Origin of the sequence: Thermobacillus sp. (assembly GCF_003390775.1) — a bacterium.
GTDB lineage: Bacteria > Bacillota > Bacilli > Paenibacillales > Paenibacillaceae > Thermobacillus > Thermobacillus xylanilyticus.
In genome coordinates this window covers 1-57,671 of the sequence record NZ_QEWA01000025.1, presented here as the reverse complement: position 1 = coordinate 57,671, position 57,671 = coordinate 1, and the positions used below count along the sequence as shown (strand labels likewise).

At 62.3% G+C, this 57,671-nt stretch carries 51 protein-coding genes, 1 pseudogene and 1 other annotated feature (1 of these 53 running past the window's edge); of the genes and pseudogenes, 11 read left to right on the top strand and 41 right to left on the bottom strand.

The genetic code is table 11. The features are described 5' to 3' along the window. From C6W55_RS03035 to C6W55_RS03025, 3 genes are all read right to left on the bottom strand, one after another. Positions 1–1,680: the 5' portion of a bifunctional homocysteine S-methyltransferase/methylenetetrahydrofolate reductase gene (locus C6W55_RS03035; RefSeq protein WP_286891401.1), read on the bottom strand. It extends 261 nt beyond the left edge of the window; 1,680 of the gene's 1,941 nt are visible here — the first part of the coding sequence; its start codon is at positions 1,678–1,680; its stop codon lies beyond the left edge, outside the window. A 127-nt stretch (positions 1,681–1,807) separates the two neighbouring features. Then, positions 1,808–2,641, bottom strand: coding sequence for a diaminopimelate epimerase (dapF, locus tag C6W55_RS03030; RefSeq protein WP_286891400.1), 834 nt, complete (start codon positions 2,639–2,641; stop codon positions 1,808–1,810). A 155-nt stretch (positions 2,642–2,796) separates the two neighbouring features. Further along, a complete protein-coding gene (locus C6W55_RS03025) occupies positions 2,797–5,577 on the bottom strand; it encodes a calcium-translocating P-type ATPase, SERCA-type (RefSeq protein ID WP_286891399.1) in 2,781 nt (926 codons plus the stop codon). Between the two features lie 437 nt (positions 5,578–6,014). On the opposite strand from C6W55_RS03025, the gene C6W55_RS03020 reads away from it, so the two are divergent. Continuing rightward, entirely contained in the window at positions 6,015–7,757 is a 1,743-nt protein-coding gene (locus C6W55_RS03020) for an Rqc2 family fibronectin-binding protein (RefSeq protein ID WP_286891398.1), read from the top strand. Positions 7,758–7,782: 25 nt separating this feature from the next. Here C6W55_RS03020 and C6W55_RS03015 read toward each other — a convergent pair whose 3' ends face one another. The 10 genes from C6W55_RS03015 to C6W55_RS02970 all read right to left on the bottom strand — a co-directional run bounded on the left by C6W55_RS03015 (position 7,783) and on the right by C6W55_RS02970 (position 17,845). Next, positions 7,783–8,646 (bottom strand): PHP domain-containing protein, encoded by an 864-nt coding sequence (locus C6W55_RS03015; RefSeq protein WP_015255060.1) that lies wholly within the window; start codon positions 8,644–8,646, stop codon positions 7,783–7,785. After that, positions 8,637–9,548: a selenium metabolism-associated LysR family transcriptional regulator gene (locus C6W55_RS03010; protein WP_015255061.1), complete on the bottom strand. Its 912-nt coding sequence runs from the start codon at positions 9,546–9,548 to the stop codon at positions 8,637–8,639. The genes C6W55_RS03015 and C6W55_RS03010 overlap by 10 nt, the downstream gene beginning before the upstream one ends. A gap of 121 nt (positions 9,549–9,669) precedes the next feature. Then, positions 9,670–10,107: a hypothetical protein gene (locus tag C6W55_RS03005; RefSeq protein WP_015255062.1), complete on the bottom strand. Its 438-nt coding sequence runs from the start codon at positions 10,105–10,107 to the stop codon at positions 9,670–9,672. 96 nt (positions 10,108–10,203) lie between these two features. Further along, positions 10,204–10,521, bottom strand: a complete 318-nt coding sequence (locus tag C6W55_RS03000) for a YlbG family protein (protein ID WP_015255063.1) — start codon at positions 10,519–10,521, stop codon at positions 10,204–10,206. 87 nt (positions 10,522–10,608) lie between these two features. Continuing rightward, the gene (locus C6W55_RS02995) at positions 10,609–11,088 is read right to left on the bottom strand and encodes a YlbF/YmcA family competence regulator (RefSeq protein ID WP_286891421.1); all 480 of its coding nucleotides are present in this window, start codon (positions 11,086–11,088) and stop codon (positions 10,609–10,611) included. Positions 11,089–11,162: 74 nt separating this feature from the next. Further along, positions 11,163–13,256, bottom strand: coding sequence for a helicase-associated domain-containing protein (locus C6W55_RS02990; RefSeq protein WP_286891396.1), 2,094 nt, complete (start codon positions 13,254–13,256; stop codon positions 11,163–11,165). Then, positions 13,250–14,956 (bottom strand): DNA repair helicase XPB, encoded by a 1,707-nt coding sequence (locus C6W55_RS02985; protein WP_286891394.1) that lies wholly within the window; start codon positions 14,954–14,956, stop codon positions 13,250–13,252. Before C6W55_RS02985 ends, C6W55_RS02990 begins: the two co-directional genes overlap by 7 nt. Before the next feature lie 158 nt (positions 14,957–15,114). Beyond that, on the bottom strand, positions 15,115–15,966 hold the full coding sequence (locus tag C6W55_RS02980) for a thermonuclease family protein (protein WP_286891393.1): 852 nt from the start codon (positions 15,964–15,966) through the stop codon (positions 15,115–15,117). A 108-nt stretch (positions 15,967–16,074) separates the two neighbouring features. Further along, entirely contained in the window at positions 16,075–16,518 is a 444-nt protein-coding gene (locus tag C6W55_RS02975; RefSeq protein ID WP_015255068.1) for a CBS domain-containing protein, read from the bottom strand. Positions 16,519–16,645: 127 nt separating this feature from the next. Continuing rightward, positions 16,646–17,845, bottom strand: coding sequence for an amidohydrolase (locus C6W55_RS02970; protein ID WP_015255069.1), 1,200 nt, complete (start codon positions 17,843–17,845; stop codon positions 16,646–16,648). Positions 17,846–18,053: 208 nt separating this feature from the next. On the opposite strand from C6W55_RS02970, the gene C6W55_RS02965 reads away from it, so the two are divergent. Both C6W55_RS02965 and ftsW read left to right on the top strand, forming a co-directional pair. Further along, positions 18,054–18,398, top strand: a complete 345-nt coding sequence (locus tag C6W55_RS02965; protein WP_286891392.1) for a YugN family protein — start codon at positions 18,054–18,056, stop codon at positions 18,396–18,398. Positions 18,399–18,409: 11 nt separating this feature from the next. Next, entirely contained in the window at positions 18,410–19,636 is a 1,227-nt protein-coding gene (gene ftsW / locus C6W55_RS02960; RefSeq protein ID WP_015255071.1) for a putative lipid II flippase FtsW, read from the top strand. Between the two features lie 84 nt (positions 19,637–19,720). Here ftsW and C6W55_RS02955 read toward each other — a convergent pair whose 3' ends face one another. The 6 genes from C6W55_RS02955 to C6W55_RS02930 form a co-directional block, all read right to left on the bottom strand. Further along, the gene (locus C6W55_RS02955) at positions 19,721–20,101 is read right to left on the bottom strand and encodes an Asp23/Gls24 family envelope stress response protein (protein ID WP_015255072.1); all 381 of its coding nucleotides are present in this window, start codon (positions 20,099–20,101) and stop codon (positions 19,721–19,723) included. A 92-nt stretch (positions 20,102–20,193) separates the two neighbouring features. Next, positions 20,194–20,490, bottom strand: coding sequence for an Fpa/YlaN family protein (locus tag C6W55_RS02950; protein ID WP_015255073.1), 297 nt, complete (start codon positions 20,488–20,490; stop codon positions 20,194–20,196). Between the two features lie 139 nt (positions 20,491–20,629). Continuing rightward, the gene (locus C6W55_RS02945) at positions 20,630–20,872 is read right to left on the bottom strand and encodes an HPr family phosphocarrier protein (protein WP_015255074.1); all 243 of its coding nucleotides are present in this window, start codon (positions 20,870–20,872) and stop codon (positions 20,630–20,632) included. 91 nt (positions 20,873–20,963) lie between these two features. Then, positions 20,964–22,079, bottom strand: coding sequence for an aminopeptidase (locus C6W55_RS02940; RefSeq protein WP_286891389.1), 1,116 nt, complete (start codon positions 22,077–22,079; stop codon positions 20,964–20,966). Positions 22,080–22,135: 56 nt separating this feature from the next. Next, the gene (locus tag C6W55_RS02935; protein WP_015255076.1) at positions 22,136–22,894 is read right to left on the bottom strand and encodes a hypothetical protein; all 759 of its coding nucleotides are present in this window, start codon (positions 22,892–22,894) and stop codon (positions 22,136–22,138) included. A gap of 121 nt (positions 22,895–23,015) precedes the next feature. Next, entirely contained in the window at positions 23,016–24,899 is a 1,884-nt protein-coding gene (locus C6W55_RS02930; RefSeq protein WP_286891387.1) for a sensor domain-containing diguanylate cyclase, read from the bottom strand. Between the two features lie 461 nt (positions 24,900–25,360). Here C6W55_RS02930 and rpsD point away from each other — a divergent pair, with 461 nt between their 5' ends. Continuing rightward, positions 25,361–25,960 carry a 30S ribosomal protein S4 gene (rpsD, locus tag C6W55_RS02925; RefSeq protein WP_286891385.1) on the top strand — a complete coding sequence of 200 codons (600 nt, stop codon included), beginning with the start codon at positions 25,361–25,363 and terminating at the stop codon, positions 25,958–25,960. Positions 25,961–26,036: 76 nt separating this feature from the next. On the opposite strand, the gene tyrS is transcribed toward rpsD, so the two are convergent. Next, positions 26,037–27,293: a tyrosine--tRNA ligase gene (gene tyrS, locus C6W55_RS02920; protein WP_015255079.1), complete on the bottom strand. Its 1,257-nt coding sequence runs from the start codon at positions 27,291–27,293 to the stop codon at positions 26,037–26,039. 80 nt (positions 27,294–27,373) lie between these two features. After that, positions 27,374–27,620, bottom strand: a binding site (T-box leader). A gap of 144 nt (positions 27,621–27,764) precedes the next feature. Here tyrS and C6W55_RS02915 point away from each other — a divergent pair. Further along, positions 27,765–30,857 carry a transglycosylase domain-containing protein gene (locus C6W55_RS02915; RefSeq protein ID WP_286891383.1) on the top strand — a complete coding sequence of 1,031 codons (3,093 nt, stop codon included), beginning with the start codon at positions 27,765–27,767 and terminating at the stop codon, positions 30,855–30,857. 78 nt (positions 30,858–30,935) lie between these two features. On the opposite strand, the gene acsA is transcribed toward C6W55_RS02915, so the two are convergent. Then, the gene (gene acsA, locus C6W55_RS02910; RefSeq protein ID WP_015255081.1) at positions 30,936–32,657 is read right to left on the bottom strand and encodes an acetate--CoA ligase; all 1,722 of its coding nucleotides are present in this window, start codon (positions 32,655–32,657) and stop codon (positions 30,936–30,938) included. Between the two features lie 240 nt (positions 32,658–32,897). Between acsA and C6W55_RS02905 the strand changes: the two genes are divergently transcribed. After that, entirely contained in the window at positions 32,898–33,530 is a 633-nt protein-coding gene (locus C6W55_RS02905) for a GNAT family N-acetyltransferase (RefSeq protein ID WP_286891381.1), read from the top strand. A gap of 40 nt (positions 33,531–33,570) precedes the next feature. Beyond that, positions 33,571–34,749: an acetoin utilization protein AcuC gene (locus C6W55_RS02900; protein ID WP_286891380.1), complete on the top strand. Its 1,179-nt coding sequence runs from the start codon at positions 33,571–33,573 to the stop codon at positions 34,747–34,749. A gap of 70 nt (positions 34,750–34,819) precedes the next feature. Here the strand turns inward: C6W55_RS02900 and C6W55_RS02895 are convergent, their stop codons facing one another. The 12 genes from C6W55_RS02895 to C6W55_RS02840 form a co-directional block, all read right to left on the bottom strand. Beyond that, entirely contained in the window at positions 34,820–35,530 is a 711-nt protein-coding gene (locus C6W55_RS02895) for a 5'-methylthioadenosine/adenosylhomocysteine nucleosidase (RefSeq protein WP_286891378.1), read from the bottom strand. A 107-nt stretch (positions 35,531–35,637) separates the two neighbouring features. Continuing rightward, positions 35,638–36,645 (bottom strand): catabolite control protein A, encoded by a 1,008-nt coding sequence (ccpA, locus tag C6W55_RS02890; RefSeq protein ID WP_015255083.1) that lies wholly within the window; start codon positions 36,643–36,645, stop codon positions 35,638–35,640. A 134-nt stretch (positions 36,646–36,779) separates the two neighbouring features. Then, complete coding sequence (locus C6W55_RS02885; RefSeq protein ID WP_286891376.1) at positions 36,780–37,193, bottom strand: hypothetical protein; 414 nt, start codon at positions 37,191–37,193, stop codon at positions 36,780–36,782. A gap of 109 nt (positions 37,194–37,302) precedes the next feature. Then, on the bottom strand, positions 37,303–37,773 hold the full coding sequence (locus C6W55_RS02880; protein ID WP_015255085.1) for a VanZ family protein: 471 nt from the start codon (positions 37,771–37,773) through the stop codon (positions 37,303–37,305). Continuing rightward, positions 37,773–39,644, bottom strand: coding sequence for a phosphoenolpyruvate--protein phosphotransferase (gene ptsP, locus C6W55_RS02875; protein WP_286891372.1), 1,872 nt, complete (start codon positions 39,642–39,644; stop codon positions 37,773–37,775). The genes C6W55_RS02880 and ptsP overlap by 1 nt, the downstream gene beginning before the upstream one ends. Next, on the bottom strand, positions 39,641–41,485 hold the full coding sequence (locus C6W55_RS02870) for a PTS sugar transporter subunit IIABC (RefSeq protein ID WP_052835983.1): 1,845 nt from the start codon (positions 41,483–41,485) through the stop codon (positions 39,641–39,643). The genes ptsP and C6W55_RS02870 overlap by 4 nt, the downstream gene beginning before the upstream one ends. A 186-nt stretch (positions 41,486–41,671) precedes the next feature. Further along, positions 41,672–42,169: a hypothetical protein gene (locus C6W55_RS02865; protein WP_015255088.1), complete on the bottom strand. Its 498-nt coding sequence runs from the start codon at positions 42,167–42,169 to the stop codon at positions 41,672–41,674. 100 nt (positions 42,170–42,269) lie between these two features. After that, entirely contained in the window at positions 42,270–42,704 is a 435-nt protein-coding gene (locus C6W55_RS02860; RefSeq protein ID WP_015255089.1) for a CoA-binding protein, read from the bottom strand. A 37-nt stretch (positions 42,705–42,741) separates the two neighbouring features. Next, on the bottom strand, positions 42,742–44,037 hold the full coding sequence (gene aroA / locus C6W55_RS02855; protein WP_286891371.1) for a 3-phosphoshikimate 1-carboxyvinyltransferase: 1,296 nt from the start codon (positions 44,035–44,037) through the stop codon (positions 42,742–42,744). A 58-nt stretch (positions 44,038–44,095) separates the two neighbouring features. Further along, entirely contained in the window at positions 44,096–44,467 is a 372-nt protein-coding gene (locus C6W55_RS02850; RefSeq protein WP_286891368.1) for a FluC/FEX family fluoride channel, read from the bottom strand. Then, on the bottom strand, positions 44,464–44,862 hold the full coding sequence (locus tag C6W55_RS02845) for a fluoride efflux transporter FluC (protein WP_015255092.1): 399 nt from the start codon (positions 44,860–44,862) through the stop codon (positions 44,464–44,466). Before C6W55_RS02845 ends, C6W55_RS02850 begins: the two co-directional genes overlap by 4 nt. Further along, on the bottom strand, positions 44,859–45,383 hold the full coding sequence (locus tag C6W55_RS02840; protein WP_286891366.1) for a shikimate kinase: 525 nt from the start codon (positions 45,381–45,383) through the stop codon (positions 44,859–44,861). Before C6W55_RS02840 ends, C6W55_RS02845 begins: the two co-directional genes overlap by 4 nt. A 203-nt stretch (positions 45,384–45,586) precedes the next feature. Between C6W55_RS02840 and C6W55_RS02835 the strand changes: the two genes are divergently transcribed. After that, positions 45,587–45,874: a hypothetical protein gene (locus C6W55_RS02835; protein ID WP_015255094.1), complete on the top strand. Its 288-nt coding sequence runs from the start codon at positions 45,587–45,589 to the stop codon at positions 45,872–45,874. A gap of 4 nt (positions 45,875–45,878) precedes the next feature. On the opposite strand, the gene gndA is transcribed toward C6W55_RS02835, so the two are convergent. The 4 genes from gndA to C6W55_RS02815 form a co-directional block, all read right to left on the bottom strand. Next, on the bottom strand, positions 45,879–47,291 hold the full coding sequence (gene gndA / locus C6W55_RS02830; protein WP_015255095.1) for an NADP-dependent phosphogluconate dehydrogenase: 1,413 nt from the start codon (positions 47,289–47,291) through the stop codon (positions 45,879–45,881). A gap of 112 nt (positions 47,292–47,403) precedes the next feature. Then, on the bottom strand, positions 47,404–48,957 hold the full coding sequence (locus C6W55_RS02825) for a gluconokinase (RefSeq protein ID WP_286891364.1): 1,554 nt from the start codon (positions 48,955–48,957) through the stop codon (positions 47,404–47,406). 193 nt (positions 48,958–49,150) lie between these two features. Then, on the bottom strand, positions 49,151–49,747 hold the full coding sequence (locus C6W55_RS02820) for a hypothetical protein (protein WP_286891362.1): 597 nt from the start codon (positions 49,745–49,747) through the stop codon (positions 49,151–49,153). A 203-nt stretch (positions 49,748–49,950) separates the two neighbouring features. Then, complete coding sequence (locus C6W55_RS02815) at positions 49,951–51,132, bottom strand: tetracycline resistance MFS efflux pump (protein ID WP_015255098.1); 1,182 nt, start codon at positions 51,130–51,132, stop codon at positions 49,951–49,953. Positions 51,133–51,314: 182 nt separating this feature from the next. On the opposite strand from C6W55_RS02815, the gene C6W55_RS02810 reads away from it, so the two are divergent. Both C6W55_RS02810 and C6W55_RS02805 read left to right on the top strand, forming a co-directional pair. After that, positions 51,315–52,784: an aminotransferase class I/II-fold pyridoxal phosphate-dependent enzyme gene (locus C6W55_RS02810; RefSeq protein WP_286891360.1), complete on the top strand. Its 1,470-nt coding sequence runs from the start codon at positions 51,315–51,317 to the stop codon at positions 52,782–52,784. A gap of 85 nt (positions 52,785–52,869) precedes the next feature. Then, a complete protein-coding gene (locus C6W55_RS02805) occupies positions 52,870–53,283 on the top strand; it encodes a DUF1885 family protein (RefSeq protein ID WP_286891359.1) in 414 nt (137 codons plus the stop codon). A 93-nt stretch (positions 53,284–53,376) separates the two neighbouring features. On the opposite strand, the gene C6W55_RS02800 is transcribed toward C6W55_RS02805, so the two are convergent. Together C6W55_RS02800 and C6W55_RS02795 are read right to left on the bottom strand one after the other, a co-directional pair. Continuing rightward, positions 53,377–53,691: a DUF1292 domain-containing protein gene (locus tag C6W55_RS02800; RefSeq protein ID WP_286891358.1), complete on the bottom strand. Its 315-nt coding sequence runs from the start codon at positions 53,689–53,691 to the stop codon at positions 53,377–53,379. A 119-nt stretch (positions 53,692–53,810) separates the two neighbouring features. Next, complete coding sequence (locus C6W55_RS02795; protein ID WP_286891357.1) at positions 53,811–54,383, bottom strand: stalk domain-containing protein; 573 nt, start codon at positions 54,381–54,383, stop codon at positions 53,811–53,813. A 510-nt stretch (positions 54,384–54,893) separates the two neighbouring features. Here C6W55_RS02795 and C6W55_RS02790 point away from each other — a divergent pair. After that, on the top strand, positions 54,894–55,658 hold the full coding sequence (locus C6W55_RS02790; protein ID WP_286891356.1) for an MBL fold metallo-hydrolase: 765 nt from the start codon (positions 54,894–54,896) through the stop codon (positions 55,656–55,658). Between the two features lie 52 nt (positions 55,659–55,710). On the opposite strand, the gene C6W55_RS02785 is transcribed toward C6W55_RS02790, so the two are convergent. Together C6W55_RS02785 and C6W55_RS18235 are read right to left on the bottom strand one after the other, a co-directional pair. Then, a complete protein-coding gene (locus C6W55_RS02785; protein WP_286891419.1) occupies positions 55,711–55,941 on the bottom strand; it encodes a DUF3892 domain-containing protein in 231 nt (76 codons plus the stop codon). 243 nt (positions 55,942–56,184) lie between these two features. Next, positions 56,185–57,459, bottom strand: a pseudogene (locus tag C6W55_RS18235) (ISNCY family transposase). Positions 57,460–57,671: the final 212 nt, after the last annotated feature.

Genomic DNA, 57,671 nt, shown 5'->3' with positions numbered 1-57,671 from the left:
GTGGAGAAACTCGGCGTTCCGTCCGCTCGCCAGCGGCATGACGCCGAGAAATATCGGCACGCCGATATGGCGGGTGGCGTCGGCGATCCGCTCGATGAGCGCGGCATCGTACACCGGCTGCGTCATGATGAAGTCGGCGCCGGACTCGACCTTCTTCTCCAGCCGCCGGACCGCCTTGTCCAGATGTTTGACGTTCGGATTGAAGGCGGCGCCGACGACGAAGCGCGCCCGCTGCCTGAGCGGCTTGCCGGAGAACGCGATGCCCTCGTTCAGCTGCTTGATCATCCGGATCATGTCGAAGCTGGTCATGTCGTAGACCGAGCTCGATCCGGGCAGGTCGCCGAATTTCGCGGGATCGCCGGTCACCGCGAGCACGTGGTCGATGCCGAGCGCGTGCAGCCCCATCATATGCGACTGCGTGCCGATCAGGTTCCGGTCCCGGCAGGCGATGTGCACGAGCGGCCGGATGCCGACCCGCTCCTTCACGAGAGCGCCGAGCGCCAGATTGCTCATACGCGTCACCGCGAGCGAATTGTCGGCCATCGTGAGGGCGTCCGCCCCCGCATCCCGCAGCGCTCTCGCGCCGGCCATAAATTTGGAGATATCGAGATCCCGCGGCGGATCCAGCTCGACGATGACGGTGGGCCGCTGCCGGACCAGCTCGACGATCGTCGGTCCGTCTCCGCCGCCCGGGGCTTCGTCGCCGCTCGCCGGCACGGGTTCCGCGTTCACCCGGATTTGCGGCGCGGATTCCCGGGTCTGCGGCGCGGAAGCCTGTCCGGTCGCCGCCGTCCGCTCCGAAGCCGCCCCCGGCGTCCAGCCGGCCAGGGAGGCGGCAATCGCCGCGACATGTTCGGGCGTCGTCCCGCAGCAGCCGCCGATCAGCCGCGCGCCGCGGTCCGCGAACCGCCGCGCGCAATCGCCGAAATACGCCGGCCCGGCGGCGTACGTGTACCGGCCGTCGACGTAATCTGCGCCGCCCGCGTTCGGAAATACGGAAATCGGCAGGTTCACCCCGCCGTCCAGCGCGTCGATCGCATGCAGAATTCCGTTCGGCCCGCTCTCGCAGTTGAAGCCGACGGCGTCCGCACCTGCATCTTCAAGCCGGCGGAACGCTTCGCCGATCGGCAGTCCGGAGTAGAGCAGACCCGTCCCGACGGCCGCCAGCTGGCAGATGACCGTCACGTCGGAGCGGTCCCGCACGAGGCGAAGCGCGAGCAGCAGTTCTTCGAGATCGTAGAACGTCTCGAGGAGAATGCCGTCCACGCCCGCTTCGAGCAGCGCATCGATCTGCTCGGCGAAGGCGCGTTCGATCGCCGGCGTCCCCACCGCGGTCAGCCGGCCGGTGCGGATTGCGCCGACAGCGCCGACAACGTAAGCGTCCGCGCCGACCGCTTCGCGCGCGATGCGCACCCCTGCCCGGTTGATCCGCGCCGCCTCATCCTCCAGCCCGTAACGGGCGAGCCGCTCCGCATTCGCGGAGAACGTGTTCGTCTCGATAACGCGCGCGCCCGCATCGTAATATTGCTTGTGGACGGATGCAATCGTCTCCGGCCGGGTCATGTTGAATTCCTCGTACGATACGCCGATCGGATACCCGAGCTGATGCAGATACGTCCCCATCGCGCCGTCTCCGGTCAGCACCGCAGTCCGCAGCGCATCCCGCAAAACCGGTTTCATCCTTAATCCTCCCCAACGGCGCCCGGGAGCCGCAGACAGCAGAAAAGCAGCCCGCTTGAGGTCCGGCCGCTTCTCTCCTTGCTTCCGGGGCAAGTCTTATGCCCTTATGTTAACGGTACGGGCGCCGTCAGGCAAGCGTTCCGGTGAACACTTCCGCCGCCGGGCCCGTCATGTACACGTGATTGTCCTCCTCGTTCCATTCGATGAGCAGATCACCGCCTGCCAGCGATACCGTCGCCGTCCGGTCGGTCAGGCCGCCGAGCACCGCCGCGACCAGCGTCGCGCACGCGCCCGTGCCGCACGCCAGCGTCGGACCCGCGCCCCGCTCCCAAACGCGCATGACGGCGTGCGACCGCGAGGTGACGGTGACGAACTCGACGTTCGTCTTGCGCGGGAACAGCGGGTGCGTCTCCAGCAGGGGCCCCCATTTGTGGAGATCGAACGACGCCGCGTCGTCCACGAAAATGACGCAATGCGGATTGCCCATTGAGACCGCTGTGAAACGGAACTCGCGGCCGTCCGCCTCGATCGGATGGCCGATCACCGGATTCAGGTTGATCGTCGTCGGCACGGCGAGACCGCTCAGAATCGGCTCGCCCATGTCGACCCGTACCTTGACTGCCTTGCCGCCTTCGGCCTCAATCCGCAGCTGCTGCACGCCCGCACCGAGCGTCTCGATCGTGACCGTATCCTTCGAGATCAGCCCGCGGTCATACACATACTTCGCGACGCATCGGATCGCATTGCCGCACTGCTCGGCTTCCGAGCCGTCCGGGTTCATGATGCGCATGCGGAAATCGGCGCGCTCGGACGCCAGGATGAACACCAGGCCGTCGGCGCCGATGCCGAAGTGGCGGTCGCACAGCTTGACGGCAAGGTCGGACGCGCCCTCCGGAAGCTCACGCTCCCCCGCGACAACGATGAAGTCGTTCCCGAGACCATGCATTTTCACAAATTCCACAGGTTTTGCACTCCCTTGGCTTCCGGCGCTATCGCCGTGTCCGCGTATTCTGCTGTCAGCATATCGCAGCAGCGCGGGCCAAGAGTATTGATCCATCCGTCTATTGTTTGCACTTATCCGAAATAAGCAGGCATGGTCCCGGGCACAGCATCAGGTCAGGACGAGATGGGCCGGGGGCCGCCGTACGTAATGCGCCGACGCTTGCGGTTGCCGGGCGAGCCGAGCACGCTGCCGATGCCCATGACGAACGTCGGGATGCCGGCGGCCACGAACACGAGCGACCAATCGCGGAAACCGAGCGGCACCGTCTTGAAGATCGCTTGCAGCGGCTCGACATACAGCACCGGAATCATGAGCGCCAGCGAAGAGAGCACGGCCAGCACGAGCCAGCGGTTCTCCAGCAGGTTCCGGTGGAAAATGGAGCGCGAGCTGCGGCAGTCGAACACGTGGATGAGCTGGGCCATGACGAGCGTGGCGAACGCGACCGTCTGCGCCCGCTGCAGATCACCGCCGCTTGACCGCAGCGTCAGGACGAACGCGCCGAGCGTGCACAGGCCGATCAGCAGGCCGCGGCTGATAATCTTCCAGCCGAGCCGGCGGGCGAAGATGCTCTCCCGCGATCCGCGCGGCGGCTGGCGCATCAGATCTTTCTCGGGCTGGTCGACGCCGAGCGCCATCGCCGGCAGACCGTCCGTCACCAGATTGACCCACAGAATCTGGATCGGCACGAGCGGCAGCGGCAGCGCGAACATCATTGCCAGGAACATCGTCAAAATCTCGCCGACATTGGACGCGAGCAGATAGCGGATGAACTTGCGGATATTTTCGTAGATGCCGCGTCCTTCCTCGATCGCCGCGACGATCGTCGCGAAGTTGTCGTCGGACAGGACAAGCGACGAGGCTTCCTTCGAAACGTCCGTGCCCGTGATGCCCATCGCGATGCCGATGTCAGCCGATTTGATCGCCGGCGCGTCGTTCACGCCGTCGCCCGTCATCGCGACGACGTGGCCCCGGCGCTGCAGCGCCTTGACGATGCGCAGCTTGTGCTCCGGCGCAACGCGGGCGTAAACATAGGTGTCCTCGACGACGCGGTCAAGCTGCGCGTCCGTCATCGCCGCAAGCTGCCGGCCGGTGAGCGACCGGCCGCCGCGCGGCAGAATGCCGAGCTGGCTTGCGATCGCCTCGGCGGTCAGCCGATGGTCGCCGGTGATCATCACCGTCTTGATGCCCGCCTGTCGGCAGGTCGCGATCGCGCCCATCACTTCCCGGCGCGGCGGGTCGATCATGCCGGCCAGGCCGACGAAGATGAGCTGCTTCTCGACGTCGGCTTCGCTGTCCGCCGGATCCTGCGGACGCAGATCGCGATAGGCGAGCCCGAGCACGCGCAGCGCTGACTCGGCCATCCGCTCCGCGGCTTCGGCCGCCTTCTGCCTTAAGCTGGGCGTGAACGGCACGACGTTGCCGTCCCAGAGCGCATAGGCGCATTGCTCCATCAGCAGGTCGGGCGCTCCCTTCGTGCAGACGATCCGGCCGCCCTGGTGGCTGACCAGCACGGACATCCGCTTGCGCCCCGAATCGAAAGGATATTCCCGCTCCCTGCGGTACAGCCCTTCCAGCGACGACACCGTGACGCCCAGCTTGGCCGCCAGCACGATGAGCGCGCCTTCCGTCGGATCGCCCTGCATGATCCATTCATCCTCGGCTTCCGCATGCTTGCCCGCGCGCCGCGGCTGCCCGTCTTCTCCGGCCCGCACCAGCCGCGCGTTGTTGCACAGCGCCGCGACCTGCAGCAGCCGGCGCAGCGCGGCATCCCGCTTCAGGTCGACCGGCGCGCCGTTCTCGAGCACCTCGCCCCGCGGCACGTAGCCTTCGCCGGTCACTTCGAGCGTGCGGCCGCCCGTCCAGAGCCGGGTGACGGTCATTTTGTTCTGCGTCAGCGTGCCCGTCTTGTCCGAGCAGATGACCGTGGCGCAGCCGAGCGTCTCGACGGACGGCAGCTTGCGCACGATCGCCCGCCTGCGGATCATCCGCTGCACGCCGAGCGCCAGGGCGATCGTGACGATCGCCGGCAGCCCTTCCGGAATGGCGGCGACGGCAAGACTTACGCCGGCCAGGAACATGTCGTAGGCCGGCTGGCCGTGCAGAATGCCTGCGATGACAACCATAACGGTCAGCGCGATCGCCACCGCGATAAGCACTTTGCCGAGCTGCGCGAGACGCCGCTGCAGCGGCGTCTCGGCTTCCTCCGCCTGTTCGATCATGTGGGCGATTTTCCCCATTTCGGTCTGCATGCCGGTGCGGATGACAATGCCGCGGCCCGTGCCGCGCGTCACCATCGTGCCCATGAAACCGATGTTCTTCAGGTCGCCCGTCCCCAGCCCGTCTTCGTCGATCGGCCGGGCAACCTTTTCGACAGGCACCGATTCGCCCGTCAGCGCGGACTCTTCCGTGTACAGGCTGCTCGCTTCGAGCAGCCGGATATCGGCCGGCACACGGTCGCCGCTCTCGAGGATGACGATATCGCCCGGCACAAGGTCCTCGGCCGGGATGTCCTGCACCGTCCCGTCCCGGACGACGCGCGCCGTCGGCGCGGACAGAGCTTTCAGCGAGCGCAGCGACTGCTCGGCCCGATATTCCTGGATGAAGCCGAGCACGCCGTTCAGCACGATGATGGCCAGAATCGCGGCGGCGTCCATATATTCGCCGAGCAGTCCAGAGATCAGCGTCGCTCCGATGAGCACCAGCACCATGAAGTCTTTGAACTGGTTCAGAAACAGCACGATCGGCGGAGTGCGCCTGCCTTCCGCCAATTCATTCCGGCCGTGCTCGGCAAGCCGTCGCGCCGCTTCCGCCGCGGACAGCCCGCTCGCCGCATCGCTCCCGAGCGCCTCGACCAGTTCGCGCGGGTCCAACCGGTGCCACATCTTTTGTTCCATCCGTCTCCCTCCCGTAATCCGCTCTCCGGCCCCCGTCAGGAACGAATGGGCGGACAGCCTCGTTACAGGAATAATGTATTCGGACAACCGGTGAAATATCCCATATGTGCGGAAGGGTTTGAACTTGCGAGATAGATTGTAATTTTTGCAGAGGAAAAATCCGGGCAGAATCGGGACTGTTCACGAATCGCTGCGCAGTGTTCGCATTTCAACGGTCAACAGGTCTGTAACGCAGTATGCGCGCTGCAGCGGTCAAACAAGGCTTGCTCGCAGACTTGTAACGCGGTATGCACGTTACCCGGTCAAGCAAGGACGGACTGGCCCGCATTGCCTTCTTCCGGACACCGGCTGCAGAATGCCCTTAAGTTTTTCTCCGAACTATGGCATGATAGAGAAATGTCAAGGCACGCATTACGTCAAAGGTGGTTTTTCTTCCGATGTCACTCGACGGCATTGTCGTGCGCGCGATCGCGCACGAGCTCCGGCAGCTCGCCGGAACCCGCATTCACCGCATTCATCAGCCTGATGATCATACGCTCGTGCTGCAGCTTCGCGGCGGCGGGCTGCGCGGACAGTCCCGGCTTCTGCTGTCGGCGAATCCGACCTATCCGCGGGTTCACTGGGTCACGCGGCCTCAGCCGAACCCGCTTGAAGCGCCCATGTTCTGCATGCTGATGCGCAAACACTGCGAAGGCGGCGTCATTGAAACCGTTGCGCAGCCGGGATGCGAACGGGTGCTGCATATCGACATCCGCCAGCGCGACGAGCTCGGTGACATTTCGCTCAAACGGATCGTCGTCGAACTGATGGGCCGGCACAGCAACATCATCCTGACCGACCCGGCGACCGGCCGCATCTACGACGGCATCCACCATGTCACGCCGGCGATCAGCAGCTACCGGGTCGTCATGCCCGGCAGCACTTACACGCCGCCGCCGGAACAGGCGAAAGCCGATCCGCTCGCCGTCCCGGACCATGTCCGGTTCACCGAATCGCTCCGGCTGTCGGAAGGCGACGCGCCGGACAGACGGCTGGTCGACGCTTATGCCGGCATAAGCCCCTTGCTCGCGCGCGAGATCGTCCACCGCGCGGCGGCCTCCGGCGCTCCGGACGATACGGAAGCGCTGTGGCGGGCGTTCCGGGACATGATGGAAAGCTTTCGCTCGCATGCGTATGAACCGAATATCGTGGACCGCGGCGGCCGGACCTTTTTCTCGGTGACCCGGCTGACCCATCTGGACGGCGGCATCCGCACGTTCGATTCCATTCTGGAATGTCTCGAAATCTACTACGGGGACAAGGCCGAGCGCGATCTCGTCCGCCAGAAGTCGGCCGATCTGCACCGCTTTCTGCTGAACGAGAAGGCGAAAAACGAGAAGAAGATCGAGAAGCTGGAAGCGACGATCGAAGAAGCGAAGGAGGCGGACCGGTACCGGATCACCGGCGAACTGCTCATCGCGAACATGCATGCCATTCAGAAAGGGCAGCCTTGCGTCGAAGTGATCGACTACTACGACGAGCGGCAGCCCGTCGTCACGATCGAACTGGATCCGCAGCTGACGCCCTCGGAGAACGCGCAGCGCTGGTTCAAGCGCTACAACAAGGCGAAGAACAGCATAACGGCCGCGGCGGCCCAGATGGAAGCGGCGCGCGAGGAAATTGCGTACTTCGATACCTTGCTTGCGCAACTGGAGACGGCATCGCTGCAGGACATCGAGGAAATCCGGGAAGAGCTTGCGGAGCAGGGCTATCTGAAGCAGCGGGGCGGCGCGGGAGCGAAGAAGCGGAAGCCGTCCCGGCCGGCGCTGCTCTGCTATACTTCTTCGGAGAACGTACCCATCTACGTCGGGAAGAACAATACGCAGAACGAGTATTTGACGAACCGGCTGGCGTCGCCGAACGACACCTGGCTGCACACGAAGGACATCCCCGGCTCCCACGTCGTCATCCGCGGCACCGGATTCGGCAACGCGACACTGGAGGAAGCGGCGATGCTGGCGGCGTATTACAGCAGGGGCAAGGAATCGAGCCTCGTGCCGGTCGACTACACGCTGATCCGCCACGTACGCAAGCCGAGCGGCGCCAAGCCCGGCTTCGTCATCTACGACCATCAGAAAACGCTGTTCGTGACGCCGGACGAAGAGCGGATCAAGGCGCTGCCGGTCCGGACGGTGACGTAAAAGCATGACGGCGGTCCGCCCGCCGTCATCGATATTTCCGGCTCGCCGCCTCCAGCAGATCCGCGACGGCCGCATCCACGGTTCTGCCGCCCAGCGGACCGTGGAATACCTCGCCGCCGCGCGCGCCGTGGTAATCCGATCCTCCGGTGGCGATGACACCGTGCCGCTCGGCCATCGCCGCGTACCGCGCTTCATCGTCAGGGCCGTGGTCGGAGTGATACGCTTCAACGCCGTCGGCCCCCTCGCGCAACAGCGCCTCCACCAGCTCGTCCCGCCCGTACAGCCCGGGATGGGCGATGACCGCCGCGCCGCCCGCTTCGTGAATCCAGTTTACGGCCTCCAGCGGCGTCGGACGGGGAACCCGCACATAAGCCGCGCCCGCGCTGCCGAGGAAACGGTCGAACGCCTCGGCCCTCGACGCGACGTACCCCTTCTCGACCATCACCGCCGCAATGTGCGGCCGTCCGATCGATGTGCCGGGCGACCGTCCGGCGGCGGCGCGCTCCACCTCTTCCATGGTCACCGGCATCCCGAGCGCGTTCAACCGTTCGATGATCATCGCATTGCGCCTCATCCTCGCGTCCCGCTGCGAGGCGAGCCGCTCCTGCCAGCGTCCGTCGCGCCAGTCGAGAAAATAGCCGAGCACATGAATTTCCAGTCCGTCCTGCATCGTGCTCAGTTCGACGCCCGGGACGACCCGGATGCCGAGCCGCTCGCCTTCCGCCAGCGCTTCCTCGAGGCCGGCCGTGGTGTCGTGGTCGGTGAGGGCGACGGCGGCCAGCCCCGACTCCAGCGCGAGCCGCACATTGTCCGCCGGCGATCCCGTCCCGTCCGACGCGGTCGAATGCGTATGCAGATCGGCGCGTCCCGCCGCAAGTTTTACAGCCATTGGCGCAGATCCCTCTCTCTCAGGAAAGTGAGAAATGTCACGGCCGAGATCGGCAGGAGCGCCGATTTCAGATAGATCGAGTAGAATTCCCGTTTGAACTCGGCGTCGGCGAGCGGCACGATCTTGATCAGGCCGAGGGCGACCTCATGCTTCACCGAGGAAGCCGAGACGAACGAGATGCCGACGCCCGCCTCCACAGCCGACTTCACCGCTCCGGTGCTGCCCAGCTCCATGACGATGTTGAGGCTGCGCGGGTCGATCTGCCTCGCCTTCAGCTGCTCTTCCATGACCAGCCGCGTGCCGGAGCCTTGTTCGCGCAGGACGAACGGATACCGGATCGCCTCCGTCAGCGTCACCTCGCTCCGCTGCGCCAGCGGATGCGAAGCCGGGGCGATCAACTTCAGCTCGTCATTCATGACGGGCTCCATGTGCATGTCGGGATGCTGGACCGGCGCCTCGACGAGCCCGAAGTTGAGCTGATGATTCAAAATCTCCTCCATGATCTGCGCGGTGTTCATCACTTTCATGCTGATGGCGATGTGCGGGTACTCTTTTCCGAACGGTCCGAGCAGCCGCGGCAGGATATATTCGCCGATCGTCAGGCTGGCCCCGAGTTGCAGCCGGCCTTTGAGCTGCCGTGTGAACCTGGACATCGCGGCGTCCGTCTCCCGGATCAGTTCAATCGATTGCCGCGCGTAGGGGAGCAGCGCCCGGCCCGCTTCCGTCAGCTCGATCCGTTTCGTCGACCGGTGCAGCAGTTTCGTCCCGAAATAGTCTTCCAGCGACTGCACCTGCATCGTCACGGCGGGCTGGGTCATGTGCAGCGCCTGGGCGGCCGCGGAGAAGCTTCCCTTGTCGACGACGGTGTAGAAAATATGCAGTTGGTGAAAGTTCAGCGCCACGGGCAACCACTCCTTGCGTACATATCCCCATTATACCTGAAACGCGGCGGCCGGCATCATGCCGCTCTTCAAAACGCAAAAAACACATGCGCCAAATCGCGCATGTGCGTGCGTAAGTCCGTTATTTTCGCTTGCGGCTGTTCTTGATGAGCGTCATCCGCCGCGAGTGGCGGAGCCACGAATAATACGATTTCAGATCGCGCAGCTCGATCGTCACGGACATCCTGCCGAGGAAGGTGACGACGATCATCTTGTGCAGCGGCTCGCCGATCAGGTCCCTCTCGTTCGGCATTTCGGTGAATTCGGCCACGAACACGAGATCATCGTCGATCAGGAAAACTTCATTCTCGTTGCGGTAGTACGGTTCGATCCTTCCCTGCTTCAGGCATTCCCACATGAACGCCGCAATTTCGGCAGGTTCCGATCGCGTCGGTTCGATCCGGTCGATCCACCTCATCCTGGCGTGGTTCGTGATGACGATGTCGGCAACTTTTTTGCCGTTGAGCTCGACATAGAACGATTCATAGGTTCCCCATCGCTCCGTCGTCTTGTCTTTCATCGCGAACACCTCCAGTATGCGAGAATCTCCGTACCATCCCGATTTCCATTTTATCACAACGCGGCGTTCAGGGCGATTTCCAGAGCGCCGGCCGGATCAAATGCTGTATGATCGCGTTTTGTCCGGCACATTTTTCGAGTATTCCGTCCGGATTTCACCCCTGAAAGAACGTTCTGCCTTTTTTACGTAGGGAAGCCGCTCAATGTTTCGGATCGTATCTTCCGCTTTGTCGGCATCCATGTAGATGACTGCATAGTTCATTCTTCGCGAAATGTAATGCACCGTGCCGTACTTGTCCAGATTGCGGGCCAGGCGATGATCGTTGACCCATACGATATATCCGACCCGTTCCGCAAACGGGGAACCGCTTTCGTTTGCGGCGGAACCGCTTTCTTGCTCATGCGCGTCGTTCATCCGCATTCTCCTCCGTTCGTTCGTTGCCCGTAAATCCGTCTGCGCGGGACTTGGCAGCCGGAGCGGCGGCGAGCCGCGGCCCGTCCGTCAGCCGCAGCTCGCGCAGCCGCCGCTGCACGATCCGCTGCCGCAGCCGCCTTGCACCGTGCCGCTGTCCGGCACCTTGATATCGTCCGACACCGCCCTCGCGAGAAGGACGGCGATCTCATGCAGCATGTCGTCCACGGCTTGCTCGGCCGCCTTGAAACGGCGGACCGACACGCATTCGTCAAGCTGGCGCTGCAGTTCGGCCGCCTCCCGCTTCGCCTCGTGATAATCCGGGTGGAAGCGGCCGAACCTGCTGCATTCCTCGAAACGTTCCTTCGCCTTGCGGAAACGCCGGATCAAAGCCTGCGCTTCCTCATCCTGCGCAAGCTGCGCCTTCCAATATAAATAATCGGCAGCATCGGCCGACTGATTGATCATGTCGCCCAAATCATAGGCGGCTGTCAAAAGCGCCGCCATATCCAGCGGTCCCGCCGCCGGATTGTCCTTGTGCCCGGACGTCCCGGCCGCCGGCAATTGCATGGCCACTGTCCAACACCCCCAGTTATCCGGTCTTGTTCACTATCATACCACTCTTGGGGGGCAAAATAGAATGGTTATTTCCTGCCGCCGATCCATTCGGGAAGCAGAAGCTGCATGTCGGACCAGGAATCCCCGTCCAGCGCGACACGGACCGATTGATCGGGCGGGCAGTCCAAGGCACGGCCGAGCATCCGCCAGCCGCCGTCCGTCTCCTCCAGCCGCTCCGGCAGGATGTCCATCTCCGCTCCTTCCCGGACGATGCGGACGGCCGCGCCGATTTCGATCGCCCGCTTGACCATTTCGCGCCGGGTGGACGGGTGGACGCGGCGCACCGCGTTGAACCAGTGGGCGGGCAGGCCGGTCGCGCGGACCGCCTGCATCCGTCCATTGTTGGCACAGGCATCGGCATGCATCCGTCCGGAATCGGATGACGCCTGCGTCCGTCCGGCTCCGGATGCGGCGCCCGCCGCGGACAGCCGGATGTCCAGATCCGGCGCATACCGTGTGAGCTGCACGCCGGTCAGCAGCCGGACGGCTTTCTCCATGCCGGAACCTCCGGGCTGCTCCGGTTTCAGGCTGTCCGGAGCGCGGTCCGCTTCGCTCGCATCCCGGACGGAAGGGTAAGTCCGGCGCACCTGCTCATCCGCTTCCGGGAGCCCGGAGCGTGCCGGAACGCCGACCTTCGCCAGCCGTCTGCGCAGCTCCGCGATGTGCCGCCGGTCGACCAGGAAATGCCGGTCGCCGATCCGCTCGCCGAGCTGTTCCGCGACCGACGGTTCGGCGGCAATGCGGTCCGCAATCCGCTTGTCGTCGCAAACGAGCAGCAGCGCTTCCTGAAAACCGATTCTGCCGGCCGACGCTTCCCAGTCCCGGATCGACCGCTCCAGTTCGTCCGGCGGGGGGCTGCCGGCGGCTTCTTCCAACAACTGCAGCGCCTCTTCGGCCGTCCGGCCGTTCTCGACCCATCGCACATACGAAGCGGCCGAAAGCCGCATGCCCGTCATCGGTCCGGGCTGCACCCTGTCCGCGAGCAGTTCCAGTTCCCACCTCAGCCGCCAGTCGAGATCGGGCGGCACGGCCAGCTCCGCTCCGGGCATGAACCGGATCGGCGCGCTTGCCGCGGTCATGCCGCCGGCAGTCTCCGGGCTTTCCTGCGGATCGATCACCCACCGGATGACCGTATCTCCGTCCGCCGCTATGCCGGTCTGCATCCAGCCGAAGGCGGCGAGCACCTCGACCCAGACGCGCCAATGCGCCGCGCCGGCCGGAACATGCCGCTTGAGCCACGCGTCGATTTCGCCGGCCGGATACCAGGCGCCGCCTTCGAGACTCCGCAGCAGCGCCGCGGCGTGCATGAACCGCTCATCGCAGGCCGCGAGGCGATCCGTCACGAATGCGAGCAATTCCCGCTCGCGGCGGCCGGCATCCATCGCCAGCCATGCGGTCAGCGCCTCACGGCGCCAGGCCAGCCGGCCATCGGATTCATCGAGCAGGCCGAGATGAAGCGCCGCGGCCAGGCCGAGCTGAAGCGGCGGCTCCTCTTTGCCGCCTGAGGCGAACCGAGCTTCGAACGGGCGCAGCGCTTCCGGCCCGAACGACAGCCGGGCGGCGGCTGCGGCGGCCGTCCGGCCCGGGATGCCGCCGGGCTTGGGCGGCACAAGGCCGCGCTTGCCCAGCTCGGCGAGCAGCTGCATGAGCTGCATGCCGAACGGTTCCGTATAGTCCTGCAGCGGGCGCGCGGACCTCCGGCCGCCCGGCAGCGGCCGGAACTCCGCCGGCAGCAGCGCGGCCATCCACACAGCCAGCGCATCGGACGCGATGAAATGAAGCCGGTCGCCCCATATCTTGCGGACGGTGAAGACGATGCCGGCAGCGCGCAGGCGCTCCAGCTCCCTTGCCGCAATGCCAGCGGGCAAGCCTGCGGCGGAAGCCGCCGCTTCGAACTGTTCCGGTTCGAACGGCAGGGAACCGTACCGGGTCATGATCAATCGGAGCGCGGCGGCCGTTTCCATGGACAGCGCGGCGGCCGCCCGCGACACCGTTCCCGGGTCGGCCGCTTGCGCCGCCCACCCGTCCCGATCCGCCCCGGCGGCGGGCCAGGGCGAAGCGGCGGCAAAGCGGCCGGCGGCATCGGGCGGCAGCCGCCGCAGCCATTCGCGAATCAGCATCCCGCCGCCTCCGTTCTTGCCGCGCCGTCCGTTTCCGGCATGCGCATAATCCGATAGGCGTAACCCTGCTCGGCCAGGAAAAGCTGCCGCCTGCGCGCGTATTCCGTCTCCTTCGTCCCTTCCGTGACGACGGTGTAGAACCAGCATTCGTTCGAACCCGGTTTCGGCCGCATGATCCGGCCGATCCGCTGCGCTTCTTCCTGGCGCGATCCGTAGCTGCCCGAAACTTGCACGGCAACGGCGGCATCCGGCAGATCGACGGCGAGATTGGCCACCTTTGAGACGATCAGAACCGGCTCTTCCCCGCTACGGAAGCGAGCGTACAGCCGATCACGTTCGTCAAGGCCGGTCTCGCCGGTGATCAGAGGCACGTCCCATGCGGCGGCCATCTGTTTGAGCTGGCGCAAATATTGGCCGATGATCAGCACCTGCCGGCCGCGGTGCAGGGCGAGCAGCTCGCGGACGACGCGCAGCTTGGCCGGGTTCTCGGCCGCGATCCGGATGCGCGCCCGCTGGCCTGCGGCCGCATATTCCGCGGCGGCGGACGGATCGAGCGGCACGCGGATCTCCGTGCAGGTCACCCGGGCGATCCAGCCTTTCGCTTCAAGTGTCTTCCAGAACAAATCGAACCGTTTCGGTCCGATCAGCGAGAACACGTCTTCTTCCCTCCCGTCTTCGCGGACAAGGGTGGCCGTCAGGCCGAGCCGCCGCTTCGCCTGCAGATCCGCCGTCATGCGGAATACCGGCGCCGGGAGCAGATGCACTTCGTCGTAGATGATGAGTCCCCAGTCCCGCTCGCTGAACAGTATCATATGGCGGTAATCTTCCGTCTTCGAATTCCGGCAGGTGAGAATCGAGTAGGTTGCGATCGTCACCGGCCGCACCTGGCGCTCGCTGCCCGCATATACGCCGATGTCGCGCTCCGTCAGCGTCGTTTTGTCAAGCAGCTCGGACCGCCATTGTTGAACCGACGTCACGCTGGGCGTCAGAATGAGCGCTTCGCAGCGGAGCCTCGCCAGCGCCGCGATGCCGACGATGGTCTTCCCCGCGCCGCAGGGCAGCACGATGACGCCGCTGCCGCCCGCTCCGGCTTCTTCCCGGCAGAACAGGTCGACCGCGCGCTCCTGATAGTCGCGCAGTTGGAAGGGCGCCCCGGACGATGTGGCGGCCTTCAGCTCGACATCAAGCTGCCCGCCCCGGCGGTAACCGGCGAGATCGAGCACCGGAAAGCCGCTTCTCGTCAGTTCGCGCTTCACTTCGCCGCGCCGCTCGGGCGGCACACGCCACCTGATCCTTCCGTCCGGAGCCGGAACCCCGTCCTCCGGTAACAGGCCAAGCCCTTCCAGCTCGGCGGCGAGATCGCGGTCAGCTGCAAGGGCAAGTTGTTCTCCGTCCGCCTCCAGTCGGATTTTGCCGTAACGTCCGGCCCAAGTCCCGATCCGGTCGATCAATCCCGCGGGAACATCGTACCGGCTGAAAGCGATCAGGTCGTCGGTCATCTCATCCGCCGTCAGACCGGATGCCGCCGCATTCCAGACGGACAGCGGCGTAATGCGGTAGGTGTGCAGATCTCCCGGCCGCTTCACCAGTTCGGCAAAGCGGGCGATCGATTCGCGCGCCTGCTCCGCATCCGGATGCCGGACATCCAGCAGCACGGAAGCGTCGCTTCTCACAATCAACGGACCGCCGGCCGCATGCATGGCATCCACCCCTCATGTTTTGGTAACAGTATGAGAGCGGGAGATGTTTTTTATGCCGTCCGGAACGCACAAAAATAGCTGGCTCACGGCCCGCGAAAGATACTGCCGCCCGCGGATCACCCGTACGGGCTGCAAAGTTCGGCTTTAAAACCGGCGGTTCAACCGCCGTTCTTGGGCGCGCGGAATCCCGCCGCTTCCGCTTCTTCCTCGGTGCAAAACCAGACTTCCGCGATCGTCCGGTCGTAATAGCGGCTGCCGGGCACATGGTAGATGCGTTCGCCCCGGGAGTTGATGTTGCCCTTGATGTCGGGGGACGGGCAAGATGCCGCGCTTTCGCTATCCCGTGCGCCGGATGCGGCTTCATCGCCGGACGATTCGCCGCCTTCCGCCGCTGCCGCCGCCTGATCGTCGTATCCCGCTTTCTCATCCGCTGCGGCTGCGTTCGCGCCGGCTGCTTTCCCGCCGCCGTCACCTCCCCACAGGCCCGCACCCTCCGAACGGGCTTCCCTTTCCGCTTCGCGGAACCGGTCCGCCAGGCTGACATCGGGCGGGTAGGTCGCCGCATTCGCGTACCCTTCGCGGACGAGACGTTCATTGAACATGAGCGCATCGCCCGGGATAAAAACAAACCGCAGCAGACGGCTGTACCGGTCGGTCTCCGATACATCCTTGAACATCCATACCGTCTTGCCCGTGAGCATGCGTTTGGTGTAAGCCGCTGCTTCTTCCCCGTAAAACTCCGCGCTGCCCGTGATCTCCGGCGTGTTCACGCCGATCAGCCGCACCCGGCTGCCTTCACGGATCACGAAGGTGTCGCCGTCGACGACCCGTTCCACGACCGCTTCTTCGGCTGTCTTGCCGCGCAGCTCCGGATAGTCGGACCAGACCGTCTCCCACGGCCTCGTCGCGGCGGTCTCGGCGGCGCATCCCGCAACCGCCAGGACAGACAGGAGCAGCGCGATCAGGCCGGCCAGCCGCGCGGCGGGCGGCGATATTCTGCTGATGCTCATCTATGTAGTGCCTCCGCTTGTCTGGATATCGCCTGTATAATTGCGTCTTATCATTTCTGCCCGCGGCCGGGAGGTCCCCTTCGGCGGACCGCCGAAGGGCCTCGTCCGTCAGTGGACCGCGGACGGCTCGCGGTGTTCGTGCTCGGAGATGGCGCTGAGCGCGTCGCCCGCTTCGTTCACGAAAATTTCGCGGATCGCCAGGTCGCCGATCGCTACGACGCCGACCAGTTCGCCGTCCTCCACGACCGGCAGACGCCGGATCTGATTGTCGGCCATCAGACGCGCGCATTCATCGACGGTCATGGAAGAAGGCACCGTTCGGATATCCTTCGTCATGACTTCGGTTACGGACGTCGAGCCCGAATGTTTCTCCGCGTAACCGCGGATGACCAGGTCGCGGTCCGTCACGACGCCGACCAGCTTGCGGCCTTCGACGATCGGAACGAACCCGATGTCGTGCTGTTTCATCAGCACGGCGCACTCGTAGATATTGTCCTGCGTCGTCGCCGTCACGGTGTTGGTCGACATGATCTCCTTGACCGTCTTCGCCATGGGGCATCCTCCTCGCATGGATTGCCGGCCGGTCGTCTCCGCCTCACAGCCTTGCACCGGCCTTCCGTTAGGCTTGCCTGAACGGCTCCGGGGCATTCGATGCGATGAATGCCAGACGTGCCACGGCTTATGCGACGGACGCTGCCTCCCCGGCATAATCGTCGGCCATTGCGGTCAGCAGCCGCGCCGCCGACAGCATGGCCCGTTCGTCGATATCGAAGCGCGGATGATGGTGCGGGTAAACGGCGCCGCAATCCTCGTTGCCCGCCCCGACGAACATGAAGCAGCCGGGAACGCGCTTCAGGTAATAGGCGAAGTCTTCGCCCGCCATGAGCGGACGGATCCGCTGAACCGCATCGCCGCCGAACAGGCGGCGGGCCACCGCGAAGAACCGCTCCGCTTCCCGCTCGTCATTGACGACCGCCGGGTAGCCGTCCCGCCAGTCAAGCGAATATTCCGCTCCGAACTGACGGCACACCGCGTCCGCAATCGCGCGGAGCCGCTCCTGCACCAGGCCGCGAACCGATGCGTCGAACGTGCGGACGGTGCCGGACAGCCGGCAGACTTCCGCGACGATGTTGGACGCGGTGCCGGCCTGGAAGGAGCCGATCGTGACGACGGCCGGCTCAAGCGGATCCACCGACCGGCTGACGATCGTCTGCGCGGCCTGGACGAACGCGGCGCCGACGGCAATCGCGTCGACCGTCTCATGCGGCATGCCGCCGTGGCCGCCTTTGCCCCTGACCTCCAGGAAAAACTCATCCTCGGCCGCCATCACCGGCCCCGGCGCGCTGGCAATCGTGCCGAACGGCAGAGGCGTCCACAGGTGGACACCGTAGATCGCGGAGACACCGTCCAGTGCCCCGTCCCGGATCATCCCGAGCGCTCCGCCGGGCGTCACCTCTTCGGCGGGCTGGAACAGCAGCCGGCGTTCCCCCGTCAGACCGTCCCGCGAAGCGGCGTAATGGGCGGCGACGCCGAGCAGCGCGGCCGTATGCGCATCGTGGCCGCAGGCGTGCATGACGCCGGGCACGGTCGAACGGTACGGCACGTCTTTCTCATCCTGGATCGGCAATGCGTCGATATCGGCGCGCAGCGCGACGACCGGTCCGGGTTTCGCGCCGCGGATGACGGCGACCACGCCGGTGCCGCCGACGCCCGTGCGCACTTCGTCACAGCCGATTTCGCACAGCTTATCCGCAATCCACGCGGCGGTTCGCTCCTCGCGGAACGACAGCTCCGGATGCCGGTGCAGATGCCGCCTCCAGGCCGTCATGTCCGGCATGTATCGCGCAAACGTTCCGGCGGATTCCAGAAAATCCCGCATCCTTCCGCCTCCTCGCTTTGTCTGTCAATGCCGATCTTCATAATTTTAGTGTATCAGAAGCGGCGACCGGTGTGAAATCACGGGCTCTGCGCATCGCAAACCGCAAGCGGCGCAGGCTTGCGCGCATTTGTGAAACATACTAATATGAGAAAGAGAAATGACGGGCCCGCAGGCTGCAGGGCATATTCCGAAGGAGGAACAGCACTTCATGATTATCGAACAATCCGGCCTGAACGGCATGACCAGCGATCTGGCTCATCTGGATGAATCCGCGGAAAAACTCGGTTTCGTCCGTTGGCAATGGGAATACAACCGCGCGACCTACGACCTGAAGCTGGAAGACCGCTCAAACGGCGACGAATACTTCCTGCGCATCAGCACGCGGGCTGTCGAAGGCAAGCTGGAGTCTCCCGACGCCATCCTGTCCATCGAATCCGTGTACATCGGCAAAGCAACGTTTCCGCACGGACTCGATTACGAATCGCCGATTCCCGAACCGATCCTGAATACGGCAAAGCAGCGGCTGAATGAGTTGAAGACGCTGCTGAGCTGACGCCCGTTTCCATGAACGCGCAGCAGTCCAACGGCCCCCGCGGCAGACCGGATTTCCTGCTGCTCATTCTGACGCTGCTCCTGGTCGGATTCGGACTCGTCATGGTGTTCAGCGCAAGTTCGAACTATACGCTCGCCTCCGATGCGTTCAACCGGGATCCGCTCTATTTCACGAAAAGGCAGCTCGTCTGGATTGCGGCAGGCTCGTTTCTGCTGCTGGTGCTGATGAACATCCCGTACCGCCGATTCAAGACAGGCTACGTGCTGTTCTTCATACCGGCGATGATTCTGCTTGCGCTCGTGCCGTTCATCGGCGAGGAACGCAATGGCGCCCGCAGCTGGTTCGGCATCGGCACGCTCGGCATACAGCCGACCGAATTCGCCAAGCTGGCGCTCGTCATGTACCTGGGCGCCGTCATCTCCAAGAAGGACGAGCGTTTTCGTGATTTCAAGCACGGTCTGCTTCCGGTGACGCTTGTCATCGGGTTCGTCTGCTTCCTGATCATGCTGCAGCCGGACCTCGGGTCCGCGATGGTCACCGCGCTCTTCGCCGCGGTCATCCTCTTCGCCGGCGGCGCCAACATGAAGCATCTCGCCGTCCTCGGTTTGTCGGCCGCCGTCGTCATTACGGCCTTTGTGAGCGTCTCGATGCTCATGAACCCCGGCGCATGGTCATACCGGACTGAGCGGCTCACCTCATACCTTAATCCATTGGAAGACGAGCTGGGCAGCGGGTATCATCTGGTCAAGTCGCTGGAAGCGCTCGGCCACGGCGGTCTCACGGGTGCCGGGTTCGGACACAGCGTGCAGAAGCTGAAATACTTGCCTTTTCCATACAACGATTTCATCTTCTCGGTGATTGCCGAAGAATTCGGATTCATCGGATCGGTTATTTTCCTGTTGACTTATCTGTTCTTCATCTGGCGCGGAATTATCATCGCGCTGCGATGCCCCGATCCATACGGCACGCTCGTCGGCATCGGCATCATGAGCATGATCGGCATCCAGGCCATCATCAATATCGGCGGCGTCATCGGGGCGATCCCGATCACCGGCGTGACACTGCCGCTCATCAGCTACGGCGGCTCATCCATTATCGTAACGCTCGCCGGGATCGGCTTGCTGCTCAGCATATCGCGGGAATACAACCGGGTGGCGCGGCTCGAACAGGAGCAGCTTTCACGCGGCGTCAGGCCCGACGCTCCGCGATTCGGATCCGCTCCGGTCCGCCGGAGATGACGAACGTGCGGACATTTCCGATCAAAACGAGCGGGACGGCATCCTGTACGGATCCGTCCCGCTTATGTTCTCAGCCGATTCCGGTCAGTTGACACGCTGCGGCGCTTCTTCCTTCTCCTCGTCCTTGAACGCGACGCCTTCCACTTTCACGTTCACTTCCACCACGTGAAGACCGGTCATGTTCTCCACTGCCTGGCGGACATTGTCCTGGAGCTGCCGGCACACCGACTGGATCGGAATGCCGAATTGCACAATGACGCGAAGATCAATGGCCGCTTCCAGCTGCCCGACCTCGACCGAAACGCCCTTTTGTACATTTTTGCCGCTGAGTCGTTTTGCCAGTCCTTCCGATATGCCGCCCGACATGCCGGCTATGCCCGGCGTCTCCAGCGCCGCCATCCCGGCTATCGTAGCGACGACGTCGTCGGATATGCGAATGTTGCCGCCAAGAACGTCTTCGGTCATCTTCGTCATCTCCCCTGGTACTATATGTACCCATTGTAAAGGAATTGCCCGGCCCGAAGCAAGAGCGCATGAAAAAGACGAAAGGCCGCCTCTCACGGAGACAGCCTTCCTTCGCCGAGCGCTTCGTACAACAGCGCCAGATTGCGTTCAAGCGTTTGGATCATCTGTTTGCCGGTCGATTCGCTGATCAACCCGGCGCGGATCGCGAAATCGACTTCGCGCGAAAACCCGTACATCTGGGTGTCCAGCACTTCTTCATAGAGCGGACATTTGCGCGTCGTCAGATTGTCCATCTGAACTTTGATCAATTTCTCGATTTTATCTGCATCTTCCTGAAGCAGAAGAAGCGCCTTCTGATTCAGGTGAACCATGACATCCGATGAAGACACGGTACTCTCCCCCCTGCGGCCGCCCACGCCGTCTTATACTTGTATATTAGACGAATTCGGGGCAAACCTCAAGCTCGTCTGCCTGCGGGAACAGCCGCGGACCGCGAACGGGAAAGAGGAGACGCGAACGCTGGGAAGATCAGTCCGAAACAATCGTGACGTTCAGATTGTGTTTCGCAAATACTTCGGCCATTGCCGCCTTCGCTTCTTCGGCATCCGGACCGTGTACGTGAAGTTCATACGAATGGCCGCTCACAAGCGTCGTGAACAGACCGAGAATGCTCTTGACATCGATATACTTGTTCTCGGCTTGCAGCACGATGGACGAACGGAAACGGTTGGCCGTCTGGGAAATATCCACGATCGCTGCATTGTTGGACATGTCGATTCCCTCCATAGGAATAGGATGAACTTTTCTCCATGATAGCGTGATTTTACGCCGCCTACAAGAGGAAGCTGCTTATTGGTGTAATTTACGACAAATTTTCCGGATTAAGCCCTTCCAGTTCCGGGACGACAAACCGTCCGTCCTTCCGGATCAGCCGGCCGTCGAACCAGACTTCGCCTCCCCCGTACTCCGGCCGCTGGATGAGCACCAGATCCCAGTGGACGGAAGAACGGTTGCCGTTGTCGGTCTCTTCATAAGCCTGACCCGGTGTAAAATGAAGACTGCCGGCGATTTTCTCGTCAAACAGCGTATCGTTCATCGGATGCAGAATGTGCGGATTGAATCCGAGGCTGAACTCGCCGATGTACCGCGCGCCTTCGTCGGTGTCCAATATTTGATTGAGACGCTCCGGATCGTTCGCGTCGGCTTCCACGATGCGCCCGTTCACGAACGTGAACCGGATTCGCTCGAAGGTGAAACCGCCGCGGTTGCTCGGCGTATTGTAGGTGATCGTGCCGTTCACCGAATCGCGGACCGGCGCCGTGAACACCTCGCCGTCGGGAATGTTCCGCTTTCCCGAACATTTCTTCGCGCCGATGCCCTTGATCGAGAAGGTCAGGTCGGTTCCGGGACCGGTGATCCGCACCCGGTCGGTGCGTTCCATCAGCGCTTTCAGCGGTTCCATCGCCCGGTCCATCATCGCATAATCGAGGTTGCACACCCGGAAGTAGAAATCTTCGAACGCTTCCGTGCTCATGCCCGCAAGCTGCGCCATCGATGCATTCGGCCAGCGCAGCACGACCCATTTCGTCGCTTTGACCCGGCGCTCGAGATGCACCGGTCTCACATACAGCTGCTCGTACAGCCGCATGTTCGCTTCCGGAACATCGGCCAGCTCGCTGATGTTGTCGCCGGCGCGCACGCCGATATAGCCGTGCATCCGGCGCATCCGTTCAAGGTCGAACGCCGCCCACTCCTCGATCTGTTCGCGCGTCGCGTGGCGGAGCAGGGTGCGCCGCACAGAGAGGTCGGCAAGCTCGACATACGGCCGGCCGCCCCGTTTCGCGACCGCTTCAACCAGCGCCTTGGCCAGTTCCTTGTCTCCGCCGATTACTTCAATCAGCACATTTTCGCCCGGCCGGACATCAATCGAATAGCCGGCCAGCCGGTCCGCCAGTTCCGTAAGCCGCGGATCCCTCATCTCTTTCATCCTCCTCTTCTATGGCTGGGAGCCGGCATACGCGGCGGACAAGCCGCTCATGATGCAGGCGGTTTGCCGTCGAAGCCGCCCAGCATCATGCGGGTCACCCGCTCCTCCGTGCGCACTCTGCCGCCCGCCTCGTACCGGAGCACGGTCGTCTCCTCGAGCTGAAGCGGCAGCATCGTCTTGCGGTTGATCGTGACCAGCACGCCGGTCTCCGCCTGAAGATCTTTCAACATCCGGGTCAGCGATTCCTTGAAGCGCGCCGTCTCATCCGCCACGGCCCGGCGGTAGGCATCCGCAGCCGCGGCATCCGCGGTCTGGAGGCTCCCGTCAGCAAGGCCGGATTCCGCCTTCTTCGCGGCAAGTTCGAACTGCCGCATCAGCCGCTCCCGCACATCCTCCGCCGCCGCTTCCCCCGACAGCTTGATGCGCAGCGCCACACAGCCGGCCGGCGCCTTCTCGGCAAATTCGACCTCCGCCTCCCGTTTTGCAAGCTCCGCAAGCCGGGAAGCCGGAGTCGCCGCAGGGTCTGCCGCCTTTGCGGAGCCGTCGGACAGGCTGCGAATCATACGCACCGCATGGCCGGTAATCTCGCCTTCGTACGATTCCTCCTCCAGTTCGATGCCGTCGAACCGGACGGAGGTCCGGGTGCGGAACGTGTAGCGGTCCACGCCTTCCAGTCCGGCGGAAGCGATGGACAGCACTTCGTCCGGGCGACGGCCGGTCTCCGGACCGGCGCACCCGATTTGCACGGCGGCAAGAAGGATTGCCGCCCCCAGTCCGAGGCGGCGAATCGTCAACCGGCAGCCCATGGGCATCTCTCCCGCTCATCCAGGTTCTCCGCTATAGGCTGTCCCCGGATGCTGCGGGCTTATACGGCTTTCATTTCATGTCCCGGAACAAAAAAAGCCGGCCGGCCTGCCGGGCGGAGCGCTACCCGGCAATCACCGTGTTCCGGCCGCGGTTCTTGGCGGCATACAGCGCCATGTCGGCGCGGTAAAACAACGTCTCGGGACTGATCTTCTCGTCATCCTGCGTCCATTCCGATACGCCGCACGACACCGTAACATCCGGCTCGGTCTCCGCCTCGACGCGCTGCCGGATGCGGTCGGCGACGCGCAGCGCCTGCTCGACGCGCGCCATCGGCAAATACACGGCCAGTTCTTCGCCGCCCCACCGCGCCGCGATATCGGTTTCACGAATGCAGGACTTGATGACATTGCTCACCTGGACCAGAATCTGGTCACCGATCTGGTGCCCGTATGTATCGTTCACCCGTTTGAAGAAATCGATATCGACCAGGATGAGCGAGCCGCCCGGATCTTGACGCTGTCGTTTCTGAATCTGCTCATTGAGGTAATGGCGCGCGTACAGCCCCGTCAGATTGTCCGTGATGGCCATCCGCCGGACGGCGGCATGAAGCGTGGCGTTTGCGATGGCCAGCCCGACGTGCGAAGCGATCACTTGCAGCAGTTTGTAATTGTCGTAGGAGAAGAAGTTCGCGCTCCGGTGGGCGACGAGAATGACGCCGCCGACCTCGCCGCCGACGAAAATCGGCGAAGCGATGAGAGATCTTGCTCCGGTCACTTCCATCAATTTCGACTCGACATTGCCCGAGTCGCGATAATCGGAAATGATGAGCGGCTCCTTCGTCTGCATGACAATGCCGCAGAATCCGTAATCCGCGGGGAAGCTCTCGTCGACCATCGCCGGAATGTTCGACGACATCACGATAAAGCGGTGTTCTTCGCGGTCGTATTGCAGCACGCAGCAAAATTCCGCCTTGAAAACATTCAGAAACTCGCGCGTGATAAACTCGAAGATCTCTTTCGGACGGAGCGACTGGTTGAGCCGTTTCGTCATGTCGTTGATGAGCTGCAATTCCGCGATGAGCAAGTTCGATTGTTCATACAGTTTCGCGTGTTCGAACGCGGATCCGGCTTCCTCGGCAAGCATGACGAACGCAGGCAGCTCCGCTTCGTTCCATTCGCCGGCCTTGAGCTTCAGGTCCAGAACGCCGTATACCGCCTGCTTGCCGGAGAACGGCACGGCGACTTCCACGGATCCGTCCTCTCCGTACGCCGTAATCGGCCGGCTTTCGAGGAACGAGCGCGCACAGATTTCATCGACGCCCTGCTTGAAGACGAGCGGTTTGACGCGCCGGTCGACTGCCGCGTAATCCTGGGACAGATGCAGTTCCAATTCCGCGCCCGTGAACAACGTTTCGATGATGGAAATGGTCTCTCTGAGAAGCGAGGGGACGTCGATCTGGTCGTGCAGCCGGCGCACCGCGTCATGGAGCAGGTCTTTCCGCTTCCACACCCTGTCGGCTTCCCGCTGGAACTTCATGATGCGATGCAGCAAACGGCGCTCCGCCGCGGCGGCCACCCGGCTGCGGAAATGCAAAGAGCCGGCCTCCGCCAGCAAACGGCAGGCGTTCGCTCCCGCAGCCGTCGGCATGACGAAACCGAGAACCGCGCAGATGCCGTATCTCTCAGGCTCCTCGACGGAATAGGCCGCCACGTAACGGCCGTCCGGCATCGAATCCGCTTCCGCGGAGCCCCCGGAACGCATGGCGCGGGAGACGCATTCCCTGAGCACCGTCTCGACTTCTTCGGTCAGATCGCCGGCTCGCGCCAGTTCGCTCCCGTCAATGCCGAAAAGCCTGAACGCGCATCCGGACCATGCCCGGCTCTCCCCGATTTCCTTCAGCCACACCTCGAAACTGTCCGTAAGCAGCGGACGGATCGGCCTATTCCGCTCTTCGTCCGGGCGACCGGCCGGGGAAGGCGAACCGTCGACTTCGTGAACGCGCATAGGCAACCCTTCCTGCCGCACACGGCAATGCAAGATGGAACATGAACCCGACAACAATCAAAGAACAACTCTATCATACCGTATTTTTGATCTTTTTGCACTAGTTTCCGTTTTCGCAAGCCGGATTCGGCGAGAAAGGCGGGGACTTTTCTCCTACCGGCACGTTGGAAACCCGCTCCGATCTTTTTCGGGCGTCATGTTTCAAATCGTCCGGCCGCCCCTTGCGGCCGGACGCGCCGAAGTGCAGAAAATGCAGACGCGCCTTGACATCGGGCCGCGTTTATCTATAATATCTATGTGTTGAATAGGGCTACGGTTTAGTGTCACCCTCCCGATGTCTGCCGCCGGCGGGCCGCGGCTGATTTTTGCCCGCCGGGACCGGATCCGCGGTTGCAAGGCGGCGTCGGCGAATCGTTAACCCTTTTTCAAACAACCATTTGAAGAAGGAGCACATTCCACACATGGCACGTTACACTGGACCCAAATTCAAATTGAGCCGCCGGCTCGGCATTTCGCTGAGCGGCACCGGCAAAGAACTGAAACGTCCTTTCCCGCCGGGTCAACACGGCCCCGGCCAGCGCCGCAAAGTGAGCGGCTACGGCGCACAGCTGATGGAGAAGCAGAAGCTCCGCCACATGTACGGCCTCAGCGAGAAGCAATTCCGCAACCTGTTCGACAAGGCCGTCAAGATGAAAGGCATCGCGGGCGAGAACTTCATGTTCCTGCTGGAAAGCCGGCTTGACAACCTCGTCTATCGGCTCGGTTTCGCGAACAGCCGCGCCGGAGCGCGCCAACTGGTCGCCCACGGGCACGTGACGGTCAACGGCAAGAAGGTCGACATCCCGTCCTACCAGGTATCGCCGGGCGACGTCATCGGTCTGCGCGAGCGCAGCCGCAGCCTGAAAGTGATCAAAGAAGCGCTTGAAGCCCGCCGCCATCTGCCGAACTATCTCGAGTTCAACGAACAGGCGATGGAAGGCCGCTATATCCGGCTGCCGGAACGTTCCGAGCTGACCCAGGACATCGACGAACGTCAAATCGTCGAGTTCTACAGCCGCTGATCTTCGGCGCAACGACAAAGGGCCCCTTCCCTCTTCGCGAGGGGAAGGCGGCCCTTGTGTTTTGCATCCGTTCCGGTCAGACCAGGCGAATCTTCACGAACTTCCGCTTGCCGACCTGCACGATGTCGCCGTCCTGCGGCTGGATCATCTCGTTCGGATCCTCGATTCGTCGCTCGTTCACCCGCACGGCGCCCTGCTGCACGCTGCGCCGCGCTTCGCTGCCGGACTGCTGCAGCCCCAGCGCCGTAAGCAGCTTCACGATGCGGATCGCCCCGTCCTCCAGGTCGCTGAGACGAAGATCGACCGATTCGATGTCATCGGGCAAGGCGCGCTGCTGGAAGACGGTCACGAAATGGCGTTCCGCCGCCTCTGCCGCCTCCTCGCCGTGATACATCCGGACAAAGGTGCGGGCGAGCCGCATTTTCGCATCGCGGGGATGAACGGAGCCGTCCTTGAGCCCCCTCCGCAGCTCCTCAAGCTCCTCCAGCGAAATGTCCGTCGCGAGTTCGTAATATTTCACCATCAGCTCGTCCGGCACGGACATCGCCTTGCCGTAAATCTCGTTCGGTTCTTCGTCGATGCCGATGTAGTTGCCGAGGCTTTTGCTCATCTTGTTCACGCCGTCGAGCCCTTCAAGAAGCGGCAGCATGATCGCCGCCTGCTGCGCCTTGCCGTATTCTTTCTGCAGCATCCGGCCCATGAGCAGATTAAACTTCTGGTCCGTTCCGCCGAGCTCGATGTCGCTTTCCAGCGCCACGGAATCGTACCCCTGCATGAGCGGATAGAAGAACTCGTGGATGCTGATCGGCTGTCCGGACTGGTACCGCTTCGTGAAATCGTCACGCTCCAGCATCCGGGCGACCGTCATCTTGGCGGCCAGTCCCACGACATCGGCGAACGACATCGGCGCAAGCCATGCGGAGTTGTAATGGATCGTCGTCCGGGCCGGATCAAGAATCTTGAAGATCTGTTTCTGGTATGTCTCGGCGTTTCGCTTCACGTCTTCTTCCGAAAGCTGCTTGCGCGTCTCGGATTTGCCGGTCGGGTCGCCGATCCTTCCGGTAAAATCGCCGATGATGAGCTGCACCTCGTGGCCGAGCTGCTGGAACTGGCGCAGTTTGTGCAGCACGACCGTATGGCCGATGTGGATGTCCGGGGCGGACGGATCAAGCCCCAGTTTCACTTTGAGCGGCCTTCCCGTCCGGACGGATTCGGCCACCTTCGCTTCCAATTCTTCTTCCGGCACAATCTCGACGACGCCGCGGCGGATCACCGCCAGCTGACGTTCCACTTCCGCCCGCTGCTCGGGCGAAAGCTCCACTCGATCTGACATGACTGTTCCTCCGTTCACCTGTAACGTTCTGACCCGCAACGCGCGGCATATGCCGCAAAACAGCAAAAAAGCCCCTTCGTCCAAGGGACGAGAAGGACTTGCTGCCCGCGGTACCACCCTCGTTAAAGCGCGCAACCCGGCCGGAGTTCACGCTTTCACTCGCTGCGCGATAACGGGCGCATCCGGGTCCGGCTACTTGTTCCGCAGCATGTTCGCCGAACCGGCTCGGGGATGTAATTCGCCCGCGGCCCGCAACCGGTTCGCAGCTCCCACCGGCTCTCTGGATGCGGCCATCCGCTGGCTACTCGTTCCCGTCATTGCCTGTTTCAAAAATCCGATACCAGCGTTATACCACACGCGGAAGCGGCTCGTCAACCGCGCGCGGCCCGCCGCCCGGACGCGATTCCAAACCTTGCGCGGCAAAAATGTGCTATAATGGTAGTCGTGATTCGGAGGGGGAGATACAACCATATGGAAAAGAGCAATAAGCCTCCCGGAAGAAACGGATGGCTGGTCTTCGGTTATGCCGCATGGCAGACCTTCAAATGGCTCTTCATCTTCTGCTTCATCTTCGCCCTGTTCGCCGGCGGCGCCGTCGCCGGCTATGTCGCTTCCCTGGTGAAAGACGAGCCGGTGCGGTCGCGTTCGTATATCGAAAGCAAGATCGGCGACTACGACGTGACGGGATACGTTTACTTCAACGACGACACGCCGGTCGGCCAGCTTCGCACCGAGGAAGACCGCCAGCTTGTCACGTATGACAAGATTCCTCAGGTGGTCATCGATGCGGTGCTCGCGATTGAAGACGACGATTTCTTCAAACATATGGGCATCGACATCTGGGCGCTCGGACGAGCCGTCAAGCAGAAATTGCTGAACGAGGACACCCGGACGGGCGGCAGCACGCTGACGCAGCAGCTCGCCCGGCAGGTGTTCCTGTCGCTCGAAGTCACGGACAGCCGCAAAGTGCGGGAAATTTTCCTCGCGCTCCGGCTGGAAAGATTCCTTTCGAAGGAAGAGATTCTGACCGCGTACCTCAACAAGGTGCACTTCGGCAACGGCTCGTCCGGTTACAACCTGTACGGCATCAAAGCGGCGGCCAAAGGGATTTTCGGCATTGAGGACCTGAACCAGCTCAATATCGCCCAGGCGGCCTATCTGGCCGGCCTGCCTCAGCGTCCGGCCGCCTATACGGCCTTCACGAGCAAGGGCGAGTACAACGAAGAAGGCATCGGCTATGCGATCAATCGGCAGAAGCTCGTGCTCCGGCGGATGCTCGAGACCGGACGCATCACGCGGGAACAATACGATGAAGCGCTGGCGTTCGACATCCGCGCGTCGCTCGCGAAGCCGGAGAAGAAAGCCTACAATACCTATCCGTACCTGATGCTCGAAGCGGAGCGCCAGGCAGTCGAGATTCTGCTCCTGTCGGAGAATCCGGACCTGACGAAAGCCGATCTCGCCAAGCCGGAATTCGCCTACAAGATCGAGGAAAAACGCGAGGAATTGCTGCGCGGCGGCTATCACATCTATACGACGATCGACAAGGAAGTCTACGATTTGATGCGTGCAATCGCGTCGAATCCGGACAACTTCTCCCCCGACCATAAAGAGAAAGGCATCGAGCAGGTTGCGGCGATGATGATCGACCACAAGACGGGCGCCATCCTCGGCATGATCGAAGGACGCGACTTCTATGTGGAACAGATGAACTATGCGACGCAGATGACGCGTCAGCCGGGTTCGACGATGAAGACGATCGCCGCCTATCTGCCCGCCATTGACGCGGGACTTGTGCAGCCGGCGTCCATTCTGGACGATGCGCCGATCGTGCTCAAGGACGGCCAGAAAGGCTTCCACTTCCCGAAGAACTCGGCCGGCAACTCGTCTCACGGCGGCTACAACGGGCTCGTAACGGCGAGAGAAGCCCTCAACCGCTCGCTCAACCTGCCCGCGCTGAAACTGTTCCTGGATAAGGTGACGATCCCGAAAGCCTGGGAATTCGTGCGCAAATTGGGCATCACCACGCTGCAGCCGGAAGACGACTACGCCCAGACGGGTGTCATCGGCGGGCTCAGCGTCGGCGTTACGGTCGAGGAGCTTACGAACGCCTACGGCGCCATTCCGAACGGCGGCGTGTTCAACGACGCGTACATGATCCGCAAGATTACGGACAGCTCCGGCAAGATCATCTACGAGCACAAACCGCGTCCTCAGCAAGTGTTCTCCGACCGGACGGCGTTCCTCGTCACGGACATGCTGCGCACGGTCATTACCAACGGCACCGGTTCCGTCGTGCGGCGGGAATACGAGAACAAGGAAATTCCGATTGCCGGGAAAACAGGATCGACGCAAAGCTACGGAGACGTCTGGTTCATGGGGTTCACGCCGGATATTACGCTCGGGGTATGGGCGGGACACAAGAAGCCGGTCCATACGCTCACCGGCGACGCGCGCTACCGGGCCCAGCACATCTGGGCGAAGATCATGAACGAGGTGACGAAGGCGCGGCCCGACCTGTTCCCTACGAAGGAGTTCAAGCAGCCGGAGGGCATCGTGAAGGCGACGGTGTCTGGCGTCAGCGGCAAGCGGCCGACTCAACTGACCAGACAGTACGGCAAACTGGTCACCGACTGGTTCAATAAAGACTATCTCCCGAAAGAAGAGGACGATGCGCTCGTCAAGATGAAGGTGATCAACTACAAGGGCATCCCTTACATAGCCCAGCTGACGACGCCGTCCGACTTTGTACGGGAAGAAATTCTCATCGTCCGGGAGAAGCCGCTCGACGTGCTGTTCGAGGAGATTGAAGCCGCGATGGCGCAGATGCCGGCGTCCAGCCGCAGGCCGCTGTCGTACTTCATCCCGAAGGATGCGGCGAACAACGCGCCGTCGAGGGTGGACCCGCGGGTCGACGACGGACGCGATCCTTCGCCGCCCACCCAGCTTGCGGTTGAGGAGCTCACCGATGCCTCCGCCGTTCGGATCACGTTCAAAGGCGCGCCCGAAGCGGATGTTGTCGGCTACCGGCTGTACCGCTCGATGAACGGCGGCCCGTTCGTGAAGACGGGAGAGTCGATCTATCATGTCGAAAACATGCGGTTCATCAACTATGTCTCGGCGGCCAATCATTACCGCTATTACATCACGACGGTCGACGTCGCGGGAAGGGAGTCGGCGCCGAGCGCCATCGTCACCTACGGCAGCGGGCCGTCCGTCCAGCAGCCGTCTCCGTACGGTTCCCAAGATCCTCAGGCGGCCTTGCCGGACGGCGAGACTGACCAGGAGCCGCAGGGCGCGGAACCTTCCGTGCCTGGCGGCCTCGCGATCGAGCGGACCGAGATCGGCTTTTCCGTGAAATGGAACGCCAATCCGGAAGCCGAACGCGTGGAGACCTACCGGATCTACTTCAGTGAAGATGGCAGCCTGTACCGACGAATCGGGGAAGTGAACACGAACCGGTTCGAATATGTCTCGCCCATCGCCACGGGCTACATCCGGGTGACGGCCGTGAATGCCGCCGGCGAATCACCGGCTTCGGCTCCGGTTGCCCTTCCCGAATAGCGGACATGACAACGGGCGCCATCCGGTCAGTGCGATGACCGGATGGCGCTCCCGTCTTCTGTCCGCAATTCCCGATTGTCAATCCTCAATCGTCGACAAGTCGCCGGTCGGGAGGTTCAACTCCCAGGCTTTCAGCACGCGGCGCATAATCTTGCCGCTGCGGGTTTTCGGCAGTTTGTCCTTGAACTCAATCTCCCGCGGCGCCGCATGGGCGGACAGCCCTTCCTTCACGAACCTCGCGATATCCTGCTTCAGCTCTTCGGACGGCGTATAGCCTTCGCGCAGCGAAATGAACGCCTTGATGATCTCGCCGCGTACCGGATCGGGTTTGCCGATGACGCCGGCTTCCGCAACGGCCGGGTGCTCGACGAGCTTGCTCTCGACTTCGAACGGTCCGACGCGTTCGCCCGACGTGTTGATCACGTCGTCAATCCGGCCCTGGAACCAGAAGTAGCCTTCCTCGTCCACGTAAGCCGAATCGCCGGAAATATACCAGCCCGGAATGCGGAAATATTCTTCGTACTTTGCGGGATTGTTCCAGATCTTGCGCATCATGGACGGCCAGGGTGTGCGGATTGCCAGGTTGCCCATCCGGTAAGACGGCAGCTCATTGCCCTGATCGTCGATGATGGCGGCCTTGATACCCGGAAGCGGGCGGCCCATCGATCCCGGTTTGATGTCCATGCATGGATAATTGCAGATCAACTGTGCGCCCGTCTCCGTCATCCACCAGGTGTCATGAATGCGCTGGCCGTAGACTTTGAGTCCCCAGCGGACAACTTCCGGATTGAGCGGCTCGCCTACGCTCATGACATGGCGCAAGCTCGACAGATTGAACTGCTTGACGATCTCATCGCCGGCGCCCATCAGCATGCGGAATGCCGTCGGTGCGCTGTACCAGACCGTTACACCGTATTTCTCGATCGTGCTGTACCAGTCCTGCGGGCTGAAACGGCCGCCGCGCACGACGTTCGTCACCCCGTGCAGCCAGGGCGCGAATATTCCGTAGCTGGTGCCTGTCACCCAGCCCGGATCCGCCGTACACCAGTAAGTGTCGTCCTCCTTCAGGTCGAGTACGAATTTGCCGGTGACATAGTGCTGAATCATGGCGTTCTGCACATGGTAAACGCCCTTCGGCTTGCCGGTCGATCCCGACGTGTAGTGGAGAATCAGGCCGTCCTCGCGGCCGAGCCATTCGATGTCGGCCTCGTCCGAAGCCTGCGCCATCTCGGCTTCGAAATCGACGAATCCTTCGCCTTCCGGCGCGCCGCCGACCACGATGATGTGCTTCAGGTCGGGCAACTCGTCCTTCGGCACGCGATGCAGCAGCGCAGGGGTCGTCACAATGGCAACGGCTCCCGCATCAAGCAGCCGGTCCTTGACCGCCGTCTCCATGAACGCCTCGAACAGTGGACCAACGACGGCGCCGACCTTCAGGCTGCCGAGCAGGCTGATGTACAGTTCCGGCGTCCGGGGCATGAAGATGAAGACACGGTCGCCTTTCGCCACGCCCAGCTTCCGCAGCACGTTCGCGAAACGGTTCGAACGTTTCGCCAGTTCTGCGAACGTATACGATTCGTCGCGGACGGCGTCGCTGTAAAGGAGCGCGATTTTGTCCCCTTTTCCGGACTCGACATGCCGGTCGATCGCTTCATACGCCATGTTCACCCGGCCGGTCGTATGCCAGGAGAAGGCTTTCTCCGCTTCCTCGAACGAGAAGGAGGCATACGTCTCCTCATAGTTCTTCATGTTCGGGTTTGCTGCGACCGGCGCGATTCGTTCCTGGTGACGGTCTTCCATGCTGGAAATCAACCTCCCATGTGACGATTACTTCGCCGTTACCCGCAAGAATGCGCTTACACGTCGGTTTACCGAAACTGCTCCTGAATCAGCGCGTTATGCAGGCAGACAACGCCATTATAGCACAACTGTCCGCGCATCGCCTATACTTCTCACGGGCTGCGGAATCTGCTACGATGGACGAAGAAACTTCTGAAGCCGGAAATGACTGCGTTTCAAGCGGACAGGAGGCCGCAGACCATGGAGCACCGCAAAATCTACCACTGCGTTCGCGTGACGACCCCGAAGGGCGAGCTGATCGTGGAGGGACCGGTTCCTCCGGAGAGGCTCGCCGGCTTTACGATGCATCCGAAGCTGGACGCTTTCCGCCGTCCTGCCGAGCAGCATGCCGCGCTCATCGAAATCGCGGGTCTGCCCGAAGGGCGAATCATAATTGCCCGCGACGGGCAGACGATCGTCGGCTACGTGACGTTCCATTACCCGGACGAACTGGAACGGTGGTCTGCAGGCGGACTCGAGGATCTGATCGAGCTCGGCGCGATCGAGGTCGCGGACGACTACCGCTCATGCGGGCTCGGCAAGCGGATGATCCGGCTCGCATTTGAAGACGGTCAGCTCGAAAACGCCATCGTCTTCACGACGGAATATTACTGGCATTGGGATCTGGAAGGCAGCGGTCTGAACGTGTGGCAGTACCGCGAAATGATGGAGAGGCTGATGAAGTCCGTCGACATGGTCTGGCATGCCACGGACGATCCGGAGATTTGCGCGCATCCCGCAAACTGCCTGATGGTGCGCATCGGCAAGGAGGTGCCGCTCGAATCGATCGAACGGTTCGACCGCATCCGCTTCCAGCGGCGGATCATGTACTGATCCGGCTTGTCAGAAGTTCAGCGGAAAGGAAGAACGCAGAATGCCGGAAAACGCCGTATTCGTTCACCATGCCGGCGAAATCCGATATAAATTCAACGAAAGCCATCCCTTCAATCCGAAACGGCTGACGCTCGCCATCGACCTTCTGCGGCGGATGGGCGCGCTGAACGACGCGCAGATTGCGGTGCCCGAGCCGGCTACAGATGAACAGCTGCTTCGCATTCACCGCGCCGATTATGTGCGGATCGTGCGCGCCCTCAGCGTGCCCGAGCCCGCGCAGGCCGATCTGGATGACGCGGGACGATACGGGCTGGACACCGAGGATACGCCGTGCTTTCCGGGCATGCATGACGCGGCCGCACTGATCGTCGGCGGGTCGCTGCTCGCCGCCGAGCTCGTCATGTCCGGCAAGGCCGGCCACGCCTACCATATGGCCGGCGGGCTGCATCACGCGCTGCCTGGCAGAGGCTCCGGCTTCTGCATCTACAACGACGCGGCTGCCGCGATCGCCCACATCCGCAAGCATTGGGGCGCCAGAGTCATGTATATCGACACGGACGTGCATCACGGCGACGGCGTGCAATGGATGTTCTACTCCGATCCCGACATCATGACGTACTCGATCCACGAGACAGGTAAATATTTGTTTCCCGGCACGGGTTTTGTCCACGAACGCGGTGAAGGAGAGGGATACGGCCGGTCGGTCAACATGCCGGTCGAGCCGTACACGGAGGACGAGTCGTGGCTGGAATGTTTCCGCGATACCGTCCGGCGCGCCGCGGAATCGTTCAGGCCCGACGTCATCGTCAGTCAGCACGGCTGCGACGCGCACGCCTACGACCCGCTGTCGCACATTCATTGCAGCATGTCCATCTACGCCGAAATGCCCGCCGTCATCCATGAACTGGCCCATCAGTACGCGGACGGGCGGTGGATCGCCGTCGGCGGCGGCGGCTACGACATCTGGCGCGTCGTGCCGCGCGCCTGGTCGCTCGTCTGGCTGGAGATGACCGATCATCCTGCGGCGGCCGCGACCCGGAAAGGCGGCGACGGCGGCCGGCTGCCGGAAGACTGGATCCGCGCCTGGCAGGCCGAAAGCCCCGTGGCGCTCCCCGGGACATGGCTCGACGATGCGGAGAGCTGGACGCCGATTCCCCGGCGGGATGCCATTGCGGAAGCGAACCGCCGCACGAAGGAGCTCGCCGTCCAATTTCTGTGACATTGCAAGCAAGAACGGCTGGCGCCAAAAAGACCGTTCCAACGTTATTGGAACGGTCTCTTCACATTCGTTATGCCATGTCCCCCATGCGCATGATCATCGCCTCGACGAGCCGGTACGAACGGTTGGACGCTTCGACGGTGAACGCCTCGAAGCTGTCTGGCGCGCCGCCGTCGGCGCGGTCCGACATCGAGCGGATGATGACGAACGGCACGCCGTTCATCGCGCACACCTGTGCGACCGCCGCGCCTTCCATCTCGACGCATGCGCCGCCCATCGTCTCGCGCAATTCCCGCACCGTCTCGCGGCTCGCGATGAACTGGTCGCCGGACAACACTTTCCCCGTCCGGCACCGGCCGGGAAACAGGGATTCGCCCGCGCTGACGGCCAGCCCGACAAGCCTGTCGTCCGCAGCGAATTCCGATTGCTCCTGGAACGGAATGACGCCGCGCGGGAATCCGAGCGCCGTCACGTCCATATCGTGCTGCTGGCAGACGGTCGAGATGACGATGTCGCCGACGTTCAAATCCGGATCGAGCGCGCCGGCGACGCCGGTGAACAATACGCAGTCCACGCCCTGATCAATCAGCACTTGCGTGCATATGGCCGCGTTCACCTTGCCGACGCCCGAGCGGCAGAAAATCACTTGCTTGCCGTGAAGTTCGCCCGTCGCATAATCAATGCCGGCTTTCGAACGGGTGCCGGTCACCCGCACATTCCGATGCAGAAGCTCCACTTCTTCTTTCATGGCTCCGATGATGCCGACAGTTCCGAATGTCATGTGCTGCTTCGCCCTCTTTCGCTGTGGTGCAAGACAGAAAACGGCTGTCCGTCCCCCCCAAGACTGGCGAGGACGGAAGCCGTTCAACCTGTACGAATCACGATCGGTTAATGCGCGGCGGCCACGGATTGCCGCGTGATCAGTTCGTGCGGCAGAATGACGCGCAGCTGATCGACCCGCTCCTTCTTCATCAGCTTGGTCAGGAGGCGCATGGACACGGCCCCGATGTCATACATCGGCTGGGCGACGGACGACAGCTGCGGCCGCACCATCGACGCCATGCGCGTGTTGTCCACGCTGATAACGGATACATCTTCCGGCACTCGCAGGCCGAAATCCTGGATATAGTGGATGGCTCCGATCGCCATCTCGTCCGTGGCGGCGAAGACAGCCGTCGGCCGTTCATCCAGTTCGAGGAAATACTTCATCGCCTCGACGCCGGATTCATAGCGGTAATTGCCGACGCGTACCAGCGATTCGTCGTAAGGAATGCCGGCCGCTTCCAATGCCCGCCGGTACCCCTGGAACCGGGCATACCCGTTAGACGGGTCCTGCAGCGTGCCGCTGATCATCGCGATGCGGCGATGACCCGCGCCCGTGAGCGCCGACACCGCGTCAAATGCCGCCGATTCGTGATCGATATCCACGGACGGCATCGAGCCATGCTCATCGGTCGTGGCGCACAGCACGATCGGGACATTCGCGGACTTGAACGCCTGCAGATGCTCCTCCGTCACGGTGCCGCCCATGAACAGCAGCCCGTCCACCTGCTTCTCCAGCAGCGTGTTGACCACGCGGATTTCCTTGTCCTTGCGTTTGTCCGCGTTGCACAGGATGATATTGTAATGATACATGTTGGCGATATCTTCGATACCCCGCGCCACTTCCGCGAAGATCGCGTTCGAAATGTCCGGGATGACAACGCCGACCGTCGTCGTCTTCTTGCTCGCAAGTCCCCGCGCGACCGCGTTGGGACGATAGCCGAGCCGTTCGATCGCTTCGAACACCTTCTTGCGCGTCTGCGGCTTTACGTTCGGGTTGTTGTTCACAACCCGGGACACCGTCGCCATCGAGACTCCGGCTTCACGCGCTACATCATAAATGGTTACCGTCACGTTCCTTCTCTCCATATCTCGATTTAGTCGTCATGCCGCCGTCCGCCGTGAATAGCATTCATTGGTTATCATTTTACGACAAATTCGGGACGAGCGCAACGCAAACCGATCACGGGGATTGGGCAGACGAACATTTATGTATTCGGTGTTCTGCGCGTAATCTGGGACAATCGGCTGCGCAATTCCTCCTGCCAGCCGACATCGCCCAGCGACTGCGCCAGCAAGTGCAGATCCAGCAGCGCATTGACGCGCTCCTCGACCAACCGTTCGACTTCCCGGGCGTCGGGTTCTTTGCCGCCCATCCCGGCCTGCAGCAGCAGATCGGCCCACTCGCTCCATTCGCTGAAGGAAAACGACTGCCTCGGCGGCTTCTCGCCCAGCTTTACGATCAACCCCGTCAAATCCGGCTTGACTTCCGGAAACACTTCGTTGCGGTTGCAGGCCGGACATGAATAAATCGGCACATTGTCAATCTCGACACGTCCCGAATAGATGACGGTGGACAGCCGGATCTTCATCTCGCTGCCGCAGGAACACCATTTGCGCAAGTCTGTCACTCCTTCGTCAACAAAGAAGCGAACGGCCGCGGCTGCCGAACGGCCGCAGTTCGCGTCGGAGTTACTTATTCGACCCGCGCGGACAAGACTCCTGCTGTCCTCATGTATCAAAATTTGTCTGGCCGGGCAGCTTGCACCAGATGCGCCGCACGCCCGGCAGCGCCGTGAAACATACCGCCGCCGCGGCGCCGATGCCGTCGTTCAGCAGATCAAGCGAATCCGGCATCCTCCCGGCAACGAACGACTGGTGATACTCGTCCGTCACCCCGTAGAGCACGCAGACAAGGACGACCGCCGCTTTGACAAGCAGCCGCCGCGACGCGGCGCCGATCGCGAATTCGAACGTCAGCGCCAGAATGAAATAGGCGGCATAATGCCCCCAGTTGAAATCGGTCATGCCGGGAATGAACCTCTGAAACAGCGGCAACATGCCGTCCAGCTCATCAGCGGGCCGGGAGGACAGCGCATAGATGACCGCCATCCAGCCAACGGGCGCCAGCCAGCGCGCGGCGCGCCGCAGCCGCCGGCGCCGGATGTCCGCTTTGCCTTCGGAAGGAGCAGATCCCGCCATCAGGGCGCCCCCGCCGTGCCCGCCGGCCGGGCCGGATTCCGGATGCCCGGCTCCGCCGCGGGAACGTTCGCATCCGGAGATTTGCCGGCAGGCGCGCTCCGCTTGACCGATGCCGGCTTCCCGTCCCCGTTCGCCGCCTCCATCCGCGCTTCGACCGACAACCGGAACGCCTCCAGGAGCCGAATCGCTTCTTCCTCCGTCCGGCACTCCCACAGCCGGTTGAGCAGATCAATGCTGTCCGAGCGGTGCGTATGGAGCAGGTGCTCTTTGATCGGCAGGATGGAATGGGACGACATGCTGATGCTGTCCACGTCCAGTCCGAGCCAGATCGGCAGCGCGCGCGGATCGCCCGCCATCTCCCCGCAGACGCCGACATGGATGCCCCGGCGCTTCGCCGCATCCACCGTCATCCGCAGCATGCGGAGCACGGCGGGATGGAACGGCTGATACAGGCGCGAGATCCGCTCGTTCATCCGGTCGACCGCCAGGACGAACTGGATCAGATCGTTCGTGCCGATGCTGAAGAAATCGACCTCTTCCGCAAGCAGGTCGGCGATCGTGACGGCGGACGGAAGTTCGATCATGATGCCGCACGGCACATTCGGGTCGAACGTCACGCCTTCCGCCTGAAGCTCCCGCTTCGCTTCCTCCAGCAGCCGGTTGGCGGCGCGCACTTCCTCGACGGACGAGATGAGCGGATACATGATTTTGACCTTGCCGTACGCGCTGGCCCTGAGGATCGCCCGCAGCTGCGTCTTGAACAGATCCGGACGGTCCAGACAGATGCGAATCGCGCGGTAGCCGAGGAACGGGTTGTCCTCTTCCCCGATTTCGAAATAATCGAGGTTTTTGTCGCCGCCGATATCCAGCGTCCGTATGATGAGCGGCCGGCCGGCCAGCTTCTCCGCCACCGCCTTGTACACTTCGAACTGTTCGTCTTCGCCGGGAAACTGATGCCGGTCCATGTACAGAAACTCCGTCCGGAACAGCCCGACGCCGGCGGCGCCGGACTGCAGCGCCACCTCCAGTTCCTTCAGCGAGCTGATGTTCGCTTCCAGCGCGATCTCCTTGCCGTCCGGCGTGACGGAGCGGACGCCGGCCAGCCGGCGCAGCCGGCTGCGATGTTCGGTCTGCCGGCGCTGCTGCTCGGTGTAGATCCGGATCTGTTCCTCCGTCGGCCGGGGGATGACGATGCCGGTGTCACCGTCGATGATCATCATGTCGCCGGTCTCGGCCAGCGTCTCCAGCGGAACGTCCAGCCCGGTGACAAGCGGAAGGCCGAGCGCGCGCGCCATGATGGAGGCATGCGACGTCATGCTGCCGGTGATCGTCACGATGCCGAGCACATGCTGCGGATTGAGATGGACGAGCTGGGAAGGCGAAATTTCACGCGCCACAAGGATGAACGGCTGCGTGTCCGTCGGCAGCGAAATCTCCGGCATGCCGAGCAGATGCTTGAGCAGCCGGTTGCCCACGTCCTTGATGTCGAGCGCCCGCTCCTTCATGTATTCGTCGTCGAGGAGATCGAACATCGTCACGAAGTGGTCGATCGCTTCCTTGACCGCCGCTTCGGCCGCCTTGTACTGGCGCTTGATGATGCCCTGGATCTCGTTCATGAAGACCGGATCGTTCAGAATGGCCAGATGGGCGTCGAAGATACTCCGTTCCTCGCTGCCGACGACATCGGCAAGCTCGCCCTTGATCTGCTCGATTTCCCGCTTCGACGAACGGATGCCTTCGTACAGGCGCTCGAACTCCCGAGCGAGGTCCGTGACGTCGATCTTCTGGTCCGGCACGTCCCACTCCCAGTTCGGCAGAACGAACGCCTTGCCCATCGCAATGCCCGATGATGCGCCTACCCCTTGAATCATCGTCTCTCTCCTCCACCGTCTCTCTCTTCCAACACGACAGACATGACCGATGCCTGCCCCTTCTTGACGGCCGTATACGGGGCGAACACCCATGAACGGACGCGTTCCGGATTGGTGATGACCATCGGCGTGACCGGCGACTTGCCGGCGCTCCGGATATGCCCCAGATCAAACCGGAGCAGCAGCTGGCCGGGGACGACCGTATCGCCTTCTTTCACAAACATCAGAAAACCGGCGCCATTCAGTTCCATCGTGTCGATTCCGACATGCAGCAGCACCTCCAGCCCTTCCGGCGTGCGGATGCCGACGGCATGTTTCGCCGGATGGACATGGATGACGACCCCCCCGACAGGAGCCGCCGCCTCGCCGCGTTCCGGCACGAAGGCGACGCCGTTGCCGACCAGCCGGCCCGCGAAGATCGGATCGGGCACTTCGTCGAGCGGAATCATCCGTCCCTGGACGGGCGACTTGAACTGCACCCGCCTCAGGTCGCGCTTCATCACTTTCAGGATTTCCTCGCGGATCAGCTCGGAGAAGGTGCCGAACACGATCTGCACATTTCCGCCGCCCAGCCGGATGACGCCCGCCGCGCCGAGACTGCGGAGCGCCGGCACGTCAAGCTGCTTGTCGTCGTGCAGTTTCAGCCGGAGCCGCGTGATGCAGGCTTCCATCTGGATGATGTTGTCCTTGCCTCCGATCGCCTGCAGAATCAGCGGCGCGCGGTAAGGAATGTCTCCCGCCCATTCGTCAAGCGGCGAACCTTCCTCCCGTCCGGGCGTCGGGATGTCGAACCGCTGGATGGCCCAGCGGAACAGCCAATAATAGCCGATGCCGACGGCCAGACCGATCGGCAGCAGCATCCAGCCTTTCGTGGAGAGATGCAGGTTGATGAAAAAATCAAATGCGCCCGCGGAGAACGAAAAACCGTGCAGTATGCCGAGTTCGTAAGTCAGCCACATGATGAGTCCGGACAGAAAAGCATGCAGCACGAACAGATAAGGAGCCGCGAACATGAAGGCGAACTCGACCGGCTCCGTCACGCCCGTCAGAAACGAGGACAGGGCGGCGGATATGAACGTCTTTCTCACCTTCGGCTTCAGGTCTTCCCGCGCCTCGCGGATGATCGCCAGTGCGATCGCCGGCAGTCCGAACATCATGATCGGATACAGTCCGGCCATGTACGCGCCGGCCGAAGGATCGCCGGAAAAGTAGCGCGGAAGATCCCCGTATACGATCATGCCGGCTTCGGTCTCATAGGCGCCGACCTGGAACCAGAACGCGTGGCTGACGAGATGGTGAAGTCCGAAGGCGACAAGAATCCGGTAGGTGAATCCGAACAGAAAAACGCCGAACCCGCCGGCCGCTTTTGCCGCTTCGCCGAGAACGGCCATCCCGTCCTGGATCGGCGGCGCGATCTCGATCATGATGATCGAAAAGGCGAGCGAGACGAAACTGACGAACAGCGGCACGAACCGCGGCCCCCCGAAGAACTGCAGGTACTCGGGCAGGCGGAAATCCTTGAACTGTTCATAACTGTAACCGGCCGCGATGCCGATGACGACGCCGATCAGCACCGTCGGCTGAATGTCCAGTCCCGCGTACGAGCCGGTGACGGCCGTATAGATGAACATGCCCGCAAGCGCCGATACGCCGGCCGCCACGGCATTGCCGGTCATGCCGAGCGCGACGCCGAGCGCGAACAGATAGGGCAGTGCATGGAACAGAATTTCGCCGGCCTTGGTCAAATGACCGGCCATCGGCGACATGCCCCAGTCATCCCAGGGCAGCCCGCTCAGACTGAGGAAGACGGCTGCTGCCGGCAGCGCCATCATCGGGAGCATGAGCGCCCGACCGAATTGCTGCAGATTGCCGATAAGCTTCACGCCTTCTCCTCCTGCGCTACATAAGTCGCTGCATGGAACCCCGCGTATGCCGTCCGCGAGGCCTATTTCGATGGTACGCGTTCGCCCGCGGTTTGTCAAAAACAAAAAAGAGCGGACCTTGGAAGTCCGCCCTGCCATTGGCGATCAGAAGCTGTAGCGGTTCTGTTGACCGAATGCGCCGGCCTGGTAGCCGGTGTGCTGGATGACCGGACCATCCTGCTGACGGGCGTTCGTCGCACGGTAGACGGGATACTGTTGCTGCTGCGCGCCGAACGAAGACATGCCGGCCTGACCCGCAAAGTTTTGTTGCTGGAAGTTCTGCTGCACGCCCGCCTGATAGCCGGTGTGCTGGATGACCGGACCATCCTGCTGACGGGCGTTCGTCGCGCGGTAGACCGGATGCTGTTGCTGCTGCGCGCTGAACGAGGAAACCTGGAACGCACCGGCCTGTCCGGCGAAGGACTGTTGCCCGAACGACTGCTGCTGGCCGGCCTGATAACCGAGCTTCGCCGTCACCGGACCGGAAGCCGCCGAGCGCGACAGCTGCCCCTGATACTGGGATTGCACGAACCCGGCCGGCTGATAGCGGTGCTGACCGGCACCGAAAGACTGGCCGCTTTGGAACGAAGATTGGTTATACATTCGGCTGTTGCCTCCTAAGCGGAAGGTTAGTCTCCATGACGCCGGTAAGACGTCAGAAGCCAACTTTATTGTTGGAGGCGCGCGCCGCTTTTATCCGAACTCAGCGGTTGGTTTTCCCTTCCGGCAGCAGAATCGAATCCTCGACCTTGATGCAGCGGTCCATGATGACGTTCATGCCCGCCGCCTCCGCGATCCCGGCCGCTTCCTCGCTGACGATGCCGAGCTGCAGCCAGAGCGTCTTCGCGCCGATCTCGGCCGCTTCCCTGGCAACGTCGGCGCAATATTCGCTTCTCCGGAACACATTGACAAGATCGACGGGAAACGGAATGTCCTTGAGCGACTTGTAGCATTTCTCGCCCAGGATGGTGTCCGCGTTCGGATTTACCGGCACGATCCGGTATCCCTTCGCCTGCATCGCGGCGGCCACCATGTGGCTCGTCCGTTCGGGATTGTCGGACAGGCCGACGACGGCGATCGTGTCGGATTCTTCCAGAATGCGCTTGATCGTCTCCCGGTCAGGGTGCCGGTATGACATGGTCTCTCGCTCCTTTCGCTTAAGGCATCTCAACGCATCAGCCTTCGAGCCGCTCGATGCGGCCGCCGATGCCGGTCAGATGTTCGAAGAAATTCGGATAAGACTTCGCCACGTGATGCGTGTCGCGGATCACGATCGGCTCCTTCGCGCGCAGGCCGACAATGGAGAGCGCCATGATCACGCGGTGGTCGAAATGCGAGTCGATGACGGTGCCGCCCGCGACGCCTTCCGGCTTGCCGTGCACGATGATCTCGCTGCGGCGCTCCTCGACGTCGGCGCCCGCCTTGCGCAGCTCCGCCACGAAGTCGGAAATCCGGTCGCATTCCTTGTAGCGCAGATTCTCTACATTGTAGAAACGGGACGTGCCTTCCGCGAACACAGAGGCCGCGACCATCGCGAGCACGCCGTCGGTGAAGGCGTCGCCGTCGAATTCGCCAGCCTTGAGGATGCCATTTCCCTGGACGCGCACGCTGCCGTTAGCATGCGTCAGCGGCACATTCATCATCCGCAGCACGTCGACGACCGCCCGCTCGCCCTGCAGGCTGTCCTCCCGCAGCCGATGAACCGTGACGTCCGACTGCGTAACGGCGGCTGCGGCGAGAATGGCCGCCGAGCCGGGATAGTCGCCTTCCACGGTGTACGTCCGCGCCTGATAACGCTGGCCGCCCGGGATGCGGTAATGCATCAGGTCTTCGCTCGCCTCCACGGTGATGCCGGCTTGCTTCAGCACATCCAGCGTCTGTCTGACGACCACCTTCGATTTCAGTTCGTGCAGCACTTCGATCTCGCTGTCCTCGTCGAGCAGCGGCGTCAGGAACAGCAGGGCGCTCAGGTATTGCGAGCTGATCGCGCCGGAGACGCGGATCTTGCCGCCCTTCGGGTTCCCGCCGCGGATCGTGATCGGCAGCTTGCCGGCGTTGTGCTCGACCTGGACGCCGAGCTGGCCGAGCGCGCCGATCAGATCGTCATGCGGCCGTTGGCCGAGCGACTTCGGATAGGCGTTGACAAACGTCACTTCAGGCACGAGGGAAGCGACCGCCATCAGGAAGCGCAGCACGGCGCCCGCGTTGCCGACGTTCAGCTCCTTCACGTCCTTCGGCCGGCGGCCGAAGCCGGTGATCGACATCCGCTCTCCGTCTTCTTCCAGCACGGCGCCGAGATCCCGGATGCACCGGCGCATCGCGTCGCTGTCGTCGCTGCGGGCGGGATACAGAATCGTGCTCGTTCCCTCCGCCAGCGCGGCGGCCAGCATATAGCGCGTCGTATAGTTCTTCGAACTCAGCGCCTGAATTTCGCCCTTCAGCCCGGGCGTCGGCAGAATGCGGACATCCATCCGTTCTCTCCAGCTCCTTCTCCCTGTTCGGGTTATGTATTGACAGGCATATGCCCCGTCAGACGAAGATGCATCTTCCGGCGGCATAACCGGCGGCCGCCAGCAGCAGGGCGCAGACGAAAGTGCCAAGGCCGTATCCGGCGGCCGTTCTCCATCGTTTGGCCCGCAGCAATTCCGCCAGCTGCGCCATGACGGTCGAGAACGTCGTCAGCCCGCCGAGGAAGCCGGTGCCGACGAGCAGCTGCGCGGCGCGGTTTTCCGCCGTGAGCGGCAGGCCCAGCAGCAAACCGAGCGCGAACGTTCCGGCCAGATTGACGAGCAGCGTGCCGGCCCGAGACTGGCCCGTCCGCGCAATGAAGGCCCGCTGCACGGCGTACCGGAGCAGCGCGCCCGCGCCGCCGCCCAATGCGACCAGAAGGAAGGCGATCATGCGGCATCCTCCCGTGCGTTGCGGAATACGGCCTTTGCCAGCGCATATCCGGCCGATGCGGCGACGAGTCCCGCCGCGGCGGATGCGGCGGCATAGGCGAATGCCATTGCGGCGTAACCATCCGCCGCAAGCCGGACCGTCTCGACGCCGAATGCGGACAGCGTCGTGAAACCGCCCAGGAAGCCGGTGCTCAAGAATTCCCGCAGCGCTTCGGGCAGCGGACGGTTCGCGAGCAAGCCGCCGAGCAGGCCGATCAGCAGGCAGCCGGCGGCGTTCGCCGTGAACGTGGCGGAGGGAAACGCGCCGGATTCGGGCGCGCCCAGCACCAGCGCGACGGCGTACCGGGCAAGCGTGCCGATCGCACCGCCGGCCGCCACGCATGCAGCCGTCTTCATGCCGTCGCTTCCTTCACGGCTGCCAATATCCGATCGGCAACCTCGTCCGGCTTAAGACCGGTCGTGTCGATCTTGACGTGGGCGAAATCATACGCGTGCTTCCGCTCGGCCAGCAGCCGCCGCACCCGTTCCCCGACGTCTCCGCGCAGAAGCGGCCGCGAGCCGTCGCCCGACACGCGCTCGATGATCCGCTCGGGCGAAGCCGTAAGCGCCGCGACGAACCCCGAGCGCAACATCGCTTCGCGGTTCGCTTCGCGCAGCACGGCGCCGCCGCCCGTCGCCAGCACGAGCGGCCTGTCCGCCGCCATCAGCCGCGCCAGCACGGCGCTTTCCAGATCGCGGAAATGCGCTTCGCCTTTCGTGTCGAACAATTCGGCGATCGTGCATCCCGCTTCGCGCTCGACTTCTTCGTCGAGATCGACGCGCCCGAAGCCGAGCCGCTCGGCCAGCAGCCGCGCGACGGTCGATTTGCCCGTGCCCATGAAGCCGACGAGCACGATTTTGTCCGTTCGGGCCTTCACCCCGATCGTTCCCCCCGCTGCTCAGACTCGTGAACTCCAATGTTTTCATGATAACACAGCGGCCAAGGAGCGGACAACGCGGAAGGAGACACGCGAAGCGTTTCCCGCATGGCGTTCCCGCGCTGCGCGGCCCGGTCCTGCGGGCATAGTTCGGACGATCCGGTCGTATGGATGATAGCAGGGAATGAACGGGGGGATTCGCCATGCCGATCGCAGCGCCGCAGTCCGCCGGAAGCCGGATCGACCGGATTCGGGATCCGGCCCGTCCGGCATGCAGGGACGATCTGATCTGGCTGCTTCATGCAGTCAAGAAAAAAGTGGCCGACGGCGCTCCTGCCCTGCAGGAACTGCCGCGGCCACAGCTGATTGCGCTCTTCCGCGATTTCGCCGAGGCGGCGCTGGTGCTGCTTCACGGCCGGACCTGCACCGCCGATGAACTCGAGCGGGCGCGGCGCAGTCTGGCCGATGCCGTTGCCATGCTGTACGATTGACGCGTCAGTTGTTCAGCCAGTCGAAGTGGAACGTGCCTTCCTTGTCCACCCGCTGGAACGTATGCGCGCCGAAGTAGTCGCGCTGCGCCTGCAGCAGGTTGGCGGGCAGCCGCTCGCTGCGGTACGAGTCGTAGTACGCGAGCGCGCTGGCGAAAGCCGGCACCGGGATGCCGTGCATGACCGCCGTGGCCACCACTTCGCGCCATGCGTCCTGATAATTTTCGACGACCGATTTGAAATATTCGTCCAGCAACAGGTTGCTGAGGTTCGGGTTGCGGTCGTAGGCTTCCTTGATTTTGTGCAGGAACTGCGCGCGAATGATGCAGCCGCCGCGGAAGATCATCGCGATGTCGCCGCAGCGCAGATTCCAGCCGTACTCCTCCGAAGCGATGCGCATTTGGGCGAAGCCTTGCGCGTAGGAGCAGATCTTGCTCGCGTACAGCGCCTTGCGTACCGATTCGATGAACGCCTTCTTGTCCCCCGCAAACGGCTTCTTCTCCGGCCCCTTGAGCAGCTTGCTCGCGGCGACGCGTTCCTGCTTCATCGCCGAGAGGAAACGGGCGAAGACGGATTCGGTGATGATGGACAGCGGCACGCCGAGATCGAGCGCGCTCTGGCTTGTCCATTTGCCCGTGCCCTTCTGGCCCGCCGAGTCGAGGATGACGTCGACCATCGGCTTGCCCGTCTCCGGATCGTATTTCGCGAAGATCTCTTTCGTAATCTCGATCAGATAGCTGTCGAGCTCCCCTTCATTCCACTCCGCGAAAATCTTGTGCAATTCCTCGTTCGTCAGGCCGAGCACCGAGGTAAGCAGATGATACGCTTCGCAAATGAGCTGCATGTCGCCGTACTCGATGCCGTTGTGCACCATTTTCACGTAATGGCCGGCGCCGTCCGGACCGATATAGGTGCAGCAGGGCTCGCCGTTTACTTTCGCGGAAATGGCGGTGAGGATCGGTTCGACGAGCCTGTAGGCCGATTCCTGGCCGCCCGGCATGATCGCCGGACCTTTCAGCGCGCCTTCTTCCCCGCCCGACACGCCGGCGCCGATGAAGCGGATGCCTTTCGCTTCAAGCTCGCGGCTGCGGCGCTGCGTATCCGGGTAATGCGCGTTGCCGCCGTCGATGATGATGTCGCCTTCGTCCAGATGCGGCACGAGCGCGTTGATCGTTGCGTCGGTGCCCGCGCCGGCCTGCACCATGATCAGAATTTTCCGCGGCTTTTCAAGGGATTCGACGAACTCCTCGATCGTATATGTCGGGTTCAGATTGCGCCCGGGATTCTGGCTCATCACTTCGTCTGTCTTTTCACGCGACCGGTTGTAGATCGATACGGTAAAGCCCTTGCTCTCGATGTTGAGGGCAAGGTTGCGTCCCATGACGGCCATGCCGATGACGCCGATTTGTTGTTTTGCCATTTCCGAACGTCCCATCCTTTGCGCTCTTGAATTATTTAACGCCCCTATTTTACTCGTTTTGCAGGATTATGAAAACCTATAGATTTCTTCAATGCCCTTATGATCAAGCCGTTTATCCGCCGGACCTGAACGCGTCCAATTCGACGAAGGTGTCCGATACGCGTTCATACAGCCGCTTGAACATGCCGTGGATCCGGTCATACACGGGGACAAGCTCCGGATTCGGATCGCACCTGTCCGTCACCGCCGAAGCGGACGCCGCCGGATCCGGCAACAGGCCGAGCGCGTGCAGGGCGAGCCGGGCGGCGCCGACTCCCGACGCGTCCTCGCTGTCCGTGCGGACGACCGGCCGGCCGAGGATGTCGGCGATGAGCTGCCGCAGCGCCGCCGACCGGGCGAAGCCGCCGGACACCCGGATCTCCCGCAGCTCGCCCGCCAGGCCGGCAAGCGCGTCCGCCACCGAGCGCAGATGCAGCACGATGCCTTCCAGACCGGCGCGAAGCATGTGCCGGCGGTCATGTTCAAGCGACAGGCCGATGAAGGTGCCGCGCGCCCGCTCGTCCCAATGCGGCGCGCGTTCGCCTGACAGGTGCGGCAGGAACAACAGGCCGCCGGCACCGGGCGGCGCTTCCATCGCCAGTTCGACGAGACGGGCGTAGCCGTCATCAACGCCCGACAGATCGGGGGCAAGCTTGTCCCGCATCCAGCGGAAGACGACGCCGCCGCTGTTGACCGGCCCGCCGGCAATCCACCAGCCTTCCGCCAGCGGGTAGCAGAACAGCCGCCCGTGCGGATCGGCAGCCGGCCGCCGGACGGCGACGCGCACCGCGCCGCTCGTGCCGATCGTCATCGATGCAACGCCCGGCTCGAGCGCGCCGCCGCCGAGATTGGCCAGCGGTCCGTCGGCCGCTCCAAGCACGAAGGGCACGCCGGGATTCAGTCCGAGTTTGGCGGCCGTCTCGGGACGCAGGCCGCGCAGGACGTGCGTCGAGGCCCTGAGCTCCGGCAGCCGTTCCGGCCCGATGCCGGCGATTCGCATGGCCTTGTCGTCCCAATTCCGTTCATGCAGGTTGTAGAAGCCGGTGCCGCCCGCGGTCGACTCGTCCATCGGGACGGGACGCCCGAACCAGCGCTCCAGCACATATTCCTTGATGCCGATGAACCGCCCGGCGGAAGCGAACAGCTCCGGCTGCCGCTCGCGGAGCCAGAGCAGCTTCGCGAGCGGCGTCATGGCGTGCAGCGGCACGCCCGTGCGGGACGGAAGATCCGCCGCTTCCTCCGATCCGCGCAGCTTCCTCGCATGCCCGGCCGCGCGCAGGTCGGCCCAGGTCAGCACCCGCGTGAGCGCCTCTCCGTCTCCATCCGTGACAACCAGCGAATGCATCGCCGTGCTGAACGCGACGGCCAGCACCCCTTCCGGGCCGCATCCGGCCGCGTCGGCCGCCTCGCGCACCGCTTCGGCCGCCGCTTCGGCGATGCGGTCCGGATCCTGCTCCGCATATCCGGGCTCCTGCGACAGAAGCGGATATTCCCGTTCCGCCCTGGCCGCGATCACCGCCCGGCCGCCTCCGGCCAGGCTGCCGGCATCGATCGCCAGCACCTTGGCGCTGGTCGTGCCCAAATCGACGGCCAGCACGATTTTCCTACCTAGCCCGCTGTCGCTCAATCCGATGTCCTCCCCCGAACCTTCCGAATCGTCAGCCTTATTCTAGAGCATCCCGGTCTCCCGGCGCAACTTGACCGCCGGCCCGGCGGGGACGGACAGAAACAGGCTTCCCTTCCTCCGCGGCGGAGCAAGAGAAGCCTGTCAATCCGGCTTATTCCATTGACTTTCGATCATGCGCACATCCTTCCGCCCGTCACATTTCGAGCTGCAGCATCTCCGTGCGCATCTCCATCAGCCGCTTCTTGGATGCTTCGGCATCGGCGATGCGGCCTTCGGCCAGCGCTTCGTGCAGCACCGCCAACTCGTAATCGAGCTCAAGCCGCAGGACATGCACGCGCTCTTCCGCCCGCTTGTTCTGAAATGCGCGAATCATCTCTTCTGTCGTAACCGTCGTATTCTTCTGGTAGATGACGCGATGTTCCATACCCGACACCTCCACCGATCGGATGATTTCGCCAAACATGATGTCCTCGATTACGATGCGGCGGTCTTTGATCCGTTTGACGACGGCATGGCCGCGGGAATCATTGATCATGCGTTCCAGCAGTTCCGAAAGTCTCACGTCCCGAATCGTGTAGTCGCCGATCATCTTGTAGCAGTTCCGGATGCGCCGGAATCGCAGCTTGACCAGCCTGCGTCCGGTGCGGATCGAGATGAAGAACAGCCCGTTCGCCTCGCTCCAGAACAGGGAGTAGCCGGCCTGGATCAGCTCTCGGATCAGATCGTGAATCTTCCGCCGGTCGAACCGGATCTCCAGGTTGCAGTACTCCACCTCGTCGCTTTTGTTCACGGCGATCCCTCCCCTGCCCGAGAATCGGCGGAATGTTCTGAAATTTAAGTCTCACTTTCAGTTTATACTCCATTTTATGTTCTGGCAACTTGGTTTATTGACGAAAATTGAAGCGCAAATCCGCCGGTACACGTCCGAAACGGGGCATAAATTCAAAAGGCTTCCCGCCGCGCCGTTGAAAGCACGGAGGAAAGCCTTTGAATTCAGACAACCGGCTGCGGGCCGGCATCATCCCGGCGGTCTAGCGCGCGGAACCGCTCCAGCAGAAGCAAGGCGGCAATCGACAGCGCGCCGCTGGCAATGAGCGGCAGCGTCATCTCGATGCGGTACAGGAACGCGGCGATGAGCGGGCCCATGATGCGCCCGAGACTGTCCATCGATGAGCTGAGGCCGGATGCGACGCCTTGCTCGACCTTCGTGCGCTGCGTGATGAGCGAAGTGACGCACGGCCGGACGAGCGCGTTGCCTACGCCGAATATCGCGAGAAAGACCGTAGCCGTCCACAGCTCATGCGACGCGATCAGCAGGAAGAACCCGGCCGCCGAGATGAGCAGGCCCGCCGCGATCCAGGCCGGTTCCCGTCCCGGCTTGATCAGCCGGCGGACGACACCGCCCTGCACGATCGCACCGACGAGGCCGCAGACGAAGAACATGAGGCCGAACTGGGCCGGCGTGACATCGAACCGCTCCATGCCGAACCATTGCAGCGTCGATTCGATGCCCGCCAGCGAGAATGTGACGAAGAAGGCGAGCACGTACAAATATTTCAGTGGACCGGTGAACGCCGTCCAGCGCGAAGGACGTTTCTTCCCGACGCCGCGCCGCTCCGGCGGCAGCGATTCGCGCAACGTGTACAGTCCCGTGACGAACAGCAACGCCGACAGCGCCGACGCCGCGAAGAACGGCGTCTCGAGCGAGATGCTGCTGAGCAGTCCGCCGATTCCCGGACCGAACGTGAAGCCGAGACCGATCGACATGCCGACGAGTCCCATCCCGCGCGTGCGCTGCTCGGGCGGCGTAATGTCCGCCACATAGGCGACGATGACGGAGACGACCGCTCCGGAGAACAATCCGCCAAGCAGGCGCGCCGCATACATGAGCGGCAGATGGCCCGATGCCAGACCGAACAGGAGAAAGCTCGCCGAGAAGCCGAACACGCCGGTCAGGATGACCGGGCGGCGGCCGATCCTGTCGGACAGCGCGCCCCATGCGGGGGACAGCACAAACGAAACCAGGGAATACAGCGACAACATGAGCGCGTTATGATATTCCGCCCTGCCGGGATCAATGCTTTTCACCAGTTCCGGCATGACGGGAATGATGATGCCGAAGCCGATGAATACGGTCATGAGCACCAGCATGACCATCACGATTCGCCTGTCCATCTTGAACCGCTCCTTCCACCCGCTTATCGTACCATATCTTGTCCGCGCAGAAAAATGAACAAACTGCGACATCCCGCACCGCGCTTACAGTGCCGAAACCCGAGCTTGCATTCGCTACCCGTTTTGCTATACTCTAGCTTGTTTGACTTATATCGTGTGCAAGGAAAGGACGGGATGGGGCGTTGGATCAGTCATCCACCCCGCTGTTCACCGCGCTTCGGCGGCATGCCGAACGCAACCCGCTGCAATTTCACATTCCGGGCCACAAGAAAGGCAGGGGCAGCGACGAAGAATTCCGCGAGTTTCTCGGCGAGAACGCGCTGTCCATCGACCTGATCAACATCGCGCCGCTGGATGACCTGCACCAGCCGGCGGGCGTCATCGACGAAGCCCAGAAACTGGCGGCGGAAGCGTTCGGAGCGGATTATACCTTTTTCTCCGTGCAGGGAACGAGCGGGGCGATCATGACCATGATCTTGTCCGTCTGCTCGCCCGGCGACAAGATCATTGTGCCGCGCAACGTGCACAAATCGGTGTTGTCCGCGATCATTTTCGCCGGCGCCCGCCCGGTCTTCGTCTCTCCCGTCCGCGACGGGAATCTCGGCATCGACCACGGCATTACCACCAGCGCGGTGCGGCGCGCCCTTGAGCGCCATCCCGACGCGAAAGCGGTGCTCGTCATCAACCCGACCTACTTTGGCGTCTGCGCCAATCTGCGCGAAATTGTCGATCTCGTGCATTCCTACGATATCCCGGTGCTGGTCGACGAGGCGCACGGGGTGCTGATTCACTTCCACGACGAGCTGCCGATCTCCGCGATGCAGGCCGGCGCGGACATGGCTGCGACGAGCGTGCACAAGCTCGGCGGTTCGATGACGCAGAGCTCGATTCTGAACGTCAAGGGCACCCGCGTCAATCCGCACCGGATTCAGACGATTTTCAGCATGCTCACGACGACATCGACTTCGTATCTGCTGCTGGCATCGCTGGATACGGCGCGGCGCAATCTCGCGCTGAACGGCCGCGCGATGGCGGAGCATGCGATTTCGCTCGCCCGCTATGCCCGTCGGGAGATCAACGCCATCCCGGGACTGTATTGCTTCGGTGACGACATTCTGGGCGGCGAAGCGACGTACAGCTACGATCCGACGAAGATCACGATCCACGTCCGTCATCTCGGCATCACGGGCTACGACGTGGAGAACTGGCTGCGCGAGAAGCACCGCATCGAAGTCGAACTGAGCGACATGTACAACATTCTCGCGCTGATCACGCCCGGCGACACGAAGGAGACGGTCGACGCGCTGCTCCAAGCGCTGCGCGAAATGTCGGAGACGTTCTACCAGGTGAACGAGGCGAAGGAACTGGTCGTGAAAATACCGGAGATTCCGCAGCTCTCGCTTACGCCGCGCGACGCCTTCTACGCCGAGACGGAATCCGTGCCGCTTGCCGAATCGGCCGGCCGGATCATCGCCGAGTTCATCTACGTCTATCCGCCCGGCATTCCGATCCTGCTGCCCGGAGAAGTCATCTCCCAGGCGAACATCGATTACATCCTTGACCATCTCCATGTCGGCCTCCCGGTCAAAGGGCCGGAAGATCCGAGTCTGAACTGCGTCAAAGTGATTGTCGAAGAGACGCCGATCAGCTGATTCCGGGCGGTTTCCAGCCGAAGCCGGCGCTTGTTGTCAAGCGCCGGCTTCAGTGCTATCCTAGTTCTGGGAGGTGGCTTTGCAGGTGAGTCAAAGCGCTTACATCTATTTCGTGGAAGGCTCCGCCGTCGAGCAGCTGACGCTGGACGGCGTGAAGGAACAGTTGCAGCGATATCGGGAACAGACCGCGCTGACCGGCCGTCAGTTGGGCTGGGAGTACGCGGACGCCGCCTTCCCGTACACGATCGAGACCAAGGAAGGCGAACCGTGGTTCTACCTGAAAGGTACGGACTCGCACTATCGCTACATCGTGTTCGGCGTCGGGCAGACGGAGCGCGGCGATCGCACGGTTCACTATGTGCAGGTCGTGTTGCCGGACGATGCGACGCACGGCGACAAGGGGAAAGCGAACGAGTTGTGCAAATATCTGGCCAAACATTTGCAGGCCGAGCTGAAATTGTTCAACGGCCGCACCATCTACTACAACCCGCGGAAATAAGCCGTCCGTTCGGCGGACGCATCCGTTGGGCGTGCACGTAAAAACGGCCGGCCATCGATGTTCGATGACCGGCCTTCTTGCCGGAGTTCAAGATCAACCCTGGTCTTCCTGGCTGGCGATCTCCTCGTAAATCCTTGCAACGCGCTCCCATTCTTCGTCGTCTTCAATGCCGACGAGGAACATTTCATCATTCTCTTCCTCGATCCGGAAGATGACGCCGTCCGCTTCCGGGTCATTCCGATCCAGCAGCACGGCATAGGCCGAACCTTCCGAATCGAACGTGTACACCATGATCATCTCGTGTTCGCGGCCATCTTCGTCCGTTACGATGAACACGGGATCGTGTTCGTGATCATGCTCGTGGTCATGGCCGCAACCGCAAGCATGGTCATGCGAATGTTCGCTCATCGACAACCCTCATTTCGGATATCATATGCCATCAAACGTATCGTACCATGCCTCAAGCCGCCGGGTCAAACGACAAGCGCTCCGCGAACGGAGCGCCTGTGCCGCATCATGGAGTGCGGTCATTTGGAGAATATCAGTTTTTCGGAAACGAGCGTCCATTCGCTGCTCTTCCCGGGCATCATGTACATGCGCACTTTGTACTCGCCTTCGGAGCCGAATTTGTACTTCAGCTCTTTCGTGCGGAGTTGAAAGATGCTCAGGTTTTCGGGATTGCTCTCGTAGTAAAACTCCTTGGCCGTATTGCCCGGATCCACAATTTCCATCTTGGCGGCCGAGATCGGCGTATTCAGGCTGTCACCGTGCACCAGCACATAAAAGGTTACCGTGCTGCCCTTCTCGACGGCCTGGAAAGGATATACGCCGCTCGAGTTCACGCTCATGGTCATCATGTGGATGTTCGGCTTGTTGATATTGACCTGCTTGTTGTCGCCCCAGGAAATAAATGCATTCAACGTGTCGGCCAACTGCCTGATCGGCAGAAACGTCGTTCCGTCCACCACGATGCCCGTTTCGCTCAGGGTCGAGCCGTTCACCGAAACTTTGATTCTCTGGCTGACCGTGTCCGCGAATATCATGCTGCCTCCCCATAAGGACAGCAGGATTACGGATATGAGCACCTTCTTGAATCTCATGCGCATGAACCCTCCGTCAGCATTTCCTTGGATGTATAGTTATACTCGACCAGTTGTCCAAAGTTGCGGGGCGTCATGCGAACAATTTTTCGGCTGTCCTTCTGTCGTCTCTTGTCGCGATTTGCGCTCGCCCGGGAAATATGCATGCGCGCACGAGAGATTCATTGCACGGTGAGGGTCAGAATGCAGGGCACGCCTTTGCCGACAGCCCCGGGTTCCCGCATGCGCAGCTGGTACCGGATGCCGCGCGGGCAGGGTGTCGGACACGCTTCACAGGTTTCGGACAGCACGATGCTCATGCGGACGGCGGGGTGGTCAGACCGCTGATTTGCCCGTTTTTTTCCGCTTTGGCCTTGCTCATGGGCAGGACTCCTCCGCGAAAATCCGCCCCAAGCGCCCGCCTCCGCGCATGCGCGAATGCCCGGTTGTGCAGAATTTGTTCAGCCTCTTTCCTTACAGTAAAAAAAATGATAAAGTTTGAACAAACGTACCCGGAAGGGAGTTCCGTTATTGGATATTTTGATGCTCGGAACCGGAAATGCGTTTGCCAAGAAGTACTACAACAACAATGCATTGCTCTACCAGAACGGGTTCACGCTGTTGATCGATTGCGGCATCACCGCACCGCTCTCGCTTCACCAAATCGGCCAGCCGCTTGACGGCATCGATGCTGCCCTGATCACCCATATTCACGCCGATCACATCGGCGGACTGGAAGAATTCGCGTTCCGCATGAAATTCCAATATGGCGAACGGCCGGTCTTGTATGTACCCGACAAACTGGCCGCACCGCTGTGGGATCACTCCCTCAGAGGAGGTCTGTGGCAGGAACAATCGCAGAAGCTCGAAGATTATTTCGAAGTGCGACGGATCCGCGAAGGCGTTCCGGCCGTTCTGCACGACGGCCTGACCGTCGAGATCATTCGCACGGAGCATATTCCGGGCAAAATCAGCTATTCGCTGCTGTTCAACAACAGCTTCTTCTATACAGCCGACATGCGGTTCCATCCCGAGCTCGTGACGGATCTGGTGCGGAACCGCGGCTGCGTCGTCTTCCACGATTGCCAGTTTGTCACGCCGGGCGCGGTCCACGCCACGCTGGAGGAACTGCTGACGCTGCCCGAAGATGTACAATCGAAGATTTACCTCATGCACTACGCGGACGACAAGGACCGCTACGAGGGCCGCACTGGCCGGATGAAGTTCATCGAACAACATGTCCGATACACGATTGCGAACGGCAAAGTCGAGCCCTCGACTTCCTCCCGCCCGTAACACGGCGAAAAGCCTCCGGCCGACGATTGGCAGCCGGAGGCTTTTCCGCGTTTCAGAACAACGGCAGATTGTCGAGGTTGTTGGCGGGGTCTCCGTCGGCATCGCCGCGGATATACATCTCGCCGTCCCTTCCCTTGAACACATTTGCGCCTTTGATCCGGCCTTCCTGAACTTCGCGGAGCGCCTGTTCGTAATTCAGTTCCCGACCCGTCGAGGTGCGGAAAGCCGTAATATCGCCGTCGCCGTTCTTGCGCACGGCCGTAAACGTCTCCCGTTCCGTCATCACCGTCTCGCTCCTTGTCCATGCGGGGGGCCGAATCGCTGCCGCCCCGTCAGCCATCCTGTCTGGAAGTCAGTATGCCCGCGACGGTCGTTCATTAATCCGGAGGCGATCCGACGAAAGGATTTACCGAAAAATTTTTTTGATTTTGGGGTGTCAAGCGTCTGTGAAAATGTCAGGTTAACTGTTCGTTCTATGAAAATGTCAGGGATGAAGCCGATTAAACAACCGCCGTCCTCTTGCAGACTAGCCGGATGCTGTGCTACGCTGTAACTGCTTGCTGGAGAATGGTTTTCTCCAGGGATGCTTTGCAGCGGGCTTGCGGGGGGACGCAGGCGCCGCTTCTTTTTTGGCCGTTGTTGGCGCCGGGGTCTGTGTGGCCTGCGTCTCCACACAAGGCCAGGCCCGCCCTTGATCCCACAGCCACACTTGTCCATCCATGCTACACGCACTTCGACGACGCTCTTCGCTTCCCAGCGCGGAACACCGGGGACGGGCTTTGGCATGTAGCATTTCCCTTTCCAGGAGAACGTCTGCCCGCCGCTGATTCGCCGGTATTGCCGCCGGGCGAAGATGTGCTCCAGGGGTGTTTCGGGCAGCGGACGGTAGGCCGGTTCGGCATTTTGTGGTGCGACAGCGAACTGGCGGTTGTGCTTGGCGATGAGTTCCGGTAACACGCGATTGGCTTCCTCCATCGTGCACACGTCGCGCAAGCGCAATTCAATCACCAGGCGGTCCTGGAACGTTTGCCAGAGCCGTTCGATCCGCCCTTTGGCCTGAGGAGACAGCGCCTTGATATGGGTAATGCCCAGATCGGCGAGGGCCTGTCCGAAGGTGGAAAGCGACGGCGGCTCACCGGCCAATTCCTGCTCGAGGGTCGGCTTGCCCTTGGGCGGGTGAAAAATGGAGTTGGTCGCTGTAGAGCGCAAGCGGTACGCCTTTGCGCCTAAGCCCCTCGATCTTGACGGTCACGTAGCCCTCCAGTGTTTCGGTCGGGCGGAAGGTGGCCGCGATGACTTCCCCGGTGGCGTCATCGATGATGCCGTGCAGGGTGAGCATGGGACCGCGATCCTCCAGCCAGGCATAGGGAGAAGCATCGATCTGCCACAGCATGCCCGCCTGAGGTTTGCGGGGCCGGGGTCGGTGAGCCTTCGGACGACGGCGCAGCCGCGCGGGACGCAACCCGCCTTCCAGCAGAATGCGGCGGACCGAAGAGACGCTTAAATGGATGTTTTCGTGTTCGGCCAACAGCTCGGCAAAGTGGGTGGCATTGCTTCCGAAGTAGCGCTCCTGATACAAGAGCATAACACGTTGTTTAAGCGAATCGGCCAAGGTATGAGCGGGCTTACGGCCCCGATTCCCATGAGCGATGGCTTGTGCACCTCCGTGACGATATTTGGCCTTGAGCCGATACGCTTGCCGAATACTGATGCCAAGAATGCGCGCGACATCCTGTTCCGCGAGACGGCCATCGATCCATTTTTCAAGAACCATAACGCGTTTCAGTTCACTCTTCGTCAAGGTGATCTGCTCCTTGCTCATACTGACATTTTCTCGGATCAGTTACACCCTGACAATATCACAGAACAACAACGGCCCGGGCGGCGTTAGAGTAAAATTTGTGTTGGGGTAAAGATTGGAAAAAGCGGGCATAGAAAGAGAGCCTCTCCTTTGGTAGAGTAGAATTTGGCAAAAAACACACACTCAAAGGAGGAGGCTCCTGTGCAGCACTT

Coding starts and splice junctions, on each gene's coding strand:
- aroA (WP_286891371.1), bottom strand. CDS start 44,037: ATGGATGTCCGCATTCTGCCGACGCCCGGGCTGAAGGGCGAAATTCAG.
- C6W55_RS03015 (WP_015255060.1), bottom strand. CDS start 8,646: ATGGCTGTAAAACTTGCGGCGGGACGCGCCGATCTGCATACGCATTCG.
- C6W55_RS02880 (WP_015255085.1), bottom strand. CDS start 37,773: ATGGCGGGATCTGCTCCTTCCGAAGGCAAAGCGGACATCCGGCGCCGG.
- C6W55_RS02795 (WP_286891357.1), bottom strand. CDS start 54,383: ATGAGATTCAAGAAGGTGCTCATATCCGTAATCCTGCTGTCCTTATGG.
- C6W55_RS02915 (WP_286891383.1), top strand. CDS start 27,765: ATGGAAAAGAGCAATAAGCCTCCCGGAAGAAACGGATGGCTGGTCTTC.
- tyrS (WP_015255079.1), bottom strand. CDS start 27,293: ATGTCAGATCGAGTGGAGCTTTCGCCCGAGCAGCGGGCGGAAGTGGAA.
- C6W55_RS03025 (WP_286891399.1), bottom strand. CDS start 5,577: ATGGAACAAAAGATGTGGCACCGGTTGGACCCGCGCGAACTGGTCGAG.
- C6W55_RS02785 (WP_286891419.1), bottom strand. CDS start 55,941: ATGACGGAACGGGAGACGTTTACGGCCGTGCGCAAGAACGGCGACGGC.
- C6W55_RS03005 (WP_015255062.1), bottom strand. CDS start 10,107: ATGAAAGACAAGACGACGGAGCGATGGGGAACCTATGAATCGTTCTAT.
- C6W55_RS02835 (WP_015255094.1), top strand. CDS start 45,587: ATGCCGATCGCAGCGCCGCAGTCCGCCGGAAGCCGGATCGACCGGATT.
- ptsP (WP_286891372.1), bottom strand. CDS start 39,644: ATGATTCAAGGGGTAGGCGCATCATCGGGCATTGCGATGGGCAAGGCG.
- C6W55_RS02860 (WP_015255089.1), bottom strand. CDS start 42,704: ATGTCATACCGGCACCCTGACCGGGAGACGATCAAGCGCATTCTGGAA.
- C6W55_RS02970 (WP_015255069.1), bottom strand. CDS start 17,845: ATGCGGGATTTTCTGGAATCCGCCGGAACGTTTGCGCGATACATGCCG.
- C6W55_RS02945 (WP_015255074.1), bottom strand. CDS start 20,872: ATGTCCAACAATGCAGCGATCGTGGATATTTCCCAGACGGCCAACCGT.
- C6W55_RS02865 (WP_015255088.1), bottom strand. CDS start 42,169: ATGTATAACCAATCTTCGTTCCAAAGCGGCCAGTCTTTCGGTGCCGGT.
- C6W55_RS02935 (WP_015255076.1), bottom strand. CDS start 22,894: ATGGGCTGCCGGTTGACGATTCGCCGCCTCGGACTGGGGGCGGCAATC.
- C6W55_RS02800 (WP_286891358.1), bottom strand. CDS start 53,691: ATGAGCGAACATTCGCATGACCATGCTTGCGGTTGCGGCCATGACCAC.
- C6W55_RS02980 (WP_286891393.1), bottom strand. CDS start 15,966: ATGAGCATCAGCAGAATATCGCCGCCCGCCGCGCGGCTGGCCGGCCTG.
- ftsW (WP_015255071.1), top strand. CDS start 18,410: ATGAACGCGCAGCAGTCCAACGGCCCCCGCGGCAGACCGGATTTCCTG.
- acsA (WP_015255081.1), bottom strand. CDS start 32,657: ATGGAAGACCGTCACCAGGAACGAATCGCGCCGGTCGCAGCAAACCCG.
- C6W55_RS02850 (WP_286891368.1), bottom strand. CDS start 44,467: ATGATCGCCTTCCTTCTGGTCGCATTGGGCGGCGGCGCGGGCGCGCTG.
- C6W55_RS02905 (WP_286891381.1), top strand. CDS start 32,898: ATGGAGCACCGCAAAATCTACCACTGCGTTCGCGTGACGACCCCGAAG.
- C6W55_RS02985 (WP_286891394.1), bottom strand. CDS start 14,956: ATGCATGCGGCCGGCGGTCCGTTGATTGTGAGAAGCGACGCTTCCGTG.
- rpsD (WP_286891385.1), top strand. CDS start 25,361: ATGGCACGTTACACTGGACCCAAATTCAAATTGAGCCGCCGGCTCGGC.
- C6W55_RS02965 (WP_286891392.1), top strand. CDS start 18,054: ATGATTATCGAACAATCCGGCCTGAACGGCATGACCAGCGATCTGGCT.
- C6W55_RS02895 (WP_286891378.1), bottom strand. CDS start 35,530: ATGACATTCGGAACTGTCGGCATCATCGGAGCCATGAAAGAAGAAGTG.
- C6W55_RS02930 (WP_286891387.1), bottom strand. CDS start 24,899: ATGCGCGTTCACGAAGTCGACGGTTCGCCTTCCCCGGCCGGTCGCCCG.
- gndA (WP_015255095.1), bottom strand. CDS start 47,291: ATGGCAAAACAACAAATCGGCGTCATCGGCATGGCCGTCATGGGACGC.
- C6W55_RS02975 (WP_015255068.1), bottom strand. CDS start 16,518: ATGGCGAAGACGGTCAAGGAGATCATGTCGACCAACACCGTGACGGCG.
- C6W55_RS02955 (WP_015255072.1), bottom strand. CDS start 20,101: ATGACCGAAGACGTTCTTGGCGGCAACATTCGCATATCCGACGACGTC.
- C6W55_RS03000 (WP_015255063.1), bottom strand. CDS start 10,521: ATGAACGACGCGCATGAGCAAGAAAGCGGTTCCGCCGCAAACGAAAGC.
- C6W55_RS02940 (WP_286891389.1), bottom strand. CDS start 22,079: ATGAGGGATCCGCGGCTTACGGAACTGGCGGACCGGCTGGCCGGCTAT.
- C6W55_RS02870 (WP_052835983.1), bottom strand. CDS start 41,485: ATGCTCCCGATGATGGCGCTGCCGGCAGCAGCCGTCTTCCTCAGTCTG.
- C6W55_RS03020 (WP_286891398.1), top strand. CDS start 6,015: ATGTCACTCGACGGCATTGTCGTGCGCGCGATCGCGCACGAGCTCCGG.
- C6W55_RS02900 (WP_286891380.1), top strand. CDS start 33,571: ATGCCGGAAAACGCCGTATTCGTTCACCATGCCGGCGAAATCCGATAT.
- C6W55_RS02815 (WP_015255098.1), bottom strand. CDS start 51,132: ATGGACAGGCGAATCGTGATGGTCATGCTGGTGCTCATGACCGTATTC.
- C6W55_RS02845 (WP_015255092.1), bottom strand. CDS start 44,862: ATGAAGACGGCTGCATGCGTGGCGGCCGGCGGTGCGATCGGCACGCTT.
- C6W55_RS02990 (WP_286891396.1), bottom strand. CDS start 13,256: ATGCTGATTCGCGAATGGCTGCGGCGGCTGCCGCCCGATGCCGCCGGC.
- C6W55_RS02995 (WP_286891421.1), bottom strand. CDS start 11,088: ATGCAATTGCCGGCGGCCGGGACGTCCGGGCACAAGGACAATCCGGCG.